Consider the following 54,385-nt stretch of genomic DNA (forward strand, 5'->3'; position numbering starts at 1 on the left):
CCAGTCGCGCGACGTCGGCGAGCGACAGGCTGGCGAGGTCGGGGGGCGGCTCCATCGGCATGGAGCGTGGCTAGGGCAGGGGGGGCTAAGCCGCAACCGTGACGCGAGGGCCCAGCATCCCGGCGATCGCGGGGACGGCCGAACCGCGCGCGAGCAGCCGGCGCGGTTCGACCGGACCGGGAAGCCGCCAGCGAGCGGTTCGTTCGGCCGTGAAGCCGAAGAAACGCTCGTAATATTCGGGATCGCCGACCAGCATGATCGCGCGATCCTCGCCCGAAGCATGCGCTGCATCAAGCGCGCGGTGCATCAGTTGCTTACCGAGCCCGGCGCGTTGCCGTTCGGGATCGACCGCGACCGGGCCGACCATCACCATCGGCGCGGTCTCGCCGTCGTCGCCCGCGATCTCGACGGGCCAGCACTGGATCGTGCCGATCAGCTCGCCCCCCTCGACCGCTGCGAAACTCAGATGCGCTATCGCGCCCACACCCTCGCGCAGCCGGTACGCGGTCTTGCTATGCCGGTTGCGGCCGAACGCGCGGTCCAGCAGCGCCTCGACGGCGGCGGGAACGACGGCTGTGATCGGGACGAATTCCAGCACTTCGGTTCCTTGTCGGCGCGGGGCGAAGGGCGCGGCGCTTTAACGCTCTCGCCCGCGAATACAAGCGCGCGGGGTTGATCGCCGGGGCGGAGACGGGCAGGGCGCGCCGCGATGACCGACCGCCTGCAACTCCATGTGCACGATCTCGACGTGATGGTGCTGACCGGCATCTATTCCGAGGAAACGCACCTGCCGCAGCCGCTGCGGATATCGATCACGGTCGACCTCGACCTGCCGGCCCGGTTCGACCCCGAATCGCCGTTGAGCGAATCGAAGAACTATCTCGACCTCAAACACGCCGCGACGACCGCGCTGCCGCCGGGCGTGCACTTCAAGCTGGTCGAAGCTGTCGCCGACCATATCTGCGAAACGCTGATCTTGCAGGACAAGCGAGTCGCTCGAGTCGAAGTGAAGATCGTCAAGCTCGCGATCGCGGAGGCCGGCGAATCGATCGGCATCACGCTGGTTCGTCACCGCCGTTAGCCGCGGCAGGCGCCCAAACTCCTCTGAACCACGGCATAGTCGTCGCGCACCGCGGCCGAATCGGCCGAGTCGAGACCGGCGAGAAGATCGCCGGGAATCGCCGCGGGCAGCCCGCAGGCGAGACGATACCACAGAAAGGTGTCGCGCTGCGGCGGCGGCAGCGCATCCTCGACCACCTCGCTCAGCGACACGGTCCAGACCGGCGTCGCGTTCTGTTTGCGGATGACGCTGAGCGAGATCGGATGGCCGGTGGTCTTGAGAAATATCTGCGTCTCGCCTTCGCCCGGAAGCGCGCCCGCGGCATGGAACGCATTGGCGATTCCGGTGATCGCGGGAGGCGCATTGGCAGCGGCGAGATCGGTCGCGATTCGCCGCGCGGTGGCTTCGGTGGATGCGCTCCACAGCAGTTGCGCGCGGTTCGAAATCAGCTGGACCTGATCCGCCGAACCGGCGACTGAGCGCGCGAACAGCAACACCCGCTGCTTCTTCAGCCGGGGCACGTCGCCGTCCGAATCCAGCGCCGTGTCATAGAGATAGCCGATCCGCGGCGGCACCGCGCCAGGCCCGCGAATCAGTGCGACCATATCGACGGTGACGTATAGACGGACATGCCCAGGGGCGACGCCGGCGGCCTCCGCGCCCTTGATTCGGGCGACGTCGCGAACGGTCGCATCGATCACCATCGGCGCCTCGATCGACAGGTCCGCGATGTCGGCATAGGGATAAGCCGGCGCTGGCGCAGCGACGGTCACGGGGGCGGCAACGGCGCACGGGGGCAGTACGATCGGGAAGAGGGCGAGCGCGAGCAAACGCGCCTTTGGAACACAAGGCATGCACCATGGGTTAACCGATCGGGCTAGTCCCAAACAGAAATATTTGTGACATGCTGCGATTGTACGTTCGATGCCTCCGACAAAGCGTTTGCGTCGGTCCTGCGGTGAAGATAGAGACTCGCGCTCTGTCCGATCTGGCGCAGCCGAAGGTTCGTTAACCGAACCGCCAAAGGGCGGTCGACCGTGGTTGGGATGAAGGAGTTGAGTTGCTGAATGGCATACGCTGATCGTGATCAAAGTGGCAGCCGCATCGTAGCGATTATCATCTGTTCGATAATCGTCGCGGCATTCGGCTACGCATTCGTGACGGGCTTGGCGTCGAGCGTCGCCAAGAAGATCTCCGAGAAACTGAATACATTCGACGTCGCCCCGCCGCCGCCGCCGCCGCCGCCCGACAAGCCGCCGCCGCCGCCGCCGGATCAGCCGAACCTGCCGCCGCCGCCGACCGCGCCGCCGGTGTTCAATTCGCCGATCCCGTCACCGGTGACCTTCCCGCCGCAGCCGCCGATGCCGCCGACGATGGCGCCGCCGGCGCCACCTGCGCCACCAGCGCCGCCGGCACCCCCACCGGCGCCGAGGCCGGCGGCCGTCAAGGGCGGTCCGAAGGGCAATCCGGGTAGCTGGTTCACCGACGAGGACTTCCCGCCAGGCGCGAAGCGCGCTGGAGCGTCGGGCCGCGTTGCAGTCGTGATGAGCATCGACGCAAGCGGCAGGCCCGCGGGGTGCCGGGTCAGCGCATCGAGTGGGAACCAGGATCTCGATGACACGACGTGCCGTCTCGCAACGCGTCGTGGCCGGTGGAATATCCAAAAGGATGCCGACGGCAATGCGCAGCCTTATTCCTACACGCTCAGTACGCGCTGGGTGTTGAAGGACGAGTGACCGGCGCCGTCGTACTGGCGCCCACAATGTTTTTTACACGACGATCCAAAGAGGAAGCATCGAATGAGCATCTCCATCCTTAATTCCGGCGCCTCGGGTGGCGCTGCCGAACAGTTCGGCGTGATGAACGCTCTCCAACAGGGCGGTTTCATTTCGTGGAGCGTCGCCATCATCCTGACGATCATGCTGTTCTTCTCGCTCTACATCCTGTTCACCAAGTGGTTCGAGCAGCAGAAGATCATGAACCAGGGCCGCCGCGTTCGCGCCAGCTTCTGGAACTCGAACTCGCTGCGCGAAGCCGCTGCCAAGCTCGAGAAGAACTCGGCATACAAGCAGCTGGTCGACGACGGCCTTGCCGCGCAGGATCAGCACAGCCGCCTGACCGACCCGGTCGAAGCGCACGACTGGCTGCACGGTTCGCTGCGCCGCTCGGAGGACGTGATCAACTCGCAGCTCAACGGTGGCCTGGCGTTCCTCGCGACGGTCGGCGCGACGGCGCCGTTCATCGGTCTGTTCGGTACGGTGCTCGGCATCTATCGGGCGCTGATCAACATCGGACAGGCTGGCCAGGCGTCGATCGACAAGGTCGCCGGTCCGGTCGGTGAGGCGCTGATCATGACCGCGTTCGGTCTGGTCACCGCGGTTCCCGCCGTGCTCGCGTACAACTGGCTGCAGCGCCGCAACAAGGCGATTTCGGAGGACCTCAACTCGTTCTCGAACGACGTGCTGGGGTACTTGGCCTCGAATGGCGCGGTGAAGCCGACCGCTGCCGCTCGCAAGGCGGGCGCTCCGACGGCCAAGCCGGCGACGACGACCGCTACGAGTACCACGGCCGGACAGACCGGTGGCGTCCAGGTCAAGCAGTAAGCCGGAAGGCAACATTGCGGCGGAATGGGGTGTTTCTCGTTCCGCCGCTTCACCCCGCCGGTTCATGCGGGGCGACCGAATAAGGATAGGATAGCTCGATGGCTGTGAGCACTGGAGGCTCCTCCGATACCCCGATGTCGGACATCAACACCACGCCGCTGGTCGACGTGATGCTGGTGCTCCTCATCATCTTCCTGATCACCGTTCCGGTGGTGGTTCAGAACATCAAGCTGAAGCTGCCGGACGTGCGGTTCGATCCGACGACGACCAAGCCGGAGAACGTCTCGCTGTCGATTACCAGGGACGATCAGGGCAACTGCGCCGTCTATTGGAACATGGCTCGAATGGGCCATCAGGAGCTGTACGACACGGCCAAGAAGAAGATGGACGCCGATATCAAGCGGCTGGAGGCGGAAGGTCCGATCGATCCGGAAAAGATTCCGGAAGTACATATCCGCGGCGACGTCGATGTCCCCTACCGTTGCATCGGCGCGGCGATCTACACGATGCAGAGCGCCGGGTTCATCAAAGTCGGCTTCATCTCGCAGCCGGAGCCCACAGGCGGACCGACGTCCTGACCGCGAGCGATTTTACGGAGTTTTGAAGTATGGCAATGAGTGGCGGCAAGGATGATGGCGCGCCGATGATGGACATGAACATGACGCCGATGATCGACGTCTTGTTGGTGCTCCTCATCCTGTTCATCATCACCATCCCGGTCCAGACTCACGCGGTGAAGGTGGATCTTCCGGTCAATTCCAAGAATCCCACACCGCCGCCGGTCGAACCGCAGAAGAACAAGATCATCATCTTCGCCAACGATACGATGACGTGGAACGGCACGCCGATCAACGACGAGCAGCTTGCGCAGTTTCTGGAAGCAACCAAGAGCCTCGATCCCGAACCCGAACTGCATTTTCAGCCGTCGCCGGATGCGCGGTACGAGAAGGTCGACGACGTGCTCGCGGTGATCAAGCGCTCGGGCATCACCAAGCTCGGCTTCATCGGCAACGAATATTACGCCAACGACTTCTGACGTCGGCACAGGTGACAAAGAGGGGCGGTCGCGCGAGCGGCCGCCCTTTTTCGTGCGATGCTACGTTTTATCGCCATTGCGAGCGCAGCGAAGCAATCCCGCGTCGAGCGCCACGCTGGATTGCTTCGCTACGCTCGCAATGGCGGTGGGCCGTGGCGGTGAGCGGTGGGCTGAGCTTACAGCTTCGGCAGCGTCACCCCGCGCTGGCCCATATATTTGCCGGCGCGGTCGGCATAGCTCGTCTCGCACGGCTCGTTGCCTTGCAGGAACAGGAACTGGCACGCGCCTTCGTTGGCGTAGATCTTGGCCGGCAGCGGCGTGGTGTTCGAGAATTCGAGCGTGACATGCCCCTCCCATTCGGGCTCGAGCGGAGTCACGTTGACGATGATTCCGCATCGCGCATAGGTCGACTTGCCAAGGCAGATCACCAGCACGTCGCGCGGCACGCGGAAATACTCCACCGTCCGCGCCAGCGCGAAGCTGTTGGGCGGGATGATGCAGCAATCGGTCTTGCGGTCGACGAAGCTCGTCGCGGAGAAATCCTTGGGGTCGACCACCGCGCTGTCGATATTGGTGAAGATCTTGAACTCGTCGGCAACGCGCGCGTCATAGCCGTACGAGGACAAGCCGTAGCTGATGCAGCCTTCGCGCCGCTGCGCCTCGACGAACGGATCGATCATGCCGTGTTCCGTCGCTTGTTCGCGAATCCAGCGGTCGGACAGGATGGACATGCGGCTCCCCTTCACCCCCTCAAATGTCGGGCGGGCGTGCCACCGGCAAGGCACGCGAGCGCGAAAGTTGTGGATGGCCGTTAGACCAGACCGAGGCTCGCCGGTCCGAAGGCGTGCGGGAGCAGTTCCGACAGCCGATATTGCTCGACCGGACCGCCGGTCAGCCCCGAGCAATAGATGGTGAGGTCGCGCTTGCCGAGTTGCGCGGCCTCGTTGAGGACTTGCCGGCAGCGGCCGCAGGGGAGCACTGGCTCGGCGCCGTCCTCGCCGGTCATCCCGCCGACGATGCCGACCGCGACGATATCCTTGAGGCGACCCGCGGTGCTCGCGGCCGCAGTCGCGACGGTCTCGGCGCAGAGCGTCAGGCCGTAGCTGGCATTTTCAAAATTCGCGCCAGTGATGACGGTCCCATCGGTCATCAGCAACGCGGCGCCGACCGAAAAGCCTGAATAGGGCGCATAGGCGTTCGCCGCAGCTTGCCGCGCCGCCGCGATCAATCGTTCGCTTTCGCTCATTTCGCCACCACATCCCAATTGATCGGACCATCGACGCCGTCGATCCGCCGCATATCGCTTGCGCGCCACATCCGCCATGGCCGCGCGGCGTAATCGGGCGCGAAGAAGTTTTGCGCGCTCCACACCGGACGGTCGATCGCGGCGGTGACGCGATATCGCGCTTCGAATGCGCGCGATACCAGCAGCAGGACCGGACGCCGGCTGTGCGCCTCGACCATCGCGATGAACCGCGCAAGTTCGGCGAGGACCGCCGCGCGTTCGGGCCGCGCGTCGCAGCCCGCGACGAAGTCGAGCGACAGCGCCGGCGGCAGCGAGTCGTCGCTTTGCGGCGCCGTCGTGTTGAAATTATTGGCCTGGTCGGTTGCGGGCGCGCACAGCGACCAAATGTGGATCGCCCCGCGACGAAGCCTGGCGCTTGCTGCGCCGCGCCAATTGTCCTCGAACGCCGCATCGCGATCATTGCCCGATGTCGCCGCGACATAGCCGAAAGCGGCGCCCGCCGCCTTGACCGCTACCCAGTCGACCGCGCCGTTGGCCGCCGATACGTCGACGCCTTGCATATCGTAGGTCTCGGTCGAGGGGCGCCAGTGGATCGCGAACACATAGAGCGCCAGCGCGAACACCGCCGCGATCGCCGCGAGCACGCCCCACCATCTGCGCCGCCGCATCGTCAGCCCCGGATGTGCAGCACGCAGATCAGCGTGAACAGCCGCCGCGCGGTGTCGAAGTCCACATCGATCTTTCCCCCAAGGCGCTCCTTCAGGAGATTGGCCGCGTCGTTGTGGATGCCGCGCCGCGCCATGTCCACCGTCTCGATTTGCGCGGGCGTCGCGTTGCGGATGGCATCGTAATAGCTGTCGCAGATCGCGAAATAGTCTCGGATCGGGCGCCGCAGCGTCCCGAGCGACAGGATCAGCGTTTCGAGCGGCGATCCGTCTTCGCGCGCCAGCGCCAGCACCAGTCGGCCTTCCTCGACCGCGATGTCGAGCAAATACGGTCCGGCATAGCCATCGGGATATTCACGGTGCGGGCGGAAGCTGTTTTGTTCGATCAGGTCGAAGATCGCGATCCGGCGTTCCTGCTCGACATCGGCGTTGCGCCACATGATGGTCCGTTCGTCGAGCGTGATCTGCTTGATGCGATGGTCGGCCACGGTTCCGCGCTTATCCCCATCGAAAAGCTTTATCCACAGTGGCAGCGGCGTTGGGCGCGGCGTAGAAGGCGAGTATGGCCACCGCGATTCACTCTCTGACCCCGACCGAACCCCCGACGCTGCCGCAGAACGTGGAGGCCGAGGCGGCTTTGCTCGGCGCGATGATGATCGACAATCGCATCGCCGACGACACCGACAAGTTGACGCAGGACCATTTCTTCGAGCCGCTGCACGGGCGGATTTTCGTCGCGATCAAGAGCTTGCGCGAGCACGACATGACCGCGACACCGGTCACGCTCCGCCCAATGTTCGAGGCCGATCCCGCGATCAAGGAGCTTGGCGGTGCGGGCTATCTTGCGCGGCTGACCGGGTCGGGCGCGGGGCTGATTGGCGCCAAGCAATTCGCGCAGCAGATCTACGACCTCGCGATGCTACGGACGCTGATCGAAGTCGGGCGCGGGCTGGTCGACAAGGCGATGGATACCTCGAAGGAGGTCAATCCGCGCGGTCAGATCGAGGCGGCGGAAGAGGAATTGTTCAAGGTCGCGGCGGACGGCGGCAGCGAATCGTCGATCAAGACCTTCGCGCAGGCCAGCACCGCGGCAATCCAGATGGCCGACCGCGCGCTCAATTCGGGCGGCGGCGTTTCGGGGGTCACGACAGGGCTCAGCTCGGTCAATGCCAAGATGGGCGGGTTCCACAAATCCGACCTGATCATCCTCGCCGGGCGACCCGGCATGGGCAAGACGTCGCTCGCCACCAACATCGCGTTCAACGCGGCGCAGCGATTCATGCAGGATGAGCAAGACGGGATAGACCCCAAGCAACGCATCGGCGCCAAGGTCGCGTTCTTCAGCCTCGAAATGTCGGCCGATCAGCTCGCGACTCGCGTGTTGGCCGAACAATCGCGGATCAGCAGTCAGGACTTGCGCATGGGCAAGATCAGCCAGGCCGAGATGGACCGGCTGGTGGTGACCTCGGGCGAGCTGCAGAATCTGCCGTTCGTGATCGACGATACCGCCGGGCTGACGATCGGCCAGCTCCACACGCGCATGCGGCGGTTGCAGCGGCGGCACGGCGCGCAGGGCATCGGCATGGTGGTCGTGGACTACCTCCAGCTGCTCCAGGGCAGCGGGCGGAGTTCGAACGACAACCGCGTGCAGGAAATCTCCGAGATCAGCCGCGGCCTCAAGACATTGGCCAAGGACTTGAACGTCCCGGTGCTCGCGCTGTCGCAGCTCAGCCGCGCGGTCGAGCAGCGCGAGGACAAGCGTCCTCAGCTATCCGACCTGCGCGAATCGGGGTCGATCGAGCAGGACGCTGACGTCGTGCTGTTCGTCTATCGCGAGGATTATTACGTGGCGGCCAAAGAGCCCAAGCACCCGGTCGAGGGCGACGACGTGAAAGTGTTCGAAGACTATGCGAAATGGGGCCAGGACATGGAGCGCGTCAACGGGCTAGCCGAGCTGATCGTCGCCAAGCAGCGCCACGGATCGACCGGCAAGGTCATCCTCAAGTTCGAGCCGCGTTTCACCTTGTTCAGCGACTATGCCGGCGATTACGCCGCGCCGTCCTACGAATAGGCCTCATACGGGGTTAGAACGCCGGCTCCTCGCCCGGCTTTCCGGGGACGTGGATGCCGCATTCGGTCTTGTCCCAGCCCCGCCACCGGCCCGCGCGGGGATCTTCGCCGGGCTGGACCTTCGACGTGCAGGGCTGGCAGCCGATCGAGGCATAACCCTCCGCCTCGAGCGGATGGCGGGGAAGGGCGTAGGCGGCGAAATAGGCGTCGAGGTCAGCCTTCACCCAGTCGCCGAGCGGATTGACCTTCAACCGGCCGTCCTCGATCTCGAACCGGGCGATGTTCTGCCGAGTCTGCGACTGGAACGCCTTGCGCCCCGAAATCCAGCTGTCGAGCCCAGCCTTGGCGCGGGCGAGCGGCTCGACCTTGCGGATCGCGCAGCAGCCGTCCGGGTCGTACGACCAGCGCAATGCTTGCGCGTCCTTCGCGGCGAGCATGGCCGGGTCCGGTGTGATCGTCCGGCTGTCGCGCAGCCCGAATTCCGCGAGCAGCGTGTCGCGATAGGCGAGCGTTTCGGGAAACATGCGGAGCGTGTCGACGAACACCACCGGGGTCGCCGGATTGGCGCGCGCGACGAGGTGGAGCAGCACCGCGCTCTCGGTTCCGAACGACGATACCACCGCGGTGTTGCCGAGCGCGCCTTCGGCGAACAGCGTCTCCAGCATCTCCAGCGTGTCCGTGCCCGCGAATCGCGCGTTGAGCGCGCCGGCGTCGGCCTGAGCGAAGGCGGGCGCGGTGTCGATCACATCGATCTTGCGCAGCGCTTCACCCATGGCGGAGCTTCCACACCGGCACCGCGCCGTCGGCGGCTGGCTGATAGCGATAGTCGTAGCGGTTGAGGCTCGCCTCGATCACGACGGGGTCGATCGGCGCGTAAGGCGCGAATCCGTCGAAACCGCAACGGCGCATATGGTCGATCTGGTCGACCAGCACATCGCCGGTGGCGCGCAACTCACCCGCGAAACCCGCTTCGCGCAAAATCCGCGCCGACGAATAGCCGCGGCCATCGCGAAAACGCGGAAAGTCGATTTCGATCAACGCGAGCTGCGCCAGATGCGGGATCAGCGCGCGGGCGTCCTCTCCCGCTTCGAGGCGCACCGCGGTCGCTTCCGGCTGGTCGAGGAACGCGTCGAGCGTGACTGCAGGCTCTTGCGCGGGATCGTCGTCACGGAAACGAAGCGGATCACCCATAGATCGCCTCCTTGAACGGATCGACCCCGACGCGCCGATAGGTGTCGAGGAAGCGCTCGCCGTCCTCGCGCAGCGCGAGATATTTGTCGGTGACGCGCTCGACCGCATCGACCACACCGTCCTCGTTGAAGCCGGGGCCGGTGATCTTGCCGAGGCTCGCATCCTCCGCCCCCGATCCGCCGAGCAGCAGCTGGTAGTTCTCGGTGCCTTTCCTATCGACGCCGAGGATGCCGATATGCCCGGCATGATGGTGCCCGCAGGCGTTGATGCAGCCCGAAATCTTGAGCTTCAATTCGCCGAGCTCGCGCTGCCGCCCGAGATCGGCGAAGCGAGTCGCGATCTTTTGCGCGACCGGGATCGAACGCGCGTTGGCGAGGCTGCAATAATCGAGCCCCGGGCAGGCGATGATGTCGCTGATCAGGTCGAGATTGGCGGTGGCGAGGCCGTTTGCGTCGAGCGTCTGCCACAGCGCGTAAAGATCGGCCTTGCGCACATGCGGCAGGACGATGTTTTGCGCGTGCGTGACACGGAGCTCGTCGAAGCTGTAGCGCTCGGCGAGGTCGGCCATCAGCTCGATCTGCTCGGCGCTGGCGTCGCCGGGGATGCCGCCGATCGGCTTCAAGCTGATGTTGACGATCGCGTAGCCCGGTGCCTTGTGCGGCTTGACGTTCTGGTCGAGCCAGAACGCAAAATCGGGGTCGCTGCGGTCGACCTCGTCCGAAAGCCCGGTCTCGAATGGCGGCGGCGCGAAACAGCCGGCGATGCGCTCGAATTCCTCGCGCGGCACGTCGGAGCCATTTTTCAGGATCTGTTGCCACTCGGCTTCGACCCGGCGCGTAAACTCCTCCTGGCCGAGCTCGTGGACGAGGATCTTGATGCGCTGCTTGTGGATGTTGTCGCGGCGCCCACCCATGTTCCAGACGCGCAATGCGGCTTCGATGTAGCTGAACAGGTGATCCGCCGGCAGGAACGGACGGATCAGCGGCGCGACAAATGGCGTACGGCCCATGCCGCCGCCGATGTAGACTTCGAAACCGGTCTCACCGGCATCGTCCCTGACGAGCTTGAGGCCGATATCGTGCAGCCGGATCGCCGCGCGGTCCTCGTCGGCGGCGGTCACCGCGATCTTGAACTTGCGCGGCAAATAGCTGAACTCCGGGTGGAACGTCGTCGCCTGACGGATCAGCTCGGCCCACGGGCGCGGGTCGCACACTTCGTCCGCCGCAGCGCCGGCATATTGGTCCGACGACAGGTTGCGGATGCTCTCGCCGCTGGTCTGTATCGCGTGCATCTCGACCGTCGCCAACTCGGCCAGGATGTCGGTGGCCTCCTCAAGCTTGATCCAATTGTACTGGATGTTCTGGCGGGTGGTGAAATGGCCGTAACCCCGATCATACTTGCGCGCGATGTGCCCCAGCATCCGCATCTGGCGGCTGTCGAGCGTGCCATAGGGGATCGCGACGCGCAGCATGTACGCGTGGAGCTGGAGGTAGAGGCCGTTCTTGAGCCGTAGCGGCTTGAACTGATCGTCGGTCAGCTGCCCGGCAAGGCGACGGCGCGCCTGGTCGCGGAATTCCTCGACGCGGGCGTCGACGATCGTCTGGTCGTATTTGTCGTATCGGTACATGGGTTACCTCGTCGCCCCGGCGCAGGCCGGGGCCGCTGGCTGCGTAGTGACGACGCGGCGGCCCCGGCCTGCGCCGGGGCGGCGGAAGGGGTTCATATCACCCAACTCCCCGCGCTGGGATCGCTCGGCCGCAGCGTCAAATCGGGGCGCACCGTCGGGCCGAGCGCGCGGATGCGGTCCTTGATGTGCGCGGGGCGAGGCCCTTCGGGCGTCTCGGTCGCGTCGATGATCGTGCCGCCATTCACTCGGCACGCGCCATCCTCGGCGTGAAGGATCGCTTCGCCCTTATCGCCGACGTCAACGGCGTCCTGGATATGGCGCGACCAGCCGCTGCCGGTCCACCAGATCACGTCGCCCGTGGGGAGATCGTTGCCGGTCAGGATCTTCATGCCGCCGCTGCCTCTGCGACTCGCGCCCAGCGCATGAGCTTGTCCTCGGCATCGCTGAGCTCGACCACTTCGCCGACGACGATGATCGCTGGGCTCTCGACCTTCTCGCGCTCGACCATCGGGCCGAGATCGGCCAGCAGCGTCTTGATCGCGCGATGGCCCTCAAGCGTGCCTTTTTCGAGCACCGCAACGGGCATGTCGGGCGCGACACCGTCAGCGATCAGCTTGTCGGCGATATCGGCTGCGGTCGCGACGCCCATATAGATGACGAGCGTGCGCCCCTTGCCGGCGAGGCCCGACCAATTCTGGTCGCTCAATCCCTTGCATTGGCCGGCGACGAAACTGACGGCGCTCGAATGATCGCGGTGCGTGAGGGGGAGCATAGCCTCCGCCGCGCATCCGAGCGCCGCCGACACGCCGGGGATCACCTCGATCGGCAACCCCGCAGCGCGTACCGCTTCGACCTCTTCGCCGCCGCGCCCGAAGATGAACGGGTCGCCACCCTTCAGCCGCACGACGATCGCGCCGGCTTTCACATGTGCGACGATCAGCGCGTTGATCGCGTCCTGCGGCAGCGTATGGCGGTCGCGTTTCTTGGCGACCGAAATGCGGTGCGCGTCCGCCGGCGCGAGGTCGAGCACTCGGCGGTCGATGAGCCCGTCATGGACGACGACGTCGGCCGCTCTGAGCGCCTCGACGGCGCGAACGGTGAGGAGGCCGGGATCGCCGGGACCGGCGCCAACCAGGATGACGCGCCCGCGCGCCTGCGGATCGAGAAGCGTTGCCATGATGCGGTGGAGATGGCCGCGTCGGATCGGATCGGCAAACGAGGGTTGGTTGGCCTCAGCGAAGCGCAGCTTTCCCGCGTCGTCGCTATTCGGGCTCGTACTCGCGCAAGCCCACGCCGATCGACGCTCGCGCCGCGTCGGCTTCGTTCGACACTACCGGATACGCGCAGTAATCGGCGGCGTAATAGGCGCTCGGCCGGTGATTGCCCGACCAGCCGATCCCCCCGAACGGTGCGCCCGAACTCGCGCCATTGGTCGGCTTGTTCCAGTTGACGATGCCGGCGCGGGCATTCGCCCAAAAGCGGTTGTAGAGATCGGGCGTCTGGCTGATCAGGCTCGCCGACAGGCCGTAGCGCGTGTTGTTCGCCTCCGCGATCGCCTCGTCGAAATCGAGCGCGCGAACGACCTGGAGGATCGGACCGAACAATTCGATGTCGGGCCGGTCGTTCATCCCCGTCACGTCGAGAATGCCCGGCCGCAGGAACGGTTTGGCGTCGTCGGTGCGCTGCAAATGGCGGATCGGCTTGCCGCCGCGCATCATCAGCTCGAGGAAGCTTTCGGTCAGCAGGTCGGCGGTCTCGTTGTCGATCACCGGGCCCATGAACGGCGCAGGATTGTCGTGCGGCGCGCCGACGATCAGGCGATCGACGATCTTGCCGAGCTCGCCGATCAGCGGTTCGTACAAGGCTTCGTCGACGATCAGCCGCCGCGCCGCGGTGCAACGCTGGCCGGCGCTGGTGAAGGCGGATTGCACGACCAGCACCGCGGCGGTGTAGAGATCGGGCGTGTCCCAGACGATGATCGGGTTGTTGCCGCCCATTTCGAGCGCGAGGATCTTCTCGGGCATCGCCGCGAACTGTCGGTTGAGCGCGAGGCCCGTATGTGCCGATCCGGTGAACAACAGCCCGTCAACGTCGCGATGCCCGGCGAGGGCCTTGCCCTCGGCCGGCCCGCCGATGACGATGCGCGCACAGCCTTCGGGCACCCCCGCCTCGTGCAGGCAATCGATCAGAAACGCGCCCGAAGCGGGAGCCTTTTCCGACGGCTTGAAGACCACCGCATTGCCCGCGAGCAGCGCTGGAATGATGTGCCCGTTGGGCAGATGCGCGGGGAAATTGTACGGTCCCAACACCGCGAGCACGCCGTGCGGTTTGTGGCGCAGCGCCATCCGCCCGCCGGCTTCGGCCTCCATGCGCCGCTGGCCGGTGCGTTCCGAATAAGCCGAGACCGAAATGTCGACCTTGGCGATGACCGAAGCCACTTCGGTCTTGGCTTCCCACAACGGCTTGCCGGTCTCGCGTGCGATCAGGTCGGCAAAGGCGTCGGTCTTGGCGCGCACAACATTGGCGAAGCGGCGCAGCGTTTCGATGCGGAAGGTCACCGGCTTGGCCGCCCAATCGGCCCAGTTCGCGCGCGCCATCGCTACTTCGGCATCGACGTCGCCGATCGCGCCGCGCCACAGCTCGGCACCGGTTGCGGGTTCGTGGGAAATCAGCTCGGCGGACACGGGGGCGATTCCTAGCGGCTTGGCGGGCGCTTCGCCAGCGCTTCGCCCATCCGACGAACGGCGTCGACCTTGGCGTGGAGCGGCGCCCAGTCGTTGCGCTCGGCGATCGCCGCCCAGATTGCCTCGACCTCGTCGATCAGCATCGAGCAGGGCTCGCCCGACCAATATGGGTGCGAGCGGTCGGCGCGGGGTGCGTGGGCGGCGAGCGCGGCTCGAACGTCGCTCCATGCCTCGCCATAGCTGTCGGGAAGCACGCCGCCGAACGCATCGAAGAAGAAGCGATCGATCGGCGTCGCGGTGCCGCGCAGCACCGGCTCGATCGTCTGCACCAACTGGCGGTCGGTCGACGGGTCGCGCGGCGTCAGGCCCAGCCGCCACAGGATCGCGTCGCTGACGGCGCCCTGGTAGCGCTCGCCGAAGGTGTCGAGGATGGCGATCAGCGGCTCGGCCTCGGCGATCGCGCGTAGCGATACCGCGAGCTGCATCGCGTCCCAATGGACCGCTTCGGGTTGCCGGCCGAACGCGTACAGCCCCTGATGGTCGAAATAGGCGGCGGTAAAGGCCGGGTCCCACGTCGGATTGAATCGCCATGGCCCGTAATCGAAGCTCTCCCCCGTGACGTTGATGTTGTCCGAATTGAGCACGCCGTGAACGAACCCGGCCGCCATGTATGCGGCGGCGAGCTTTGCGGTGCGCTCCACCACCAGGTCGAGCAACCGCGCTGGCGCATCGTCGCCGGGCTGTTCGCCGTAAAGATTGCGCAGGACGTAGCCGGTGAGCTTGGTGAGGCTTTCGGCGTCGCGGAAGTAAGCAAGCCGCTGAAACATGCCGATCCGGATATGGCTGTGGCTGAGCCGAACCAGCACAGCCGAGCGAGTAGGCGACGGCTCGTCGCCGCGTTCGAGCGCTTCGCCGGTCTCGATCAGTGAAAAGCTGCGCGAGGTCGGCACGCCGAGCGCTTCGAGCATCTCGGTCGCCAGGATCTCGCGAACGCCACCCTTGAGCGTCAGCCGCCCGTCGCCGAACCGGCTGTACGGGGTCTGTCCCGAACCCTTGGTGCCGAGGTCCATCAGCCGTCCGGCACCGTCGCGCATTTGCGCGAACAGGAACCCGCGGCCGTCGCCGATGTCGGGGTTGTACACGCGGAACTGATGCCCGTGATACCGCAGCGCGAGCGGTTGCGTCAGCGTGTCGGGCAGCGGCTGGAACCGCCCGAAATGCGCGATCCATTCGTCGTCGACTAGCCCGTCTAGCCCGACTTCGGCCGCCGCGCGGTCGTTGCGGAAGCGCAGGATCGTCTCCGGGAAATCCGCGGCCGTTACCGGATCGTAAAACGCGTCGCCCAATTCGAAGATGGTGGTTTCGGGGCGATAGGCTTGCGACAGCGAGGGCATGCCGCGATATGGGTGGGCCGGACACGGGGACGCAACCATGAAGCCGTACGAAAATCGCTATTGGACGTCCGACGACGAAGTTCGGCTGCACTATCGCGACTATCCCGGTCGCGAGGACCGTCCGCCGATCCTGTGCCTGCCGGGCCTGACCCGCAACGCGCGCGATTACGAGGATTTGGCCGAACGGCTCGCCGGCGGATGGCGCGTGATCACGGTCGACTTTCGCGGCCGTGGCGAGAGCGGGCCGGCCAAGGACCCGATGTCGTACATGCCGATGACCTATGTCCGCGACATCGAGCTGTTGATCGATCAGTTGGGGTGCGAGCGAATCGTTTCGTTCGGGACCTCGCTCGGCGGCATCGTGACGATGTTGCTCGCGGCGACGCGCCCGGGCGTGCTCGCGGGCGCGCTACTCAACGATGTCGGGCCGGAAATCGAGCCGGCGGGGCTCGGCCGTATCCGTTCGTATGTGGGCAAGGCCAATACCTGGCCGACCTGGATGCACGCCGCGCGTGGGGTGCAGGAGGGCAATGCAGACGTCTACCCCAATTACGGCGTCGAGGATTGGCTCGCGATGGCGAAGCGGCTTTATCGCCTCAACAGTTCAGGCCGGATCGTGCTCGACTACGACATGAAGATCGCCGAGCCGTTCCGCGTGCCGGGCAACGAGACGGGTGCCGATCTTTGGCCAGTGTTCGACGCGCTCAAGAAGGTGCCGACGCTGATCGTGCGCGGCGGACGATCGGATGTGTTCGGGGCGGAAACGGCGAAGCGCATGCTCGCGCGGCTCGACAGAGCCGCGCTAGCGACCGTGCGGGATGTCGGCCACGCTCCGACCTTGTCCGAACCGGAAGCGGCGGCGGCGATCGATCACCTGCTCGCGACGGTCACCAAGGAACCCGTCGCCGCCTGACGCGTCTCCTTGGCGCTACCCGAGGAGGACCCGATGAGCGACGCCACCGACACTCTGATCGATCGGAAAGACACTGCCGACGCGCACACCGAGATGCCGAGTCTCAACGGCAAGCGAATCGCGATTACCGGCGGGACGACCGGCATCGGGCGCGCGATCGCGGTGCTGCTCGCGAGCGAGGGCGCCAAGGTTTTCGTATGCGGGCGCAACGCCGATCACCTGAACGACGCGCTCGAACGAATCCGCGAAGTGGGTGAGGGCGACGGCATCTCGCTCGACCTCGCCGAGCCCGACAACAGCCAGAAATTCATCGACAAGGCGCGCGAATTCCTGGGCGGACTCGACATCGCGGTGATCAACGCCGCGATTCCCGCCGACGCGCTGACCAAGATGAGCACCGAGGATCTGCGCTACGCGATTGCTACCGACTTCACCGCCTATATTTTGAGCGCGCACGCGGCGGCCGAGGCGTTCGAGGACCAGGGCGACATCGTGCTGATCGGATCGATGTCGGCGCATACGCTCACTGCGGCATCGACGGTCTACGCCGGCATGAAGGCGGGAGTAGCCGGATTCGCTGAGGCGCTGCGCAAGGAATTGGGGCCAAAGGGCATCAGGGTCGCGCTGGTCGAGCCCGGCAAGACCGGCGCCGACTTCCAATATCCGGACATCCCCGCTGAAAAACAGCGCGAGATGATCCACGCCGAAACGATGCTGCGCGCCGAGGATATCGCCGTCGGCGTGCACTTCATCCTGACGCAGCCGCGCCGGGCGGTGGTGCAGCAACTGACCATGGCGCCGCGCGAGCAGGACAAGGAATGAGCGAAGGCTTCGACGCCCTGGTCCTTCAGCCGGGCGATATCGACCTGTCGCGCGGGCCGCTCGCGGGGCGGCTCGATGCCCAGACCTATTGCCTGGGCGCGTTCAACCCCGGCATGACTCGGTTGCCCAACGACAATCTGCTGCTGATGGTGCGGATCGCCGAAGCGCTGCGCCGGCCGATCGTCGACCAGCAAATTCACGCGATTCGGTGGGACGACGGGGATTATGTGCTCGACCCCTGGCCGATCGAGCATGTCGACACTGCCGATCCGCGCAAGTTCCTGATGCGCGGCGGGGGGTGGAAGGTGATGGCGCTGACCAGCCTGTCGTGGCTGCTCCCGGTCGAGCTCGACGCCGATGGCCGTTCGGTCGTCAACATCCATTACGACCGTGCCGTGGCGCCGCGCGCGCCGTATCAATGCTATGGCGTCGAGGATGCGCGGATCAGCCGGGCTGGCGAGCGGTGGCTGATGACCACATGCTCGGTCAGCCCGGAGCGGCATTCGACCACACTCTATACCTCGAACGATGCGCGCGATTGGCAGCTCCAGGGGATCGTGCTCGATCACCAGAACAAGGACATGCTGATCTTCGAGGGGCAGATCGACGGCAAATATTGGGCGCAGACTCGTCCGCTCGGCGACCTCTATTTCGCTTATCCGCCGGGGAGCGAATGGCGCGCGGGGCCGTCGATCAACCTTGCGACTTCGCCCGATGCGCTACACTGGAAACCGTACGACAAGCCGGGCATTCGGCCGCACGCAGCGACGCTCGCCACGGCGCGGATGGGCGGCGGGACGCCGCCGGTGCTGACCGACAAGGGTTGGCTGACCCTGTGGCATGGAGTCGAGCCGTCGGGCGTGGTCGGCGTCTACCGCACCTATTGGTCGCTGCTCGACGCGAACGATCCGTCGAAGGTGGTGGGCGGCAGCCACGAGCCGCTCCTCGAGCCCGCGCCCGAGCTGACCGAGCCGTTCCGCGAGCGGATGTACCTCGACAATGTCGTGTTCACGACCGGGATCGCAGACGCGGGGGATCATTATGTCGTCGCGAGCGGCGAGGCCGATCTCGCCTGCCGGATCACGCATGTGCCGAAGGCCACGTTCGGGCTGGCTTGATCCAACACCGCCAAGCTGGGTAGGGCGGACAGGATGCCGCCGCCGTTCAACATCCTCCACATGCATTCGTCGTTCGATCTGGGCGGCAAGGAAGCGCGTGCGGTGCAGTTGATGAATGCGTTCGGCGACCGCGCGCGGCACACGATCGTGTCGGGCATGCCCGACCAGCTGTCGGCGCGAGACGCGATCGCCAAGGGCATCCAATATGAGATCGCGCAGAACCCGCCGCCGTTGACCGGGCGGCCGTCGGTGTCGAGGTTCGAGGCGATCGCCAGGTTCATGCGGCGCTTCGACCTCGTGCTCAGCTACAATTGGGGCGCGATCGACGCGGTAATGGCCAAGCGCGCCTTTCCCAAAAGCGCGCCGCCGATCGTCCATCACGAGGATGGCTTCAACGCCGACGAGGCCGAGCGGCTGAAGGCGCGGCGCACGGTCTATCGCCGGCTCGCGTTTGCTGCCGCGCACTCGGTCGTGGTCCCGTCGGTGACGCTCGAATATCTCGCGCAGCAACGCTGGAAGCTCTCGGCGCCGCAGCTCCGCCGTATCCCGAACGGCATCCCCACCGCGCTTTACGCGCGGCAGCCGGATCCGAAGGCCATCCCCGGCTTCGCCCGAAAGCCGGGCGAGATCGTGGTCGGCGCGATCGCCGGGTTGCGCGCAGTCAAGAACCTGCCGGCGCTCGTGCGGGCGGTGGGCGGCTGCTCGGCGAAGATCCGGCTGGTGATCGTCGGCGAGGGCCCCGAGCGTGCCGCGATCGAGAGCACCGCCGCCAATATGGGATTGACCGACCAGCTGGTGATGCCGGGCTTCCTGCCAGAGCCGTACCGTTATGTCGGGCTGTTCGACATCCTCGCGCTGTCGTCGCTGTCCGAGCAATTCCCGATCTCGGTCGTCGAGGGGATGGCGGCCGGGCTGCCGATCGCCGCGCCCAATGTCGGCGACATGCTCCACATGGTGTCGTACGAGAACCGCAACAGCATCGACCAGCACCGCAACGAAGTGGGATTGCGCGACGTCATCGAGTGGCTCGCGCAGAACCCCGCCGCGCGCGCCGCTTTGGGCAAGGCCAACCGCGCCAAGGCCGTTGCCGAATATGACGAGACGGTGATGATCGACGCGTATCGCGCCTTATATGAGGAAGCCAGCGGCCGCGTCGGCGCCCTAACATAAGTCGGTATTTGCTCGCGCCACGGCATCCAGGCGCTATATCGTGCGTTACTGTTCCAGGAGACCCAAGTGTTCAAAGGCCTGACGCCCATCATCTACAACGGCCGGGAGGTCTGGCCGCTGGTCGAAGGGGGAAAAGGCGTGGCCGCGACCAACCACGCGTCGGCGGGCGCCTGGGCGGCGGCGGGCGGGATCGGGACGGTCAGCGCGGTTAACGCCGACAGCTACGATCCCGAAGGCAAGATCATCCCCCAGGTCTACAAGGCGCTGACTCGGCGCCAACGGCACGAGGAACTGGTCGAATATGCGATCGAAGGCGCGGTCCAGCAGGTCAAGCGCGCGTTCGAGATCGCGGGCGGCAAGGGCGCGATCAACATCAACGTGCTGTGGGAAATGGGCGGCGCACAGCGTGTGCTGAACGGCGTGCTCGAACGCACCCGTGGGCTCGTCTCGGGGGTCACGTGCGGCGCCGGAATGCCGTACAAATTATCAGAGATCGCAGCATCCTACAACGTGAACTACCTGCCGATCGTGAGCTCCGGTCGGGCGTTTCGCGCGCTGTGGAAGCGGGCTTATTCGAAGGCGGCGGAGTGGCTCGCAGCGGTGGTCTACGAGGATCCCTGGCTCGCCGGCGGACACAACGGCCTGTCGAACGCTGAGGACCCGCTCAAGCCGCAGGACCCGTATCCGCGAGTCAAGGAATTGCGCGAGACGATGCGTGAGGGCGGCATTTCGGACGATGTGCCGATCGTGATGGCGGGCGGCGTCTGGTATCTTCGCGACTGGAACGACTGGATCGACAATCCCGAGCTCGGTGCGATCGCGTTCCAGTTCGGCACGCGCCCGCTGCTGACCAAGGAAAGCCCGATCCCCGACGCGTGGAAGGCGCGGCTGACCGAAATCGAGGAAGGCGGCGTGCTGCTTCATCGCTTCTCGCCGACCGGCTTCTATTCGTCCGCGGTGCGCAATCCGTTCCTCCGCGCGCTCGAGGCGCGGTCGGAGCGTCAGATCGCGTTTTCGACGCAGGAAGCCGGCGACCACACCTTCCAGCTCGACGTCGGCGTCAAGGGCAAGAACTTCTGGGTCACGCGCAACGACCTGCTCCGCGCGCGCGAATGGTTCGGCCACGGCCTTACCGAGGCGCTGAAGACGCCGGACAATACCTTGGTGTTCGTGACCCCGGCAGAGAAGGCCGAAATCCGCAAGGACCAGGCCGATTGCATGGGGTGTCTGTCGCAATGCCTGTTCTCGAGTTGGGCGGACAGCGAGACCAATTCGACCGGGCGCCTGGCCGACCCGCGCAGCTTCTGCATCCAGAAGACGCTCCAAGACATCGCGCACGGCGGCGACGTCGATCAGAATTTGATGTTCGCTGGGCATGGCGCGTACAATTTCAAGAAGGACCCGTTCTATTCGAACGGCTTCGTGCCGACGGTGAAGCAACTGGTCGACCGGATCCTGACCGGCGATTGACCGGGCATTGCACGTCCGACGCCATGGTTAATGGCGCGGTAAGCACGGTCGGCTAGCGTGCAACCATGAAGCGCGCGCTGGTCCTCCGTCACGTCGATCACGAAGGCATTGCTGGGTATCGCGAGCCGGTCGAGGCGGCGGAGTACGATATCCAGCGAGTCGCCGCGCATCATGCCGGTTGCGCCAAGCTCGATACCATGTCGCCCGATCTGCTCGTCGTCATGGGCGGCCCGATGGGGGTGTACGACACCGATCGCTTTCCTTGGTTGATCGACGAGATCGCGGTGATCCGGCGGCGGCTCATCGCCGATCGGCCGACGCTCGGAATATGCTTGGGAAGCCAGCTGATCGCCGCCGCGATGGGCGTCGACGTGCGCAAGGGCCCAGTGCGCGAGATCGGCTTCGCGCCGCTCGATATCACCGAAGCCGGTGCGCAAGGGCCGCTTCGCCAACTTGCCGGGGTCGATGTTCTCCATTGGCACGGCGATACGTTCGACGTGCCCGAAGGTACCGATCTGCTCGCGACGACGCCGCTTTATGCGCAGGCCTTTGCCCGCGGACGCAACGTGCTCGCGCTGCAATTTCACGCCGAGATGGGCGAGGACGACCGCTTCGAGCATTGGCTTGCCAACGACACCGCCGACATCGCCGCGGCGGGAAACACTGCCGAAGAGCTACGTGCCGATCACGACGCCAAAGGCCCGCGCGCCGTCGCCGCTGGGCGCGCGATGATCGCGGAGTGGCTCGCGGGGCTGAGCTAGATCCACCCTTCCAGCACCTGATCCGGCGGACGGTGGCCGTCGGCCCAGTGCTGGATGTTGCGAATGACTCGCTCGCCGGTCGCGGCGCGCGCTTCGTAGGTCGCCGATCCCATGTGCGGCAGCAGCACGACGTTGGGCAGCGCGAGCAGCCGCGGATCGATCGCGGGTTCGTGCTCGAACACGTCGAGCCCCGCGCCGGCGATCCGGCCGCTCTCCAGCGCTTCGATCAGCGCCGCTTCGTCGATCGCCGACCCGCGCGACGTGTTGATGATGTACGCTTGCGATTTGAGCAGGCCGAGCCGCCGCGCGTCGATGACATGCTCGGTCTGGTCGGTGTGCGGTGTGTGGATCGTTACGAAGTCCGCGCCGCTCAGCATTTCGTCGAGATCGCCATGCCAGGTCGCGCCGAGTTGAGTTTCGACACTTTCGGGCAGCCGGTGGCGATTGTGGTAATGGACTGTCAGCCCGAAGCCGCGCGCGCGCGCCGCGACCGCCTGGCCGATCCGCCCCATCCCGACGATGCCGAGCGTCTTGCCGCCGATGCGGTGGCCGAGCATCGCACCGGGGCTCCAGCCGCTCCACTCGCCCGACCGCGCCAATTTCTCGCCCTCGGCCAGTCGCCGCGGCACCGACAGGATCAGCGCCATGGTCATGTCGGCAGTGTCGTCGGTCAAGACCCCGGGGGTGTTGGTGACGAGGATGCCGCGCGCCCGTGTGGCTTTCAGGTCGATATGATCGACGCCGTTGCCGAAATTGGCGATCAGCTTGAGCCGGTCGCCCGCTTCCTCGATCAAATCGGCATCGATCGTGTCGGTCACCGTCGGGACGAGTACATCGGTATCCTGGATCGCGGCGAGCAACTCGTCGCGCGTCATCGGAATGTCCTCGCGGTTGAGCCGTGCCTCGAATAGCTCGGCCATGCGGTCCATCACCGCGTCGCTCAATTCGCGCGTCACGATCACTCGCGGTTTTCGTCTCGAATTGGGCATGATCGCGGCTTGGCGACGGATTTGAGGCAGGTCAACTCGGTTGATGCGGAGTGGCTGCGCGCGATAGACAGGCGACTCGATTGGTCAATGAAGGGTTTGCCATGCGGATCGGCAATATGATGATGGCGGCCGCCGCGATCGCCCTGGCGGTGCCGGCGGTGGCGGCGTTGGTCGAGAAGAAGCCGCCTTACTTTGCATCGATCCAAGCCAAGGAGGCGCGGATGCGCACCGGGCCGGGCCGCACCTACCCGATCGCATGGAAATATGTCCGCCCCGGCTTGCCGGTCCGGGTGGTCGAGAATTTCAAGGAAAAGGGCGCCGGCGCGACTTGGCGCAAGATCGAGGATCCGGGCGGCACGCAGGGTTGGATGCAGTCGAACCTGGTCAGCGATACCCGCACCGCGATGGTGATGGGCGACATCGCCGAACTGCGCGACACCCCGCGCTACGCCGGCAAGGTCAATTGGCGCGCGGCGCCCGGCGTGGTCGGGCGGGTCAGCCGGTGCGGCAATGGCTGGTGCTATCTCGACGTGATGGGCCGTGGCGGCTTCGTCGAGGTCAGCCATTTGTGGGGCGTCGAGGCGACCGAAACGTTGGAATGACGGGCGAATGATGCGGATCGAGGTCGACGACCTGTCTCGTGCCGAGGTCGTCGCGCTGGTCGAGCTCCATTTGCGCGAGGCGTTCGCGAGTTCGCCCGCATGCCACGTCTTCGCGCTCGACACGACGAAGCTGGCCGATTCCGCCGTGATGTTGTGGACCGCGTGGGAGGATGGCGAATTGCTCGCGATGGGCGCGCTCAAGCACCTCGACGCCGAGCATGGCGAGATCAAGTCGATGCGCACCGCGCCGGGTGCACTCCGCCGCGGTGTTGGCCGCGCGATGCTCGATCATTTGATAGGCGAAGCCCGCGCCCGCAACTATCGGCTACTGAGCCTCGAGACCGGCAACAACGAACCTTTCGCGCCGGCGCGTGCGCTCTACCAGCGCGCGGGTTTCGTCGAATGTGAGCCGTTTGCCGACTATACCGACGTCAGCTTCAGCCGCTATTTCACCCTCGCGCTTTGATCGTCGCCGGGATGACGTTAAACGAGCTCGACCGCCATCGCGGTGGCCTCGCCGCCGCCGATGCACAGGCTGGCAATGCCGCGCTTGCCGCCGGTCTGCTGCAGCGCCGCGATCAATGTCGTCAGGATGCGCGCGCCCGACGCGCCGATCGGGTGCCCCAATGCGGTCGCGCCGCCGTTCACGTTGACCTTGTCGTGCGCCACGCCGAGGTCGCGCATCCACGCCATCGGAACGCACGCGAACGCTTCGTTGATCTCGAACAGGTCGACATCGTCGACGCTCCATCCGGTCTTGGCCAGCAGCTTGCGCACCGCGCCGACCGGCGCCGTGGTGAATTTGGCGGGCTCCTGCGCGTGCGCGGCATGTCCGATAACGCGGGCGATCGGCTTCAACCCGCGCTCGTTGGCGGTCGATTCGCGAGTTAGCACCAGCGCCGCGGCACCGTCCGAGATCGACGACGACGAGGCGGCGGTGATCGTGCCCTCCTTGGCGAAAGCGGCCTTGAGCTGGCGGATCTTTTCGGGATCGCCGCGCGCCGGCTGCTCGTCCTGGTCGACCACCGTGTCGCCCTTGCGGCCCTTGACGGTCACGCCGACGATCTCGTCCTCGAACGCGCCGGTCTTTTGCGCCGCCAGCGCACGCGACAGCGATTCGATCGCATAGTCGTCCTGCGCCTCGCGCGTGAACTGATATTCGCGGCTGGTATCCTCGGCGAAAGTGCCCATCGAGCGCCCGGTTTCGTACGCGTCCTCGAGCCCATCGAGCATCATATGGTCGTATGCCGTGTCGTGCCCGATCCGAGCGCCGGCGCGGTGCTTCTTGAGCAGATACGGCGCGTTGGTCATGCTCTCCATCCCGCCCGCGACGATGACGTCTGCTGACCCGGCCGCAATCATGTCGCTGGCGAAGATCGCCGCCTGCATCCCGGATCCGCACACCTTGTTGACCGTCGTCGCCTCGATCGAAGTCGGCAGTCCTGCGCCGATCGCCGCCTGGCGCGCGGGGGCCTGGCCGAGCCCGGCGGGAAGCACGCAGCCCATGAAGATCTTGTCGACCTGGTCCGGCGCGACGCCCGCGCGTTCGACCGCAGCCTTGACCGCGGTCGCGCCGAGTTCGGTCGCGCTCGCGCCCGACAAGGCGCCCTGGAACGAGCCCATCGGGGTGCGGGCGTAGGATAGGATGACGACAGGGTCGGCGGTCATGATTCAAGGCTCCGGGGAATGGTCGATGGCGATCTAGGGCGGCCATGCTGCGGTTGCAAATTGCCATTGTGCACTTTGGCGATGCCTTTCCTGCATCCGTCGCCTAGGGGTCGGCGATGCAGACCCTCATCCTGATCCTCAAATGGGCCGCCTCGATCAGCGGAATGATCGCGGCTCTAATGGTTTCACTCGACTCCGGGCGCCGCGTGACGGGGTGGGGGTTCGTCATCTTCGTCGGCTCGGCCTTGTGCTGGATTGCCGGCGCGGTGCTGTCGAAGGACTTCGCGCTCGGCACGCAGAACGTCGTGCTGTTCGGGGTCGATGTGTTCGGCGTGTACCGATATCTGATCCGCAAGAAGGCCGATGGCTGACTGGATCTGGCCGGCGGCGCTGGGGCTGCTCGGCGGGATCGTCGGGAGTTTCCTCGCGACATTGGTGATCCGCTGGCCGCAGGGGCGCTCGGTCGTCGGAGGGCGGTCGGCGTGCGACGGGTGCGGTCGCACTCTCGCGGCGTGGGAACTGGTGCCGCTGCTCAACGCGGTCGCGTTGCGCGGGGTATGCGGGTCGTGCGGGACGAGCATCGACAAGCGGCACTGGCTGATGGAATTGGCGTGCACGGCGATCGGCTTTGCCAGCGGGATCGCGGCGCCGGGGCCCGTCGGCGCGGCAGGGGCGGTGTTCGGCTGGCTGCTGGTGACGCTGGCGGCGCTGGACGTCGCCGAGTTCTGGCTGCCCGACATATTGACCGGCACCTTGGCGCTTGCCGCGTTGGCGTCGATCGCAATAGCGCCACCCCTTTGGTCGGACCGACTGATCGGCGGCGCAGCTGGGTTCGCGTCATTATGGCTGATCGCGCTTGCTTATCGTCGCATCCGCGGGCGTGAAGGGCTGGGCGGGGGCGACCCAAAGCTGTTCGGTGCGATCGGGTTGTGGATCGGCTGGGCGATGCTGCCGTTCGTGCTGCTGCTCGGGTGCATGATCGGGTTGGGCGCCGTACTGGCGGCGCGATTGCGCGGCGAAAAGGTGTCGGGGAGCGATGCCATGCCGCTCGGCGCGCTGATGGCGATCGCGGCTTACCCGGTGTGGCTGGTCATGATAGCGTTCGGACCATGAAGTTGCTCCCGCTCGTCCTGCTCGCGCTTGCGGCGCCCGCGCTTGCCAAGGATAAGAAACCGCCTGCGCCGCAAGCCGCGCCGATCGTCGCGAGCGTCGACGGCTTGCCGATCGGCGCGATCCCGAAGCAGGATCTGCCCGCCAAGGGCTGCGCTGCGTTCCTGTGGACTCGCGGGCCGAGCCAGGCGCTGATCGCGATGGCGACGGCCGATCCTGCGGCAATCCGCCTGACGGTCGACGGCAAGATCCAGGATTTCGCGATGAGGGCGGAGAACGGCGTCGGCGGCTTCGGCTTCTCGCAGACCAATGAATATAGGGGCGGCGATCTGACCGCGACGCTCGACCTGACGATCTCCACCGCTGCTGATATCGCGGGCGGCGCTCGCATCACCGATTCGACGCTCCGGATCGACCGGCCGGGGCGCGACAGCGTCGTCATTCCGGTCGGGGGGCTGATCGGCTGCGCATGATGGACATGAAACAGACGCTCGCCGCGCAATGCGCTGCGTTCCAGGCCGAACTGCCGGTGTCGGCGGTGGTGCGCAAGGACCGCCTCACGCGCGCCGCCGCAATGATCCGCGACCATGCCGATGCGTTTTGCGACGCGCTGTCGGAGGATTTCGGCCACCGCAGCCGCGAACAGTCGATGGTCACCGACATCGCCGCGTCGATCTCGCCGATGAAGCATGCCATTCGGCACCTCGATCGCTGGATGCGCCCGGAGCGGCGCCCGGTGACGTTCCCGCTCGGGCTGCTCGGCGGCAAGGGCTGGATCGAATACCAGCCCAAGGGCGTGGTCGGGGTGATCGCCCCGTGGAACTTCCCGGTGCAGCTCGTGATGGCGCCGATCGCCAACATCTTCGCCGCCGGCAACCGCGCGATGGTCAAATCGAGCGAGTTCACCGCGCGCACGGCCGCGCTGTTCGAGGAAGTCTGCCCCAAATATTTCGCGAGCGACGAGCTGGCGTTCTGTTCAGGCGGACCGGAGGTCGGCAAGGCGTTCGCCGAATTGCCGTTCGATCACTTGATCTTCACCGGCGCGACCGGGATCGGCCGCCACATCCTCCATGCCGCCGCCGACAATCTCACTCCCGTGACGCTCGAACTCGGCGGCAAGTCGCCGGCCATCGTGGGCAAGGGCGCCGATATCCGCCAGGCCACCGAACGCGTGGCGCTCGGCAAGATGATGAACGCCGGCCAGATCTGCCTCGCGCCCGATTACATGCTGGTGCCGGACGATCAGGAACAGGCGGTGGTCGACGGGCTCAAGGCCGCGGTGTCGACGATGTACCCAACGCTGCTGGCGAACCCTGATTACACCTCGATCGTCAACGACCGGCACCACCAGCGGCTGCAGGACTGGCTCGAGGACGCCCGCGCCAAGGGTGCGACGATCGAGACGGTCAACCCGGCGAACGAGGATTTCGCGAGCAGCAACACGCGCAAGATGCCGCTCCACATCGTCCGCGACGCGACCGACGACATGACGGTCATGCAGGAGGAAATCTTCGGCCCGATCCTGCCGGTGCGCCGCTATGACGGAATCGACACCGCGATCGCCGAGGTCAACCGCCGCGATCGCCCGCTCGGGCTGTATTATTTCGGCGACAACGACGCCGAACGCCGCCGCGTGCTCGACCGCACGATCTCTGGCGGCGTGACGCTCAACGACGTGATCTTTCACATCACCAACGAGGAACTGCCGTTCGGCGGGATCGGTCCATCGGGGATGGGCGCGTATCACGGCGCCGACGGTTTCAAGACGTTCAGCCACGCCAAGGCGGTGTACCGCCAGCCAAAGATCAATGTCGCCAAGCTCGCGGGGATCATGCCGCCTTATGGCAAGACGACGATGGCGAGCGCGCGGCGGCAGATGAAGTAACGGCCGAGTAGCACAACTCGGCGTGGGGCCGCTCTCGGGCTCCATTGCAAAACAACGGCAGGGCGGTCGATCGGGCGCGGCCTGAGGTAGCGCCGATTGCGCAGGTGAACGGCTCGCTCTATCCCTTCGAGATCATTGAAGATTATGGGGGTGCATTCGATGTTGAGGTGGATCGTTTGGGTGGCGCTGGCTTTGCTGGCGGCGGGGCCGGCCAGTGCCGATTGGCGTCAGGCGCGCACCGCGCACTTCATCTTGTCGATCGACGACACCGAGGCGAATGCGCGCGACTTCGCAGCCAGGCTCGAACGCTTCGATGCCGGGCTGCGGCTGCTCTATGGGCTCAAGGACGATCCCGCGCAGGCGCTGCGGCCGATCAGCATTTATGCCCTTCGCGAGGCGCCCTATTTCAAAGCCTGCGGATGTCCCGGCGTGCTGGGCCTGTACACGCCACAGGCGAGCGGCTCGTTCATCCTCTCCCTTCATACGCCCGATCTCGATCGCAAGGCGAAGATCGGGCAGTGGAGTTCGCTCGTCGTGCTGCTCCACGAATATTCGCACCACTTCATGTTCTCGAACTTTCCGGTCGCCTACCCGATGTGGTTTTCGGAAGGGTTCGCCGAGTTCAACGCCAACACGTCGTTCGAGGACGACGGGTCGATGATTGTCGGTTACCCAGCCAATTATCGCGCCGACGGCCTGTCGAGCGCCTATCGCGCGTCGCTCAAGCAACTGCTCGATCCCGAACATTTCGGCTATCCCGACGACGTTTCCTTGATCTATTCGCGCGGCTGGCTGCTGACCCACATGCTGATGCTGCGGCACGATCGCGCCGGGCAGCTCAATACGTTTCTCGCCGCGATGAACCGTGGCGTCCCAAGCATCGACGCGGCGGCGCAGGCGTTCGGCGACTTGAAGAAGCTCGACACCGATCTTGACCTCTATCGCCGCGGCAAGCTCGCCGCGCCGCTGCGTATTCCGCCGGGGCCGCCGGTCGCCGTCACCGTCACGACGATGCCCAGGGGGCAGGCGGCGCTGTTGCCGCTCTATGTCCAAATCCGCGAAGTCGATAAGTCGCTTTACCTCGGTATTGCGATGGAAGCCGAAGGGATCGCCAAGCGCTATCCCGACGATGCGGTCGTGCAGTCGCAAGTGGCGGAGATGGAATACACCGCCAAGCGGCTGGACAAGGCCGACGAGGCCGCCGACCGCGCGCTTGCGCTTCAGCCCGACCTCGGGCCAGCGCTGGTGGTCAAGGGCCGTGTCGCCGTGTCGCGGGCGTCGCTCGCAAAATCGGCCGATTCGAAAGTATGGGCGGCGGCGCGGGCCTGGTATCTCAAGGCGAACCGGCTCGATCCCGACGCCGTGATGCCGCTTTACATGTACTATACGAGTTTCGTCGCGGCGAACGAGAAGCCGACGCCTGGCGCGGTCAGGGCGCTGATGCGTTCCGCCGTGTTGGCGCCCGAGAGCGGGGGTATCCGCATGGCAGTCGCATTGCAGGCGCTGGCCGATGGCGATGGGGCGACGGCAAGGCAAGCGTTGCAGTCGATCGCTTACTCGCCCCACGCCACGCGGTCGAAAAATCTGCCGCTAGAGGCACTCAAGCTGATCGATCAGGAAAAGCTGGCCGAAGCGCGGACGCTGCTCCTGCCCAAGGACAAGGATAGGGAAACGGATGGTGAATAGGGGTTGCTAGAGGCTGGCGTGTTCGATCCGATAGTCGATCGGCTTGAAGCTCCCGCCGTTCGACGCCGGCGCTGAGCAGGCCGTCAGGCCGATCACCAGGTCCATTTTCGCTTCGAACGCGATGTGGTCGCCCGCCTTGCTGGTCGGCGGCAGGACGCGGAGCCTTCCGGTTTCGCCGTCCACGGGCACGTTCATGAAGCAATTGAACGCGGTCGGGATGCGGTCGGGGGTCACGCCGTACGGTTCGAGCGCCTCCGCAAGATTGCCGAAGCATCCACGATGCGGCGGCAGATCGGGGTAGAAATGGTGGAACGTGTCGTACGAGCACGGCGTCAGCAGGAAATCGTGCCGCCCAACCGTGTCCTCCACGATCTCCAGCATCGGCCGCGAGCGGTTGGAGTAGAGGACGTGCCCCGTCGTCAGCGCGATCGTCTCGGCATAGTCGAGCGTGCGCCCGGACGAGATGACTTCGTCCACATCTTCCGCATTGTAGGCGAGCAGATCGGCGACCTGCATCCCGCGCGGGTCGATCACCGTCAGCTTTTGACCCTGTGCCAGCCGAAACGCGGTGCCGCTGCGCTTGGGGATCGTGACGGTCTCGCTCTCGGCCTCGCTCACTCGGCGTCGCCGGCGTAGCGGAACGGGCAGCCCCAATCGGCCCCGACCGCGCGCCCCGAATATTGCCGCGCCTCGCTGACCTCGCCGTGGCGCGCGAGCATCGGGTTGCGCGACCCCGCCAGCGCCTCGTCGCGAGTCAGGATCTTCTCGCGCATCGCTTCGTACTTGCCCGCCGCGCGCAGGCGCTCGAACTGGTGGTGGAGGTTGAAGATCACCGCCGGACGCTCGAACCGCCGCGCCGGGCGGCTGGCATTGGGGTGCAGCCCGACGAGGAAGAATGCCTCACCGCCAAAGCTCAACGAGAAATGCGGGCTGTCAGGATCGGGACTCACGCTCGCGTCGTACGACTGGCCGCGCCAAACATCCTTGTCGCTCAGCGATTGCACGCGCTCCCACAAGGCGCGCTCGAACGCCGCCTCGTCGAGGTCGGTCGGACCGTCGAACACCGCGGCGAAGCTGCGAAAGCTGGTGTCGTCGTCGGCGCGGCGCTGCGCGAAGTGAAGCAGCGCGTCGTGGATGCGCAAATCGTCCCACGCGCTGTCGATGCGGTCGCACGCCAAGACCTCCAGCGTGCCGCGCGCCATTGCCGACTTGGCACCGACGCATGGGAAGGCGGAATCGTCGACATGCGAGAACAGCAGCGACTTGAGTTCGTCCTGCGCGTGATGCGTCCAATGATACATGGGGTTAGAGCGTTTCGAGGTCGGATCGTTTCATACCCGTTCTACGTTTGAGCCGTTCTTCGAGTTCCTTGCCGCAGGGAGAATCGGGTTGACGCAGATCAATACTGGCCGGGAGTTGCTGGAAGCGGCGTTGCAGGATTTGAACGCCGGGGCCGAAGCACTGGCGAGCCGGCTGCCGGCGATTGCGGGTCATCTCACCGACGATTCATTACGCGCCGCGTTCGACGATCTGGTCGATCGGGCGCGGCAGGACGTAGACCGGTTGCGCGACACCGGGATGGCGGCCGGCGGGCCTGAGAATTTGTGGATGGCGGGGGTTCTCGATGACGCGGAGCGAGATACGCAAGCGACCGCGCCGGGCGGGCTGCTCGACACCGCCTTGATCGGCGCGATCCGCAAAGGGCTGGCGAGCACGATCGTATCGCACGATACCGCGCTGGCGCTCGCTCGGACGACCGGCGAGCAGCAGGCAGAGGCGGCGGTTGGCGACTGCCGGGACGCCGCGGTGCGGATCGACCATGACCTCGCAGGCCATCTGGCGAGGATCGCGGGCGATCTAGGGTAGCTGCGCCTTCGGAAACCCCGACCAGACCTCGTCATAATCCTCGTCGAGCGCGCTCGTTTCGAGTGCATAGTCGGTGCAGTGGAAGACCCAGCGGCTCTCGATCATGAAGGCCATCGTGCCGTCGATCTTGTGTGGCTTGAGCTCGGCCTCGCTCGCGCCCTTCCAGCTCGCGACGTCGGGGCCGTGGCCGCTCATCTGGTTGTGCAGGCTCATCGCGCCGGGGCGGAAACCGTCCGCCTTCGCATCATAGGCGCCGTAGAGCAGCCCCATGCACTCGCTCATCGTGTTGCGGTGGAACCAGGGCGGGCGGAACGTGTCCTCGGCGACCATCCAGCGCGGCGGGAAGATTACGAAATCGGCGTTGGCGGTGCCGGGCACGTCGCTGGGCGAGGTCAGCACGGTGAAGATCGACGGATCGGGATGGTCGAAACTGATGCTGCCGATCGTGTTGAAGCGCGTGAGGTCGTAGCGATAGGGCGCGTAATTGCCGTGCCACGCGACGACGTCGAGCGGACTACGTCCTAGATTGGTGGTCCATAGCGATCCTTCGAACTTCTGGACGAGCTCGTAATCCCCCTCGACATCCTCGAACCACGCGACCGGGCTCTCGAAATCGCGCGGGTTGGCGAGGCCGTTCGACCCGATCGGGCCTAGATCGGGCAAGCGGAACGGCTGGCCGTGATTCTCCGCGACGTAACCGCGCGCCGGGCCGTCGGGCAGCGACACGCGAAAGCGCACGCCGCGTGGGATCACCGCGACCTGGCCGGGCGCAATGTCGATCTTGCCGAGTTCGGTGAACAGCGCGAGCGCGCCTTGCTCGGGAAGGATCAGCATCTCGCCATCGGCGCTCGCGAAAACGCGATCGGTCATGTCGCGGGTCGCCGAATAGACGTGCATCGCGACGCCCGCCTGCGTGCGCGGGCCGTCGCCGGCGACGACCATCGTCGTCAGGCTGTCGAGCCAGTCGGCATCGGGCGCATCGGTCAGCGGCTGCCAGCGCAGCCGGTTGGGGGCGAGCGGCTTTTTCGAGAGCCCGGGAGCGAAGCGCTCGGAGTCTCTGTAACGGGTGAACGCCGGGTGCGAGGCGGAAGGCCGAAGCCGGTACATCCACGTCCGCCGGTTGTCGTGCCGCGGCGCGGTGAACGCGGTGCCGCTGAGTTGTTCGGTGTAGAGCCCGAACGGGGGCTTTTGCGGCGAGTTGCGGCCGACGGGGAGCGCGCCGGGCACGGCCTCGGTGGCGAAGTGGTTGCCGAAGCCGGTCATGTATCCACTGCCGTCATGCTGAACTTGTTTCAGCATCCATTTCTCCAATCACGCAGGTGCCGCTGGTGGCACGATGGACCCTGAAACGAGTTCAGGATGACGCTTCTCAAGGGGGCTGGCGTTTACGCCTCGACCTTGCCCGGCACGACACCACGCTTGATCTGATCCAATTCGATCGACTCGAACAACGCCTTGAAATTGCCCTCGCCGAACCCCTCATTGCCCTTGCGCTGGATGATCTCGAAAAAGATCGGCCCAACCATGTTCTCGGTGAAGATCTGCAGCAGCAGCCCGCCGCCGGTCTCCGGCGCGCCGTCGATCAGGATATCGCGCTTGCGCATTTCCTCGACGTCGTGGTTGTGCCCGGGCAAGCGCTTGTCGATCAGGTCGAAATAGGTCTGCGGCGTGGTCTGGAAACGGATGCCGTTGGCGCGGAGCTGATCGACGGTCAAGAAGATGTCGTCGGTAGCGAGCGCAAGGTGCTGGATGCCTTCGCCCTTATAATCCTTGATGAATTCCTCGATCTGGGAATGCTCGTCCTGGCTTTCGTTCAGAGGGATACGGATCTTGTCGTCGGGCGCGGTCATCGCCTTGGAGAACAGCCCGGTGGACTGCCCCTCAATGTCGAAATAGCGGATCTGGCGGAAGTTGAAGATGCGCTCGTAATAGTTCGCCCAATAATCCATCCGCCCGCGCTGGAGGTTGTGCGTCAGGTGATCGAGCGTGTGGAGACCGACCGAATGATCGTCCGCGCTCTTGCCGGTCGGGATGAAATCGGTCCCCCACACGTCGTCATGCTTGTCGACGAGATAGAGGTTGGCGCCGCCGATTCCCTCGATCGCCGGGATGTCGAGCTCGCCGGGACCGTTCTCGCCCTTGACCGCGACCGCGCCGCGCTCGACCGCTAGATCGAGCGCCTTGTTTCCGTTCTCGACGCGGAACGCCATCGCATTGGCGCTTGGGCCGTGAACTTGGCGGAAGCCCGCGACCTGGCCGGCCTCGTCCATGTTGAGCAGGAAGTTGATGTCGCCCTGCGCGTAGTGCCGCACGTTCTTCGACTTGTGCGTGCCGACATGGGTGAACCCCATCTTTTCGAACAGGTCGGCCATCGCGTCGGGCTCGGGCGAGGTGAACTCGACGAACGCGAAGCCGTCGAGGCCCATCGGATTGTCGCTGCTGTCAGTCATCGCAAGGGCCCTCCAGAGGCGCTATTTGGTTTCAGATGAAACTATATCGGGTTCAATCCGGCACGTCAAAGGCTGAACCACCGGCAACCCGAACTTGTTTCGGCGGGCGTCTCCCCGCACAGTGACATGCGTGACTCAGCTCAAGCTCGACACCTTCCTGCCTTATCGCCTGTCGGTGGTGTCGAACAGAGTGTCGGCAGCGATTGCGACGGCCTATGTCCGGCTGTTCGCGCTCAAGATCCCCGAGTGGCGGTTGATCGCGGTTATTGCGGAGGGGCGCGCAATCACGCAGCAAGCGCTCGGTGTGGCGACGCGGATGGACAAGGTGACGGTGAGCCGCGCGGCGCAGGCGCTGGTCGAACGCGGGCTGGTCGCGCGCCAGCCAAACGCCGGGGACAAGCGCTCGCATCTGCTGGCGCTGACCGAAACCGGGCGCGCCCTCTACGACCAGGTAGCGCCCAAGGCGCTCGAGCTCGAAGCCGCGATCTTCGAGCAGCTCGATCCCGCCGAACGCATCGCGCTGTCGGCGATGCTCGACCGTATCGAAGCCGCCGCCGCCGCGGTCGCGCCCGAGAGCGAGGGGAGTCGCTGAGTGAACCGATCGCGGCGCAACGCGTTGGCACCGTCAAGAGGGGGCGGAAAAGCGCTCCCCGCAAAAGGGGCCGGCGTGCCACGGATCGTTTCAAACTGCTGTTATGTCGTGGCGCTCGGCGCGTTGCTGCCGGGGATGCTGCTCGCGCAGACGGCGCCGTCGAGCCAATCGACCGTCAAGCAGCAAGGCGTACCGGTTCCGGTCCCGACACCGACCAGCGATCCCGAAGGCAACAAGCCGATCGTCCCCGACAAGGACTTCAACGCGGCGCTGCCCAAGCTTTCGGACGATATCAACGCCCCGCTCGAGCCGATTCCGCAGGACGCGCCGTTCACCCCGCAGACCGCGGACAAGGCGCCGCCGAGCACCGTACCGCCCGTGGCGCCTGCCCCCGAGACTGCGCCGGGCACGTTGCCGCCGCCGCCCGAGCCGCCGGCCGAACTCGCGCAGCCGTTGGCGCCCCTGGGGAGCTTCAGCACCGTACCGGTGGTCGACGTCGCTGCCACGAGCACCGCCAAGAGCGTGCAGGTCCGCTACGATGTAGTCGTCAACGGTCTCGACAAGCTTGGTCTGGAAAGCCAGTTCCACACCTTCTCCGCGCTCAAGAAGGGCGGTGGCAAGGCGGCGAACGTGCCGATGGTGACGGCGCGCGCGCGCGAGGATGAGGCGCTCGCGGTGCGGCTGATGAAATCGCACGGCTATTACGACGCCAGCGCCGTGTCCGTGATCGAGACGATCCCCGGCGACGCGACACGCATACGCGCGGTGATCAACGCGGTGCCGGGCAACCTCTACAAGTTCGGGACGGTGACGGTGGATTCCGGGCCGGTCGTGCCCCCCGACCTGATCACCAGCAACCTCGCGCTCAAGCCGGGCGATCCGATCGAGGCCGACCGCGTGCAAGGGGCGGAGGCCAATGTCAGCCTCAAGCTCGGCCAGACCGGCTATCCCTTTGCACGGATCGGCACGCGCGACATATTGCTCGACGAGCAGACCTTCCTCGGTGACTATACGCTGCCGGTCGACACCGGGCCGCGGTCGAGCTTCGGCGACATCACTACCACCGGCCGTCTCGCGTTCGGTGCCGACCACATCCGCATCCTGCGCCGCTTCAAGCCTGGGCAAATCTACGACAGCCGCGGGACCGACGATTTGCGCAAGGCGCTGGTCGCGACCGGTCTGTTCTCGACCGTCGCGGTCGAGCCGGTCGACACGGGCAAGGACGCAGCCGATGGCACACGGATCGTCGACGTCGCGGTGACTCAACGCGTCGGCAAGACTCGATCGATTGCCGCGACCGCGGGGTACAGCACCGGGGAGGGTCTTCGCGCCGAGGGTACGTACACTGCGCGCAACGCCTTTCCGCCCGAAGGCGCGCTGATCGTCAACCTCGTCGGCGGCACGCAGGAACAGAGCGGCGCGGTTTCCTTCCGCCGCTCGAATTGGGGCCATCGCGACCGCACCTTGAGCTTCTCGCTCTCGGCCGGACGGCAGGATTACGACGCCTTCAACGCGGTTTCGACGTCGTTGACCGGGCGCGTGTCGTACGATTCGACCCCGATCTGGCAGAAGAAATTCACCTATTATTACGGCTTCGAGCTGACCGGCTCGAACGAGGACGTCTACGACTTCCCCGCGGGCAAGCGGAAGCGGGGCACCTATTTCATCGCCGCCCTGCCGCTGATGGCGGCGTTCGATACCTCGGACGACCTACTCAACCCGACCAAGGGCTATCGCTTTAAGCTGTTGTTCAGCCCCGAAACCTCGGTGCGCGGCGCGGCGCGCCCGTATGTGCGCACCCTTGCGGAGGCGAGCGCTTACTATCCGATCAGTAGCAGCCTGGTGATCGCCGGCCGCGTGCGCGCCGGCTCGATCCTCGGCATCGCGCGCGACGAATTGCCGCCCTCGCGGCGGTATTATGGCGGCGGCGGCGGGTCGGTGCGCGGCTATGGTTACCAGCGGCTCGGGCCGTTCGATCCCAATGGCGATCCGGTGGGCGGGCGATCGTTGAACGAGTTCGCACTCGAGGCGCGCTACCGCTTCGGCAATTTCGGCATCGTGCCGTTCGTCGACGGCGGCAATTCGTACGAATCGAGCATGCCCAAGTTCAATAACTGGCGGCTCGGGGCTGGCATCGGCGGGCGCTTCTACACCAATTTCGGCCCGGTCCGGATCGACGTCGCAACCCCGCTCAACCGCCGCAAGGGTGACAGCCGAATCGCGCTCTACATCTCCATCGGGCAAGCCTTTTGATGGCGGAGGCCGCACCCGCCCCCGACGAAGGCTCGACGGTGGTCGTCGTGCGCCGGCCGCTGTGGCAGCGCATCGTGCGCTGGCTAGCGGCGATCGTCGCCGGCATCGCCGCGTTGCTGGTGATCGTCTATATCGGGCTCGACACCGCGCCGGGGCACCGCTTCATCGTCTCGCGGCTCGCCGGCTACACCACCGAAACCGGGCTCAACATCAAGGTCGGGCGGATTCGCGGGTCGATCTACGGCAAGATGGAGCTGCGCGACTTGCGCGTCGCCGATCCCAATGGCGTGTTCCTGACCGCGCCGGTGGCGACGATCGACTGGAATCCGTTCCAGTTCCTGTGGAACCATATCGACGTCGATTCGATGGACGCGCCGCTCGTCACGATGACTCGGTCGCCGTCGCTCAAGCCCGGTGATCCCAACGCGCCGATCCTGCCCGATATCGACATCGACATCGGCAGCCTGAAGGTCGACCGGCTGGTACTGGCGAAGGGGGTCACCGGCCAGCAGCACATCGTGAGGCTCGACGGGTCGGCGCACATTGCGAGTGGGCGTGCGCAACTCGTCGCAAATGCCGATGCGATCCGCGCGCCGGGGATTGCAGGCGGCGACAAGCTTCGGCTGCTGCTCGATGCGCGGCCCGCCGACAACAAGCTCGCGATCAAGGTCTCGCTCGACGCGCCCGCCGATGGGATCACCGCGAGCCTGACCGGGATCAAGGCGCCGATGACCGTCCGGGTCGGCGGCACGGGCGACTGGAAAGCGTGGCGCGGCAAGGGGCAAGCGACGGTCGGCGGACAATCGCTGGCCGATCTCGATCTGGCGGCCGCGAACGGTACCTTCCGGATACGCGGGCTGACGCACCCGGGGCTGTACATGGCCGGCCCGGTCGAGCGGCTGACCGCGGGCGGGATGATGGTCGACATCATCTCGACGCTCGACAAGCGCAAGGCGACCACGCGGATGACGCTGACGTCGAGCGCGCTCGCGGTGACCGCGAACGGCCTGGTCGATTTGGGCGAGAACAAGTTCGGCAATTTCAGCGTCGATGCCCAGCTCCTCACCCCCGGTGCGATCCTGCCCAATCTGTCGGGCAAGGACGTGGCGGCGCATCTCACGCTCGACGGGCCGTTCGCGACGCCGACGGTCGGCTACAGCATCAACGCCGCCGCGATTGCGTTCGGCGGGACCGGGGTCGAGGGGCTGAGCGCATCGGGCAAGGCAACGGTCGATACCGACCATGTGCTGGTTCCGGTCAATGCGCGTGCGCGGCGCGTGACGGGGCTCAGCGCGATGGCGGGCGGGCTGCTCAACAATGTCAGCGCGACGGGCGACTTCGCGTACTCGAACGGCAAATTGCTGTCGGACAACCTCAAGATCCGCTCCGACCGGATCGACGCCACCGCGATCGTCGTCGCCGACCTGCCGAGCGGGCATTACACCGGCGCGCTGAAGGGACGAGTCAACAATTACCTGATCGACGGGATCGGCATCGTCGACCTGACCACCAATGCCAAGCTCGTATCGGTGCCGTCGGGCGGGTTCGGCATTACCGGCCACGTCGTCGCGCGGACCAAGCGAATCTTCAATAGCGGGGCCGAAGGATTCCTCGGCGGCAACGCGATCGTGTCGAGCGACGTGGGCTACGACACCAAGGGCGTCATCACCTTCAACAACGTCAAGTTGAGCGCACCGCAATTCACGCTCTATCGCGGATCGGGGCGTTACTCGCCCGACGGCGCGCTGGCGTTTGCGGGCGATGGCTATTCGAAGACCTACGGACCGATCAACGCTCGCGTCACCGGCAGCGCGGCCGCGCCGGTGATCGTCATCCATGCGCCGCGCCCGGGCGTCGGCGTCGGACTCACCGGGCTCGAAGCGACGATCCGCGGCAAGGGCGACGGCTATGCGGTGGTCGCCAAGGGCAACACCAACTACGGCCCGTTCGGCGCCAACGTTTTCCTGCGCACCGGCAAGACGCTGACGATCGAGGTGCAAAAGGGCAGTCAGTTCGCGGGGATCGACCTGCTCGGCACGCTTCGTCAGACCCCCGCCGGGCCGTTTGCCGGCAAGCTGCAATTCGCCGGGTCGGGCGTCACCGGCGTGGCGACGCTCGCGGCGCAGGGCAACGTCCAGCGCGCCGACTTCGACGCGCATGCGTACAATGCGCACATTCCCGGCGCGGTCGACTTCACCATCGGCCGCGCGCTCGGGAGCGGCACGATCATCCTCTATCCCAGCGCGCCGCGCGTGCTCGCGGATATTCAGCTCGCCAATCTGCGCTACGGCGACACCGTCCTGTCGGCGGCGCGCGCCAAGATCGATTACGCCAACCAGGCCGGAACGGTGCAGGCGTATGTCAACGGCTCGAGCGGCGTCCCGTTCAACATGGGGCTCAGCGCCAAGCTCGAACCCAAACTTTGGCTGGTCGCAGTGCAGGGCAAGGCCAACGGCATCGCGTTCCGCACGCCACGCGCGGCGCGGATCGACCCGACGAACGGCGAGTACCGGCTGGAGCCGACCCAGATCGTGTTCGACAAGGGCAGCGCACGGATCGCGGGCAGCTATGGCAAGGGCGTCAGCCTTCAGGCGCGGCTCGACAAGCTCGACCTGTCGGTCGCCAACGCGCTGATGCCTGGGCTCAACATCGACGGCGCTGCGACCGGCAGCTTCGACTACGCCCAGCCCGCCGGCGCCGCCGTTCCCAATATCGACACGCGGCTGACAATCACCGGCTTCACCCGGTCGAGCGCGGAGATCGTGTCGCAACCGGTCGACGTCGTGTTCCTCGGCCGCTTGACCGCCGCGGGTGGCGATGCGCGCGCGCTGATCAAGCGGGGCGCGACCACGATCGGGCGGATGCAAGCCACGCTAGCGCCGCTTGGCGGAGGCGCCAGCTGGTCCGAGCGGCTGATGAACGCGCCGCTGTCGGGGGGCATCCGCTATAACGGCCCCGCCGGCGTGCTGTTCTCGCTGAGCGGGCTTGGCGGGCAGTCGGCCGCGGGCGGAATCGCCGTCGCCGCAGATTTCTCGGGCCGGCTCGGCGCGCCGCAACTGAACGGCATCCTTCGCGCCGACGACCTGACCTATATCAACTCGACCTATGGCACCAAGCTGACCAACATGAAGCTTGCCGGGCGATTCACCAACGATCGGCTCGACATCACCCAGCTACAGGCGACCGCGGGCAAGGGCACGGTGACCGCGCATGGTTCGATCGGGCTGGCGGCGGACAGCGGATTCCCGATCACGCTCGAGGCGCAGTTGCAGAACGCGACGCTCGCCGACAGCGACTCGCTCGCCGGCACCGCGACCGGCACGATCAGCGTCACCAATGGCAAAAGCGGCGGGCTGATCAAGGGCGACCTCACCATTCCCCAAGCGCGCTACGAGGTCGTCTATCAAGGCCAGTCCGAAGTGCCCGAACTGACTGGCGTCCGCCGCAAGTCCGACTCGCCGAGCTCGCACACGCCGCCCCCGCCGCCGAGCAACTTCAAGCTCGATCTGCGAATCCACGCCGAAAACCAGATATTCGTCAGCGGGATGGGACTCGAATCCGAATGGCGCCTCAACATGCGCGTCGGCGGCACCACGGCGGCGCCGATCGTCTCGGGCCTCGCCGAGGTCGTGCGCGGCACCTACAGCTTCGCGGGCAAGCGCTTCGACCTGGATCGCGGTACGGTTCGCTTCGCCGGCGGACCGCTCAGCGACCCCGAGCTCGACATTTCGGCCTCGACCACGACCAACGGCATCACCGCGGTGATTAACATCACCGGCACCGGTCAGCGCCCGTCGATCGCCTTCACCTCTTCGCCGACGCTCCCGCAGGACGAGGTGCTGAGCCGGTTGCTGTTCGGGACCAATCCGGAGAATTTGTCGGCGATCGAGGCGCTCCAGCTCGCGTCGGCGCTCAACTCGCTGCGCGGTGGGGGCGGGGGGCTCAACCCGCTCGGCAAGCTGCGCGGCGCAGTGGGCATCGACCGCCTGCGTATCCTCGGCGCCGACGACGCGACCGGCCGCGGCACCGCGCTCGCGGCGGGCAAGTACATCACGCGCAACATCTATATCGAGATCATCACCGACGCGCGCGGCTTCACCGCTACCCAGCTCGAAATCGCGCTGACCAAGAGCCTCAGCATCCTTTCCCAGACCGGATCGTTCGGCGGGTCGAGCGCGAGCGTGCAGTACAAGAAGACATTCTAACTGACATCAGTGTAAGTTGCCTTGCGCTTCGCAATCGAATATTCGGTACGGTGAGCGAGGAGAGCTGCATGGAACATGTCGACGTCCTGGTGGTGGGCGCGGGAATTTCGGGGATCGGCGCGGGGTATCACCTGCAGACGATGTGCCCCGATCGCAGCTACGCGATCCTCGAAGGTCGCGGGCAGCTCGGCGGGACGTGGGACTTGTTCCGCTATCCCGGTATCCGCTCGGATTCGGACATGTATACGCTCGGCTATTCGTTCCGGCCGTGGACCGAGGCCAAGGCGATCGCCGACGGCCCCAACATCCTGAGCTACCTCCAGCGCACGGCGTCCGATTACGGCATCGACAAGAAAATTCGCTTCAACCACCACGTCAAGCGCGCCGCATGGTCCACCGACGACGCGCGCTGGACGGTGGAGGCGGAGAGCCCCGACGGGCGGGTGACGATGACCTGCAATTTCCTCTTCATGTGCTCGGGCTATTACAATTACGCTCAAGGGCATTCGCCCCAATTCGCGGGGACGGATAATTTCGCCGGGCGGATCGTGCACCCGCAATTCTGGCCGAGCGACCTCGACTACAAGAACAAGAATGTCGTCGTGATCGGCAGCGGCGCGACCGCGGTGACTTTGGTGCCCGCGATGGCGCCCGACACCAAGCACATCACGATGCTTCAGCGATCGCCGACCTATATCGTCGCGCGTCCGGCGGAGGATGCGCTGGCCAACTGGCTGCGCGCCAAGCTGCCGTCGAAGCTTGCTTACGGCATCACGCGCTGGCGCAACGTCCTGCTTGGCATGCTGTTCTTCCGAATGGCGCGCAAGAAGCCCGAAAAAACCAAGGAGCGCTTGCTCGGTATGGTCCGCGAGGAGTTGCCGAACCACGATATCGAGACGCACTTCACCCCGCGCTACAACCCGTGGGACCAAAGGCTTTGCCTGGTGCCCGACGGCGACCTGTTCGCGTCGATCCGCGACGGCAAGGCGGAGGTCGTCACCGACACCGTCGACCGCTTCGTGCCTGAGGGGATCAAGCTCGCCTCGGGCAAGACGCTCCCCGCCGACATCGTCGTCACCGCGACGGGGCTCGAATTGCAGCTGTTGAGCGACGTCGAGTTCACGGTCGACGGCAAGCGCCAGGACCTGTCGAAGACCACCAATTACAAGGGCATGATGTATTCGGGCATCCCCAACATGGCGTCGTCGTTCGGTTATACCAACGCGTCGTGGACGCTGAAGGCCGATCTGACCTGCGCCTATGTCTGCCGGCTGCTCAACATGATGAGGAAACGTGGGCTGCGGCAGGCGACCCCCACCCCGTCGAGCGCGGTGGGCGAGGAGCCGTTCCTCGACTTCACCTCGGGCTATGTCGTTCGCGCGATGGAGAAGTTCCCCAAACAGGGCGGACGCACGCCGTGGAAGGTCCACCAGAACTACGCCAAGGATTTGCTCGCGCTCAAATTCGGGTCGGTCGACGACGAGATGGTGTTCTCGAACCCGGTGCCGAAGCGGGTGAGGGAAGCAGCTTAGGGCTGCCCCTTCCTTATCGCCTCCCCGGCGAAAGCCGGGGCCCAGGTGGAGAGGTAGAAATGGCAGGGCGCAACGTTAGACAATGAAGCGACCGCAACTGGACCCCGGCTTTCGCCGGGGAGGCGTTCAGGTGAACACGCGCCTATTGCTGTCTCAACAACGTCACCCGCGCCTTCCCGTACACCTTGTCGGCATCCACCGCGAACCCGGCGACCTCGACCGCCTCGTTGCGCTGAGTCTCGATGCTGACCCAGGTCGCCGGCCCGATCCACCCCAGCCGCGCCAGCCGGTCGAGCGCCACCGCGCCCGCGCCGCTGCCATAAGGCGGGTCCATCATCACGAGGTCGAGCGGCGCGGCGACGGGCCCGAGCGCCATCACCGATTGCGCGCGGACATCCGCCGTGGCGCCGAGCTTCGCGATGTTGGCGCGCAATGCGTCGAGCGCCGCCTTGTCCTGCTCGACGAATACGCAAGCGCCCGCGCCACGCGACAGTGCCTCGAGCCCGAGCGCGCCCGATCCCGCGAACAGGTCGGCGACCGCGAGGCCGTCGAAGCTCCCCACCCGGCTGACCAGCATCGAGAACAACGCCTCGCGCGTGCGGTCCGCCGTGGGCCGAGTGGCGTCACCCTTCGGCGCGACCAATTGCCGTCCGCGCCACTGCCCGGCGATGATCCGCATTACGGACGCTTGCGCGGCGGCCGGCCGCTCGGCTTGCCGCGCCCACCGGCGGGACCGCGCGCGGGGCCGGACGGGCCGGAAGGGGTGTCGCGCCCGCTCGCCTCGCGATGAGTCCGCGCCCGATCCGAACGCGTCCCGCTCGACCGAGTGGCGAGCGTGCCGTCGGCGCGCTGGCGGGGGGGCTTGGCGGGTTTGCCGGGGCGGGCGGTTTTTCTACCTTCTCCCTCCCGCCTTGCGGGAGCGTCAGGCCGATCCCGCCCCGCGCGATCTAAAGACAGCCGGGGGCTGTCTTTACCCGGCGCTGGTCGGGGAGAGGGCGAGCGTTGGCGGGGGCTCGATGCCCCCGGCGGCGCTTTTGATCGATAGCGCCGAGTCTTTTGCGCCGCAGACGCGGGGCGCCCCTCTCCCTTACCCTCTCTCGCAAGGGAAGAGGGAGAAGAGCTTTGCCGCGCCGGTTGCGGCAGATCCTTGCGCGTCGGATTGGCCCGGAACGACTCCACGTCGTGCGCCCGCACCTCGCCGACCGCACCGACCGGCAGATCGCCCAGCACGAACGGCCCGTAGCGCGTGCGGATCAGGCGGCTGACCTTGAGCCCGAGATGTTCGAGCACGCGCCGCACCTCGCGGTTCTTGCCCTCGGTCAGCACCAGCTCGATCCACACGTTTGCGCCGGTTCGCCGCTCCAGATTGGCGTCGATCGAGCCGTAGCGAACGCCCTCGATCTCGACGCCTTCGATCAACTCTTCGAGCTGCGCCTGCGTCACGTTGCCATAGGCGCGGGCGCGATACGCGCGCTCGACCCCGGTCGCGGGCAGCTCCAATTGCCGCTTCAGTCCGCCGTCGGTGGTGAGCAGCAGCAGCCCCTCGGTGTTCAAGTCCAGCCGCCCGACCGGGACCACGCGCGGCAGCGTCTTGGACAAGCGGTCGTAGATCGTCGGCCGCCCGCCGGGATCGCGCTCGGTCACCAGCAAGCCCGTCGGCTTGTGATAGATGAACAACCGCGCCGCGCTCGCCGCCTTGACCGGGTTGCCGTCGACCGTCACGCCGTCGAGCGACGCCAGCAAGGTCGCCGGCGTGTCGATCGCGACTCCGTTCAGAGCGACTCGCCCTTCGGCGATCATCCGCTCGACCTCGCGCCGCGACGCCACGCCGGCGCGCGCCAACAATTTTGCGATTCGTTGCTCGCCGGAATTTGCCGGTGCGGTCTTGGGTGAGGGCATGGTCGCGCCAATATACCGTTTTGTCCGGAGCGAACCTAAAATTTGCGGCCAGACTCGTTGCCGAGCGTTAAGCGACGGATGCGTAACGACGCGACGGCGAAATGATCGCCGGGTGAGCGAACGGAAAACGACGATGGTATTTGGGCGCAAGAAGAGAATGATCTCGCGGCTCCTCATCGTCGAGGACGAGCCGCTGGTCGCGTTCGACAACGAATATTCGCTGACCGAGGAAGGGTTCGAGGTGGTGGCCACGGTCGATCGTCTCGCCGACGCGGTCGCGGTGCTCGACGCCGATCCCGAAATTCACCTCATCCTCGCCGACGTTAACCTGCCCGACGGCAGCGGCGTGGAGCTCGCGCGCCACGCCCATGCGCGCGGCGTCGCGGTGATCTTTTGCACCGGCGATTGCCCCGAAGGCGGCCGGGCATTCGCGCATGGCTGCCTCGCCAAGCCGTATCGTCCGGCCGACCTGATCGCCGCGATCGCCGCAGTCGATGGCCATCTCCAGGGCCGCCCCCGTCCACGCCGCCTGCCGCGCGGCTTCTCGCTGTTCGACCAGCCGGTCGCTGCCTGACGCTTGCGGCCTTGGCCCGGCTGCGGCTATTCGCGCGGCATGACCGACGTCCTCAGCAAAGCCGCCCCGTCCTCGTACCGCGTCCACGGCGCCACCGGCGAGTGGGAGGTCATCGTCGGGCTCGAAGTCCACGCCCAGGTCACCTCGAACGCCAAATTGTTCTCCGGCGCGGCGACCGCGTTCGGCGCGGAGCCGAACACGCAGGTCAGCCTCGTCGATGCCGCGATGCCCGGCATGCTCCCGGTGCCCAACCGCGAGTGCATCCGCCAGGCGGTGCGCACCGGGATGGCGATCGACGCGGCGATCAACAAATGGTCGCGGTTCGATCGCAAGAATTACTTCTACGCCGATCTGCCGCAGGGCTATCAGATCAGCCAGCTCTACCATCCCCTGGTCGGCGAAGGCGCGGTCGAAATCGAACTGGAGGGCGAAGCTAGCCCGACCAAGACGATCGGGGTCGAGCGAATCCATGTCGAGCAGGATGCGGGGAAGCTGATGCACGACCAGCACCCGACCCGCAGCTACGTCGACCTCAACCGCTCGGGCGTCGCGCTGATGGAGATCGTCAGCCGCCCCGACATGCGCTCGCCCGCCGAGGCCGGGGCCTATCTGCGCAAGCTCCGCGCGGTCCTGCGCTACGTCGGCAGCTGCGACGGCAACATGGAGGAAGGCTCGATGCGCGCCGACGTTAACGTCAGCGTGCGGCGGCTCGGCGACGATTTCGGGACTCGGACCGAGACCAAGAACGTCAATTCGGTGCGCTTCGTGATGGCCGCGATCGAGCATGAGGCGTCGCGCCAGGTCGACCTGCTCGAAGCCGGCGGCAAGATCGTCCAGGAAACTCGGCTGTTCGACCCCGACACCGGCACCACGCGGTCGATGCGCTCGAAGGAAGACGCGCACGATTACCGTTACTTCCCGGACCCGGATCTGCTCCCGCTCGAGCTCGACGACGCGTTCCTCGACGAATGCCGCGCGAGCTTGCCCGAACTGCCGGATGCCAAGCGCGCGCGGTACGAGGGGCTGGGGATCACGACGTACCAGGCGAACGTGCTGACCGCCGAGGTCGAGACTGCGCGCTGGTTCGACGCGCTGCTCGATCAGGGCGCGAAGCCGGTCGCGGCGGCGAACTGGGTATCGTCCGAACTGTTCGGCGCGCTCAACCGCATCGGCAAGGACATCACCGAATCGCCGGTGACGCCGGGCCAGGCCGCCGAGCTTCTCGCGCTCGTCGCCGACGGCACGCTGTCGGGGAGCCTGGCCAAGCAAGTGTTCGAAGTGATGCTCGAAACCGGCGACGCGCCCGGCAAGATCGTTGAGGAACGCGGGCTCAAGCAGACCAGCGACACCGGCGCGATCGAAGCGGTGATCGCCGACGTGCTGGCGAAGAACCCCGGCCAGCTCGAACAATATCGCGGCGGCAAGGAAGCGCTGTTCGGCTTCTTCGTCGGGCAGACAATGAAGGCGATGGCCGGGAAGGCCAACCCGGCGGTGGTCAACGAACTGTTGAAGAAGGCGCTGGCAAGCGAGATCAACCAGGGGGAATAAGTTGAAGATACCAAAGTTGCCGATAGCGATGGCGGCGACGTTTTCGCTCATGTCAGCAGACGCCCACGCGCAGGACAAAATCGATCCGGCAGGGATCACTGCGCCAGACGTCAGCTTGCCTAACGATAAGGAGGCGGCGAAGGCGCTGATCGATAACGGCTGGAAGTATTTTTTCCTCCATAAGCAGGGCGTTGCCTTCGACGCGGCACTGGGCGACATCGCTTTTTGCTATCGGTACGTGCCCCCGGTTGTTGTCACGCGACTGCCCGACTACGCTGGCTGGTCCAAGGGTGCGCCAGCGCCGAAGCCCGACTATTATCGGGCTTTCACGCAATATGGGCTTGTGGGGGTGGGCATCGGGGCTCTGATCGAAGGCACGTTGGATCGCCGTGATCGTCAGTCGCGGATGCGGCGGTGCATGGAGACGCGCGGTTACAAACGTTATCCGATGGCCGAGGAAACGTGGGAAAACCTGTGGAAGGGAGACCCCAAAACGACGATCCCGATTCTAGCCAAGCTGGCCTCGGGACCAAAGCCCGACCTGCCGGAGCCACAGAAGTGAAGGGCGCCCGCATCTTTGCGGCGACAGCAATCTTCTCGCTTCTCGTGCCGGTGCCGGCCGCCGCTCGTCAGGAGATTTTCGTGACGCTCAAGCCGGGAACGCCGCTGACGATCCAGCCTGACCGCGGGTACATTCTGTTCCGCATGGTTCGGAAGGTCGGGATTAGCTAGACGAAGCCAGTTATCATGCGCGTGCGCGGCGATGTCGACAGTGGCGGACCCAATGTGCAGGACGTTGGCGACAATCCTTACAAAACCGTGGGCGACACCGACTTCTACTTGGTCGAGGTGCCGCCGGGTGAGTACGTCTTCTACGGAATGGGCGCCATTCATAACGTCATCACATGCAACTGCCTTGGCACAGTCGGGTTTACTACCACACCGGGGCACGTAACCGACATCGGCACCGTTGTGATGGATGTCGTGTCCAGGAAGTCGGACGTACCCGAGCTTGCGGGTGAAACCGGTCTCGGAGCAAGCGCAAATGGCAGCAGATTCATGACGGTAGCGACCATTCGTCCGGCTGGTGCCCAGACTCCCGGAATGCCAGAGCTCGACTCCACGATCGTCGCGCCCGCCGATTTCGAGGCGATCGGGCCTTACCCGAATGCTCTCGCGGTCTACATCAATCGACTTGCGCCGATCGTCGGCATCCTCGCGTATGACAAAGACGGACACGTGCTTGACGTAAAGCGCGGTGTTGAAGCGCCACCTCGCTGACGGCGAAACAGGAGGATGAAGATGGACCTGCTGCGGCGATGCTTTATCGGGATAGTCGCATTTTTGGCCTTTCCAGCGTTGGCCGAGACCACTCCCGCACCAACCCCCGCCGCGCCGCTCCCCCGCGTCGCGATCGAGACCACCGCGGGGCGCATCGTCGTCGAAGCCGACACCAAGCGCGCGCCGATCACCGCGGGCAATTTCCTGCGCTACGTCGATCAACGGCGGCTCGACGGCGTGACCTTCTATCGCGTGGTCAAGGTCGCGGACCGCTTCGGCTTCGTCCAGTTCGGCGTGAACGGCGACATCAAGCGAGTCCTGCCGCCGATCAGGCACGAGCCGACCACGCTGACCGGCATCCACCATCTCGACGGCGTGCTGTCGACGCCGCGGCTGGCGCCCGGCACCGCGCGCTGCGACTTCACGATCATGCTCGGCGATCAGCGCGCGTCGATGGACGCCGATCCGGCCAAGCGCGGCGACAATCTCGGCTATGCCGCGTTCGGCCGCGTGGTCGAGGGGATGGACGTGGTGATCAAGATCTTCGACGCGCCCGACAACCCAGGGGGCTCGATCCGCGGCGCGTTCAAGGGCGAAGTTCCGGTTGCGCCGGTCAGGATACTTACCGCGCGGCGAGTCAAACCCTAGTCCTTCCTCGATCCCTTTGAAGTAAGGCCGGTTCGCGCACGAAGCGGCTTGCCCGATTGTCCAACATCGGCAATGTATCGGCAACGCCGTCGTTCCAAGACGGTCGTGGAGGGGGAATATTTCATGAAGAAGATGTTGTCGGCGGTCACCGCCGCGGCCGTTATCGTGTCCGTGTCTTCGCCAGTCGTGGCCAAGAAGAAAGTGCCGGCGCCGGTTGCCGTCGAATTGCCCACGCAGCCGCTCCAGCCGGTTGCCGCGATCTATCCGGCCGGGGTCGATCCCGCGAGCGTCCCGCAACTGAGCGCGGGCGCGGTGTTGCCGTCGAACACCGAAGTCGTCGTCAAAATGACGTCCGAGTTGAGCACCAAGAAGGTCCGCGAAGGCGACAGGTTCACCGCCGCGACCGCCAGCGACGTGATGCTCGGCAACATGATCGTCATTCCGCGCGGGACTCTGGTCAACGGCATGGTCACGTATCGCACCGGCAAGGGTGCGTTCGGCAAGTCGGCGAAGATGGAATATGCGCTGACCAGCCTCGACCTCAACGGCCAGTCGGTCCCGCTCGAGGGCCACTTCCGCCAGGAAGGCAACGGCAACACCGGTGCGACGGTCGCGGCCGCGGTTGCGGTCGGCGTGTTCTCGGCGTTCGTCACCGGGCGTAGCGCGGTGGTGCCGGCCGGCACCGAGCTCAAGGCGTATACGCGCATGGCGCTCCCGGTCCTGCCGCCCGTTTCGGGCGCCGCAGCGTCGAAATGAAGCTCTGCTTCGGCCTCTGGGCCGCCTTGCTGTTGAGGGCGCCGGGGGCCGAACCGGGCGGCTATGCGCTGATCGGGGTGCGCGACGAGGTGCCCGAAGGAATGATCGTCGGGCCGCTCAAGGCCGGCTTCCTGTGCCTGCCGGCCGGGAGGCTGCGCTGGGACCAGATCGCGCGGCCAGCCGAAGCCAAGCTGATCGCGCGCGCGCAAAACATCATCTCGGGCAATTCCGATGTCGGCCCGGTCGCGCCCGACCCCTTCGAACGCCCCGCCGATCGCGGCGCCTCGGCGACGTACCGCGTCGTGATCATGATCCGCACCGCGCGGCTCAAGCTGTGCGTCGCGGGGCTCGGCATCGGCGAGCGCAAGCCGGCTGGGCAGGGCGCAGTCGAGGCAGTGGTCGCCACCGAAGAAGCCGCCGGCAAGCGACGGCTGCCCGACCGCGTGGTGACGGTCGATATCCACTTGAACGGCCGCGACCCACGCCGCGATGCGTCGGTCTACGCCGACATCGTCGCCGACATCGCGCGCCAATATGCGGCGTCGTTGCCGCAATAATCGCGGCCGCTCAGCGCGCCGATTGCACGTGCGAGAGACCGCCCGACCACGCGGCGGGCGAAGTAGTGGTAGATTTCAGGATATCGACTGAATGTGGATCAGCCCGTTGTTCCAGATCAGGATGTCGTCCGGGTCGGCGGCATTACGAACGATCAGCGGCCCGTAATAGCTCGCGGCAAATGCCTTTTCGCTGGTCTTGACGGCAAATCCCTTAACGTCCGCATCGCTTAGGCTGAGCGCGTAGGGAATCAGGCTTTCGAACTGTTTGAACGCCAACGTCATGCCGGCTTTCGCTAGTCTGCCGTTTGCCGCGCTCCAGATCCTGGCATTGTCGCGCGGTTCATAGGTTCGCGCGCGCAACTGCACCACGCTTAGAATGCGCTGATGATAGATCGGGCCGGACGCGAGTACGATCTTGCCGACCTTTTGCGGCACCCGTCGGTCGATCCTCAAATCGGCGTAGACCCGGATCTGGGAAAAGTCGGGCGACAATTCATAGCGATAGGTGATGTAAGCAAGCTGTGACGTGCCCGCAGTCGCCTGAAAAGCGGCGGTGCTCGATTCCTTGCTGGCGACGAAATCCGTCGCCCCGAACCAATCGGGCTTGGCCAGCGCGGCCTTCGTGGTCGAGAGCGCCAGAGAATCAACGTCCATGTCGGCCAACGCGCCGCGCACGGGAAGCACGTTTCGTTCCGCCGCGTCGTGTGCGTCCATTCCCATCGTGCCGCGCCGTTGTCGGTCCATCGAGCTGGTCACCAACAGTCCGAGGAGACCGCCATTGCCGTCGCTATGCGCGACCCGGCCCAGTTCGATCGTCACGTCGATATCGCGTTGGACCAACGTCACTTGAACCGCGCGTCCACCTGGGATGCTGCGATCCTGCTCGGCGACGACGATCGGGGCCTTGACCTCGCTATCCCCCGATGCCGCCGAGACAAGGGTCGTGGTCAGCATGGCCGCGACAGACAGGCAGATTAGCTTCTTCATGATGCGGCTCCCGAATGGACTTGGTGAGGCCAGGTCAGCCGGACGCGACACAAGCGAAGACAGGATGGTCACCGCGGCATGCGACGGTGCGCCATCCTGTATTCCGGCTCAATCCTTACTTGGCGGGCGTCAAGCCCTTGGCAAATTCGAGGAAATTCTTCGAAAATGCGCTGCGCAGGTCGGCTTCGGCCGCTTCGGTTTCGTCGGTGGTCTTGGGCGGGAATTGCGACAGCCCATTGCCGCCGCGTCCCTTGATCATGTTGGTCTTGGTCTTGCCGGTGCGGAAGTCCTTGAAAATGAATCGGTTGTTGAGCGAGCGACCATAGATCGCGCGTTTGGTGTAGAAATTCTCGGTTACCAGCAGTTCGGCGTAACAAGGCGCCGTCGACGAACTGAGACGCGTCGTAGCCTTGGTCGAGATGTTGCGATCGGCGATCGGCGTTTCCCAGATAACCTGCGACGGGGGCAGCTTCAGCGCGCCCACCATATCGATCGACTTGAGTGCCTGAACCTGAAGGCGCGGGCCGAGCGCTTCACGCAGATATTCCGCCTCGCTGGCATTGCGGTTCTTGTTCTTGGCGGCGTCGGCGATCGCGCCGACGATACCGAAGCCGGACAGCAGGCCCGTCGTCATGGCCTTGCCTTCGATGGTTGGGAACACGTGCAGTTCGCACGCCGGTTCGGCGGCGGCCGAATCCTGCGGGGCGGCCGCGGTTGCCGGCGCCGCGGCGGGCGCTACCGAGGAGACGCTCAAGGCGATGGCCAGAGTCGCCCCCGCTGCCAGTGGTGGAAGCATTTTCATCATATTCTCCTGTTGGGTAATTAGTTAGTCTTGGTTGCTGATCGTTGGTCCGCCGCCGGCTGGGCCTTGGCGTCGGCAGTTGACGGAATCGTTGTACCCACGGGTTGCGCGCCCGCTGTGGGGGCGGCCACAACGGTGTTTGCCGAAGGATTTGCCGAGCCCGTCGCCTGTGCAGCGAGCGCCGACGGCGCGTCGATCGAAAAGGGGATGTCCTGGCCGGTGCGCGCCTTCAGCGCGCGACCCTTGGGAATAACGCTGTTCTTGCCTTTGACGAAGCCGGCAAAGATACCAACCGCGAAATAAGTAGCAACGGCGGCGCCATCGGCCGCTTTGCCTTCCTGGCGATAATGCCCGTCGAGCAGGATCGATTTCCCATTCAGATCGAGCGAACGCAGCGTGATGCCCAGCATTCCGGCTGCTCCGAACGAGCGGTTGCGAGACAGAAAGGTGACTTCACCGTAACCCGACGTTCCTTTCGGGATCACGACGACACCGGAAGCCACGACATCCTCGACAACGGTCACTTTGAATTCGTCACCGACGTGATTGGCGGTAGACGAAATGTCCGCTTCCGTCGCGACGGTGACCGGCGTGCCTTCGGGCAGGACCAAGGCGGTCGTTCCGGTCATTCCCGATTTCGTAAGGTCGGCAGGAGCGGAAATCGCTGATGGCGCACCGGCAGGCGTCGCCACCGCGGCGACCGGAGGAGCCGCTGGCGGTGCCGGTGACAAGGTTTGCCCGAATGACGCCGTCGGCATCACAAGACACAGCGCCGCCGCAGCGCTAACGTTGATATGCCCCCGCATATTTCCCCCAATTTACGGGGAGGTTAGCCAAATCAAATAGCGGAGTCACCGACTTTTTATGGGGTCGTGTTCGATCGCCGTTCCGATCCGACTCCATTAGGGCGAGTTGCTGCTTTACTGCGCGTCCAGGTCCTGGTTCTTGACCACGCCGCCGGTGCCGGCATTGCCCGAGAACATTCCCGGCGCGGTCATCGGTTCGGGCTCGTCGCCGTCGGAGCCTTCGCCGCGCTCGACCGCGTCCTTGCGGGCATCGACGATCTGCTCGATGTCGGTGCGGGTGTCGGTGTCGGCTTCGGGGGCGCTGTCGGGGTGCGGGTCGCGGTCGGTCATCATCTTATCCTTGCGGGTTGGCGGGGCCGGTCGGTTGCTCGCCGGGGGAGGGGACGTCGATATCGGGGCCGGGCGGGCTGACCTCCGGCGGGATCGTGTCGGGTGTGCCGGGCTGGCTCGGCTGGGGCGGCAGTTCGGGGGGCGGTTGGGTGGCCATTTCGCTTCCTCTCAACCCACTAACGCATTCGCACCAAGCGGGTTGCTCCGCCGCGCGCACTTGCTATAGACGCGCCCCACACCGGCGGTGTCCCATGCGGGCGTGGCGGAACTGGTAGACGCGCTTGGTTTAGGTCCAAGTATCGCAAGATGTGGGGGTTCGAGTCCCTTCGCCCGCACCAGTCGCCAAGAACTCGTGGGCGTCCGGGGGACGCCCACGGCTTGGCGACTCCCGAGCGCAGCGAAGGGGTCGCACCCTCCTAGAACAGAGATTGAAGAAGAGATCATGCAGACTGTCGAGACGTTGAACGAAGGGCTGAAGCGCGCGTACCAGCTCACCATCACCGCCAAGGAAATCGACGCCAAGGTCGATGCCGAGGTCAAGAAGGTCGCGCCGCAGGTTCGCATGCCCGGTTTCCGCCCCGGCAAGGTACCCGCCAATTTGATCCGCAAGATGCACGGCCCGGCGCTGTCGCAGGACGCGCTCAACACCGCGATTCAGGAAGGCATCCAGACCCTCATCGCGAGCAACAAGCTGCGCCCGGCGATGCAGCCGTCGGTCAGCCTCGAAGGCGAGTATGAGGCGGGCAAGGACGCCGAGCTCAAGGTCGAACTCGAAATCCTGCCCGACGTGCCGACCCCGGCGATCGACAAGCTCGAGCTCGAGCGGCTGACCGTCCCCGCCGACGACGCCGCGATCGACGCTCAGCTCGCGAAGTTCGCCGAGCAGCAGAAGTCGTGGAACGACACCAAGCAGGGATACAAGGCCAAGCAGGGCGACCTCGTTACCGTCGATTTCGTCGGCAAGACCGCCGACGGCGTCGCGTTCGAGGGCGGTACCGGCACCGACATGGCGGTCGAAATCGGCAGCGGCCGGCTGATCCCCGGGTTCGAGGAGCAGGTGGTCGGCGTCAAGGCGGGCGACGAGAAGACGATCAACGTCACCTTCCCGGACGACTACCAGGCAGAGAACCTCAAGGGCCAGCCGGCGACGTTCGACCTCGTCGTCAAGTCGGTGAAGACCGCGGGCGAGACCAAGATCGACGACGATCTCGCCAAGTCGCTGGGCCTCAAGGATCTCGAGCAATTCAAGGGACTGCTCAAGGGCCAGATCGAGCAGGAGCTCAACGGCCTCACGCGCACGCACATGAAGCGCAAGCTTCTCGACCAGCTCGCCGCCGGCCACGATTTCCCGGTGCCGCCGTCGATGGTCGAGGCCGAGTTCCAGCAAATCTGGGAGCAGCTCCAGCACGAAGCGACTCACGAGCCCGATCCCGAGGCTGCGCTGGCCGAAATGGAGAAGGAGCGCGACGACTACCGCGCGATCGCCGAGCGCCGCGTGCGGCTCGGGCTCTTGCTGTCCGAAATCGGCC

At 65.7% G+C, this 54,385-nt stretch carries 60 protein-coding genes, 1 tRNA gene and 1 pseudogene (2 of these 62 cut by a window edge); 34 read left to right on the plus strand and 28 right to left on the minus strand.

Translation table 11 applies throughout. The features are described 5' to 3' along the window. On the minus strand, positions 1-61 hold the start of the coding sequence (locus VH326_RS06235; RefSeq protein WP_329630939.1) for a DUF1285 domain-containing protein. 506 nt of this gene lie to the left of the window's left edge; 61 of the gene's 567 nt are visible here — the first part of the coding sequence; its start codon is at positions 59-61; its stop codon lies off the left edge, out of view. Positions 62-85: 24 nt separating this feature from the next. After that, a complete protein-coding gene (locus VH326_RS06240) occupies positions 86-598 on the minus strand; it encodes an N-acetyltransferase (protein ID WP_329630940.1) in 513 nt (170 codons plus the stop codon). Between the two features lie 111 nt (positions 599-709). On the opposite strand from VH326_RS06240, the gene VH326_RS06245 reads away from it, so the two are divergent. Further along, positions 710-1,081: a dihydroneopterin aldolase gene (locus VH326_RS06245; protein WP_329630941.1), complete on the plus strand. Its 372-nt coding sequence runs from the start codon at positions 710-712 to the stop codon at positions 1,079-1,081. On the opposite strand, the gene VH326_RS06250 is transcribed toward VH326_RS06245, so the two are convergent. Continuing rightward, positions 1,078-1,833 (minus strand): hypothetical protein, encoded by a 756-nt coding sequence (locus VH326_RS06250; protein ID WP_329630942.1) that lies wholly within the window; start codon positions 1,831-1,833, stop codon positions 1,078-1,080. The two genes, VH326_RS06245 and VH326_RS06250, sit on opposite strands and share 4 nt — an antisense overlap. 294 nt (positions 1,834-2,127) lie before the next feature. Here VH326_RS06250 and VH326_RS06255 point away from each other — a divergent pair, with 294 nt between their 5' ends. The 3 genes from VH326_RS06255 to VH326_RS06265 all read left to right on the plus strand — a co-directional run bounded on the left by VH326_RS06255 (position 2,128) and on the right by VH326_RS06265 (position 4,241). After that, entirely contained in the window at positions 2,128-2,796 is a 669-nt protein-coding gene (locus VH326_RS06255) for an energy transducer TonB (protein ID WP_329630943.1), read from the plus strand. A 63-nt stretch (positions 2,797-2,859) separates the two neighbouring features. Continuing rightward, positions 2,860-3,663, plus strand: coding sequence for a MotA/TolQ/ExbB proton channel family protein (locus VH326_RS06260; protein ID WP_329630944.1), 804 nt, complete (start codon positions 2,860-2,862; stop codon positions 3,661-3,663). Between the two features lie 98 nt (positions 3,664-3,761). Next, on the plus strand, positions 3,762-4,241 hold the full coding sequence (locus VH326_RS06265) for a biopolymer transporter ExbD (protein ID WP_329630945.1): 480 nt from the start codon (positions 3,762-3,764) through the stop codon (positions 4,239-4,241). A gap of 12 nt (positions 4,242-4,253) precedes the next feature. On the opposite strand, the pseudogene VH326_RS16040 reads toward VH326_RS06265, so the two are convergent. After that, positions 4,254-4,307 (minus strand): annotated as a pseudogene (locus VH326_RS16040) (hypothetical protein); the annotation flags it as partial. On the opposite strand from VH326_RS16040, the gene VH326_RS06270 reads away from it, so the two are divergent. After that, positions 4,307-4,699 carry an ExbD/TolR family protein gene (locus tag VH326_RS06270; protein WP_414714253.1) on the plus strand — a complete coding sequence of 131 codons (393 nt, stop codon included), beginning with the start codon at positions 4,307-4,309 and terminating at the stop codon, positions 4,697-4,699. The pseudogene VH326_RS16040 and the gene VH326_RS06270 sit on opposite strands and share 1 nt — an antisense overlap. Positions 4,700-4,875: 176 nt before the next feature. Here VH326_RS06270 and dcd read toward each other — a convergent pair whose 3' ends face one another. The 4 genes from dcd to VH326_RS06290 form a co-directional block, all read right to left on the minus strand. Beyond that, on the minus strand, positions 4,876-5,430 hold the full coding sequence (dcd, locus tag VH326_RS06275; RefSeq protein ID WP_329630947.1) for a dCTP deaminase: 555 nt from the start codon (positions 5,428-5,430) through the stop codon (positions 4,876-4,878). 80 nt (positions 5,431-5,510) lie between these two features. Beyond that, positions 5,511-5,945: a cytidine deaminase gene (locus VH326_RS06280; RefSeq protein ID WP_329630948.1), complete on the minus strand. Its 435-nt coding sequence runs from the start codon at positions 5,943-5,945 to the stop codon at positions 5,511-5,513. Then, entirely contained in the window at positions 5,942-6,613 is a 672-nt protein-coding gene (locus tag VH326_RS06285) for a GH25 family lysozyme (RefSeq protein WP_329630949.1), read from the minus strand. The genes VH326_RS06280 and VH326_RS06285 overlap by 4 nt, the downstream gene beginning before the upstream one ends. Before the next feature lie 2 nt (positions 6,614-6,615). Beyond that, complete coding sequence (locus VH326_RS06290; protein ID WP_329630950.1) at positions 6,616-7,098, minus strand: UPF0262 family protein; 483 nt, start codon at positions 7,096-7,098, stop codon at positions 6,616-6,618. Between the two features lie 74 nt (positions 7,099-7,172). Between VH326_RS06290 and VH326_RS06295 the strand changes: the two genes are divergently transcribed. Continuing rightward, a complete protein-coding gene (locus tag VH326_RS06295; RefSeq protein WP_329630951.1) occupies positions 7,173-8,681 on the plus strand; it encodes a replicative DNA helicase in 1,509 nt (502 codons plus the stop codon). Positions 8,682-8,694: 13 nt separating this feature from the next. Here the strand turns inward: VH326_RS06295 and VH326_RS06300 are convergent, their stop codons facing one another. The 7 genes from VH326_RS06300 to VH326_RS06330 all read right to left on the minus strand — a co-directional run bounded on the left by VH326_RS06300 (position 8,695) and on the right by VH326_RS06330 (position 15,576). Continuing rightward, entirely contained in the window at positions 8,695-9,453 is a 759-nt protein-coding gene (locus VH326_RS06300; protein WP_329630952.1) for a phosphoadenylyl-sulfate reductase, read from the minus strand. Next, the gene (locus tag VH326_RS06305; protein ID WP_329630953.1) at positions 9,446-9,871 is read right to left on the minus strand and encodes a DUF934 domain-containing protein; all 426 of its coding nucleotides are present in this window, start codon (positions 9,869-9,871) and stop codon (positions 9,446-9,448) included. Before VH326_RS06305 ends, VH326_RS06300 begins: the two co-directional genes overlap by 8 nt. Next, positions 9,864-11,498, minus strand: coding sequence for a nitrite/sulfite reductase (locus tag VH326_RS06310; protein WP_329630954.1), 1,635 nt, complete (start codon positions 11,496-11,498; stop codon positions 9,864-9,866). Before VH326_RS06310 ends, VH326_RS06305 begins: the two co-directional genes overlap by 8 nt. Before the next feature lie 92 nt (positions 11,499-11,590). Then, positions 11,591-11,887: a DUF2849 domain-containing protein gene (locus VH326_RS06315; RefSeq protein ID WP_329630955.1), complete on the minus strand. Its 297-nt coding sequence runs from the start codon at positions 11,885-11,887 to the stop codon at positions 11,591-11,593. Further along, on the minus strand, positions 11,884-12,675 hold the full coding sequence (cobA, locus tag VH326_RS06320; protein ID WP_329630956.1) for a uroporphyrinogen-III C-methyltransferase: 792 nt from the start codon (positions 12,673-12,675) through the stop codon (positions 11,884-11,886). Before cobA ends, VH326_RS06315 begins: the two co-directional genes overlap by 4 nt. A gap of 85 nt (positions 12,676-12,760) precedes the next feature. After that, positions 12,761-14,182 (minus strand): succinylglutamate-semialdehyde dehydrogenase, encoded by a 1,422-nt coding sequence (astD, locus tag VH326_RS06325; RefSeq protein ID WP_329630957.1) that lies wholly within the window; start codon positions 14,180-14,182, stop codon positions 12,761-12,763. A gap of 11 nt (positions 14,183-14,193) precedes the next feature. Continuing rightward, positions 14,194-15,576: a protein adenylyltransferase SelO family protein gene (locus VH326_RS06330; RefSeq protein WP_329630958.1), complete on the minus strand. Its 1,383-nt coding sequence runs from the start codon at positions 15,574-15,576 to the stop codon at positions 14,194-14,196. A gap of 37 nt (positions 15,577-15,613) precedes the next feature. On the opposite strand from VH326_RS06330, the gene VH326_RS06335 reads away from it, so the two are divergent. The 6 genes from VH326_RS06335 (at position 15,614) to VH326_RS06360 (ending at position 21,830) form a co-directional block, all read left to right on the plus strand. Continuing rightward, positions 15,614-16,489, plus strand: a complete 876-nt coding sequence (locus VH326_RS06335) for an alpha/beta hydrolase (protein ID WP_329630959.1) — start codon at positions 15,614-15,616, stop codon at positions 16,487-16,489. A gap of 33 nt (positions 16,490-16,522) precedes the next feature. Beyond that, positions 16,523-17,311 (plus strand): SDR family oxidoreductase, encoded by a 789-nt coding sequence (locus VH326_RS06340; RefSeq protein ID WP_329630960.1) that lies wholly within the window; start codon positions 16,523-16,525, stop codon positions 17,309-17,311. Next, the gene (locus VH326_RS06345; RefSeq protein WP_329630961.1) at positions 17,308-18,429 is read left to right on the plus strand and encodes a glycosidase; all 1,122 of its coding nucleotides are present in this window, start codon (positions 17,308-17,310) and stop codon (positions 18,427-18,429) included. The genes VH326_RS06340 and VH326_RS06345 overlap by 4 nt, the downstream gene beginning before the upstream one ends. A 33-nt stretch (positions 18,430-18,462) precedes the next feature. Beyond that, complete coding sequence (locus VH326_RS06350) at positions 18,463-19,599, plus strand: glycosyltransferase family 4 protein (RefSeq protein WP_329630962.1); 1,137 nt, start codon at positions 18,463-18,465, stop codon at positions 19,597-19,599. A 66-nt stretch (positions 19,600-19,665) separates the two neighbouring features. Beyond that, a complete protein-coding gene (locus tag VH326_RS06355) occupies positions 19,666-21,069 on the plus strand; it encodes an NAD(P)H-dependent flavin oxidoreductase (RefSeq protein WP_329630963.1) in 1,404 nt (467 codons plus the stop codon). Between the two features lie 65 nt (positions 21,070-21,134). Continuing rightward, positions 21,135-21,830 (plus strand): glutamine amidotransferase, encoded by a 696-nt coding sequence (locus tag VH326_RS06360; protein ID WP_329630964.1) that lies wholly within the window; start codon positions 21,135-21,137, stop codon positions 21,828-21,830. Here the strand turns inward: VH326_RS06360 and VH326_RS06365 are convergent. After that, positions 21,827-22,819, minus strand: a complete 993-nt coding sequence (locus VH326_RS06365) for a D-glycerate dehydrogenase (RefSeq protein WP_329630965.1) — start codon at positions 22,817-22,819, stop codon at positions 21,827-21,829. The two genes, VH326_RS06360 and VH326_RS06365, sit on opposite strands and share 4 nt — an antisense overlap. Positions 22,820-22,920: 101 nt before the next feature. Here VH326_RS06365 and VH326_RS06370 point away from each other — a divergent pair, with 101 nt between their 5' ends. Together VH326_RS06370 and VH326_RS06375 are read left to right on the plus strand one after the other, a co-directional pair. Continuing rightward, positions 22,921-23,421 carry an SH3 domain-containing protein gene (locus tag VH326_RS06370; RefSeq protein WP_329630966.1) on the plus strand — a complete coding sequence of 167 codons (501 nt, stop codon included), beginning with the start codon at positions 22,921-22,923 and terminating at the stop codon, positions 23,419-23,421. A 10-nt stretch (positions 23,422-23,431) separates the two neighbouring features. Further along, complete coding sequence (locus tag VH326_RS06375) at positions 23,432-23,887, plus strand: GNAT family N-acetyltransferase (protein ID WP_329630967.1); 456 nt, start codon at positions 23,432-23,434, stop codon at positions 23,885-23,887. A 17-nt stretch (positions 23,888-23,904) separates the two neighbouring features. Here VH326_RS06375 and VH326_RS06380 read toward each other — a convergent pair whose 3' ends face one another. Further along, positions 23,905-25,089 (minus strand): acetyl-CoA C-acyltransferase, encoded by a 1,185-nt coding sequence (locus VH326_RS06380; RefSeq protein ID WP_329630968.1) that lies wholly within the window; start codon positions 25,087-25,089, stop codon positions 23,905-23,907. A gap of 116 nt (positions 25,090-25,205) precedes the next feature. Between VH326_RS06380 and VH326_RS06385 the strand changes: the two genes are divergently transcribed. The 5 genes from VH326_RS06385 to VH326_RS06405 all read left to right on the plus strand — a co-directional run bounded on the left by VH326_RS06385 (position 25,206) and on the right by VH326_RS06405 (position 29,770). Next, positions 25,206-25,460, plus strand: coding sequence for a hypothetical protein (locus VH326_RS06385; RefSeq protein WP_329630969.1), 255 nt, complete (start codon positions 25,206-25,208; stop codon positions 25,458-25,460). Next, positions 25,453-26,202: an A24 family peptidase gene (locus VH326_RS06390; protein WP_329630970.1), complete on the plus strand. Its 750-nt coding sequence runs from the start codon at positions 25,453-25,455 to the stop codon at positions 26,200-26,202. The genes VH326_RS06385 and VH326_RS06390 overlap by 8 nt, the downstream gene beginning before the upstream one ends. Beyond that, the gene (locus tag VH326_RS06395) at positions 26,199-26,672 is read left to right on the plus strand and encodes a hypothetical protein (RefSeq protein ID WP_329630971.1); all 474 of its coding nucleotides are present in this window, start codon (positions 26,199-26,201) and stop codon (positions 26,670-26,672) included. Before VH326_RS06390 ends, VH326_RS06395 begins: the two co-directional genes overlap by 4 nt. A 5-nt stretch (positions 26,673-26,677) precedes the next feature. Continuing rightward, on the plus strand, positions 26,678-28,084 hold the full coding sequence (locus VH326_RS06400; RefSeq protein WP_414714254.1) for a coniferyl aldehyde dehydrogenase: 1,407 nt from the start codon (positions 26,678-26,680) through the stop codon (positions 28,082-28,084). A gap of 162 nt (positions 28,085-28,246) precedes the next feature. Continuing rightward, a complete protein-coding gene (locus VH326_RS06405; RefSeq protein WP_329630973.1) occupies positions 28,247-29,770 on the plus strand; it encodes a hypothetical protein in 1,524 nt (507 codons plus the stop codon). A 6-nt stretch (positions 29,771-29,776) separates the two neighbouring features. Here the strand turns inward: VH326_RS06405 and VH326_RS06410 are convergent, their stop codons facing one another. Both VH326_RS06410 and gntA read right to left on the minus strand, forming a co-directional pair. Next, positions 29,777-30,388, minus strand: a complete 612-nt coding sequence (locus VH326_RS06410) for an urea carboxylase-associated family protein (RefSeq protein ID WP_329630974.1) — start codon at positions 30,386-30,388, stop codon at positions 29,777-29,779. Next, positions 30,385-31,071 (minus strand): guanitoxin biosynthesis heme-dependent pre-guanitoxin N-hydroxylase GntA, encoded by a 687-nt coding sequence (gene gntA / locus VH326_RS06415; RefSeq protein ID WP_329630975.1) that lies wholly within the window; start codon positions 31,069-31,071, stop codon positions 30,385-30,387. Before gntA ends, VH326_RS06410 begins: the two co-directional genes overlap by 4 nt. Positions 31,072-31,159: 88 nt before the next feature. On the opposite strand from gntA, the gene VH326_RS06420 reads away from it, so the two are divergent. Next, complete coding sequence (locus VH326_RS06420) at positions 31,160-31,636, plus strand: DUF892 family protein (RefSeq protein WP_329630976.1); 477 nt, start codon at positions 31,160-31,162, stop codon at positions 31,634-31,636. Here VH326_RS06420 and hmgA read toward each other — a convergent pair. After that, entirely contained in the window at positions 31,628-32,935 is a 1,308-nt protein-coding gene (hmgA, locus tag VH326_RS06425) for a homogentisate 1,2-dioxygenase (RefSeq protein ID WP_329630977.1), read from the minus strand. The two genes, VH326_RS06420 and hmgA, sit on opposite strands and share 9 nt — an antisense overlap. 86 nt (positions 32,936-33,021) lie before the next feature. Then, positions 33,022-34,086, minus strand: coding sequence for a 4-hydroxyphenylpyruvate dioxygenase (gene hppD / locus VH326_RS06430; RefSeq protein ID WP_329630978.1), 1,065 nt, complete (start codon positions 34,084-34,086; stop codon positions 33,022-33,024). Positions 34,087-34,216: 130 nt separating this feature from the next. On the opposite strand from hppD, the gene VH326_RS06435 reads away from it, so the two are divergent. From VH326_RS06435 to VH326_RS06450, 4 genes are all read left to right on the plus strand, one after another. Then, the gene (locus VH326_RS06435) at positions 34,217-34,678 is read left to right on the plus strand and encodes a MarR family winged helix-turn-helix transcriptional regulator (RefSeq protein ID WP_329630979.1); all 462 of its coding nucleotides are present in this window, start codon (positions 34,217-34,219) and stop codon (positions 34,676-34,678) included. 135 nt (positions 34,679-34,813) lie between these two features. After that, positions 34,814-36,931, plus strand: coding sequence for an autotransporter assembly complex protein TamA (locus VH326_RS06440; protein ID WP_414714255.1), 2,118 nt, complete (start codon positions 34,814-34,816; stop codon positions 36,929-36,931). Beyond that, a complete protein-coding gene (locus tag VH326_RS06445) occupies positions 36,931-41,136 on the plus strand; it encodes a translocation/assembly module TamB domain-containing protein (RefSeq protein ID WP_329630981.1) in 4,206 nt (1,401 codons plus the stop codon). The genes VH326_RS06440 and VH326_RS06445 overlap by 1 nt, the downstream gene beginning before the upstream one ends. Before the next feature lie 68 nt (positions 41,137-41,204). Continuing rightward, positions 41,205-42,668 (plus strand): NAD(P)/FAD-dependent oxidoreductase, encoded by a 1,464-nt coding sequence (locus VH326_RS06450; protein WP_329630982.1) that lies wholly within the window; start codon positions 41,205-41,207, stop codon positions 42,666-42,668. A gap of 142 nt (positions 42,669-42,810) precedes the next feature. On the opposite strand, the gene rsmD is transcribed toward VH326_RS06450, so the two are convergent. Together rsmD and VH326_RS06460 are read right to left on the minus strand one after the other, a co-directional pair. Continuing rightward, entirely contained in the window at positions 42,811-43,347 is a 537-nt protein-coding gene (gene rsmD / locus VH326_RS06455; RefSeq protein WP_329630983.1) for a 16S rRNA (guanine(966)-N(2))-methyltransferase RsmD, read from the minus strand. Beyond that, positions 43,347-44,567 (minus strand): pseudouridine synthase, encoded by a 1,221-nt coding sequence (locus tag VH326_RS06460; RefSeq protein WP_329630984.1) that lies wholly within the window; start codon positions 44,565-44,567, stop codon positions 43,347-43,349. Before VH326_RS06460 ends, rsmD begins: the two co-directional genes overlap by 1 nt. A 133-nt stretch (positions 44,568-44,700) precedes the next feature. Here VH326_RS06460 and VH326_RS06465 point away from each other — a divergent pair, with 133 nt between their 5' ends. The 8 genes from VH326_RS06465 to VH326_RS06500 all read left to right on the plus strand — a co-directional run bounded on the left by VH326_RS06465 (position 44,701) and on the right by VH326_RS06500 (position 49,931). Beyond that, entirely contained in the window at positions 44,701-45,141 is a 441-nt protein-coding gene (locus tag VH326_RS06465) for a response regulator (protein WP_329631008.1), read from the plus strand. Positions 45,142-45,180: 39 nt separating this feature from the next. Beyond that, entirely contained in the window at positions 45,181-46,689 is a 1,509-nt protein-coding gene (gatB, locus tag VH326_RS06470) for an Asp-tRNA(Asn)/Glu-tRNA(Gln) amidotransferase subunit GatB (protein ID WP_329630985.1), read from the plus strand. 28 nt (positions 46,690-46,717) lie between these two features. After that, entirely contained in the window at positions 46,718-47,251 is a 534-nt protein-coding gene (locus VH326_RS06475) for a hypothetical protein (RefSeq protein ID WP_329630986.1), read from the plus strand. Beyond that, positions 47,248-47,421, plus strand: coding sequence for a hypothetical protein (locus VH326_RS06480; protein ID WP_329630987.1), 174 nt, complete (start codon positions 47,248-47,250; stop codon positions 47,419-47,421). The genes VH326_RS06475 and VH326_RS06480 overlap by 4 nt, the downstream gene beginning before the upstream one ends. Before the next feature lie 15 nt (positions 47,422-47,436). Continuing rightward, on the plus strand, positions 47,437-47,970 hold the full coding sequence (locus VH326_RS06485) for a hypothetical protein (RefSeq protein WP_329630988.1): 534 nt from the start codon (positions 47,437-47,439) through the stop codon (positions 47,968-47,970). A gap of 15 nt (positions 47,971-47,985) precedes the next feature. Next, positions 47,986-48,618, plus strand: coding sequence for a peptidylprolyl isomerase (locus VH326_RS06490; RefSeq protein ID WP_329630989.1), 633 nt, complete (start codon positions 47,986-47,988; stop codon positions 48,616-48,618). 123 nt (positions 48,619-48,741) lie between these two features. After that, a complete protein-coding gene (locus VH326_RS06495; RefSeq protein WP_329630990.1) occupies positions 48,742-49,374 on the plus strand; it encodes a hypothetical protein in 633 nt (210 codons plus the stop codon). A gap of 32 nt (positions 49,375-49,406) precedes the next feature. Next, positions 49,407-49,931, plus strand: coding sequence for a hypothetical protein (locus tag VH326_RS06500; protein ID WP_329630991.1), 525 nt, complete (start codon positions 49,407-49,409; stop codon positions 49,929-49,931). A gap of 75 nt (positions 49,932-50,006) precedes the next feature. Here the strand turns inward: VH326_RS06500 and VH326_RS06505 are convergent, their stop codons facing one another. From VH326_RS06505 to VH326_RS06525, 5 genes are all read right to left on the minus strand, one after another. Then, a complete protein-coding gene (locus VH326_RS06505; protein ID WP_329630992.1) occupies positions 50,007-50,918 on the minus strand; it encodes a hypothetical protein in 912 nt (303 codons plus the stop codon). Positions 50,919-51,033: 115 nt separating this feature from the next. Further along, positions 51,034-51,720 (minus strand): hypothetical protein, encoded by a 687-nt coding sequence (locus VH326_RS06510; protein ID WP_329630993.1) that lies wholly within the window; start codon positions 51,718-51,720, stop codon positions 51,034-51,036. Between the two features lie 20 nt (positions 51,721-51,740). Continuing rightward, complete coding sequence (locus VH326_RS06515) at positions 51,741-52,526, minus strand: hypothetical protein (RefSeq protein ID WP_329630994.1); 786 nt, start codon at positions 52,524-52,526, stop codon at positions 51,741-51,743. A gap of 114 nt (positions 52,527-52,640) precedes the next feature. After that, positions 52,641-52,856: a hypothetical protein gene (locus VH326_RS06520; protein ID WP_329630995.1), complete on the minus strand. Its 216-nt coding sequence runs from the start codon at positions 52,854-52,856 to the stop codon at positions 52,641-52,643. A 4-nt stretch (positions 52,857-52,860) separates the two neighbouring features. Then, the gene (locus VH326_RS06525; RefSeq protein WP_329630996.1) at positions 52,861-53,013 is read right to left on the minus strand and encodes a hypothetical protein; all 153 of its coding nucleotides are present in this window, start codon (positions 53,011-53,013) and stop codon (positions 52,861-52,863) included. A gap of 96 nt (positions 53,014-53,109) precedes the next feature. Between VH326_RS06525 and VH326_RS06530 the strand changes: the two genes are divergently transcribed. Further along, positions 53,110-53,194: transfer RNA gene (locus VH326_RS06530), tRNA-Leu, on the plus strand. 104 nt (positions 53,195-53,298) lie between these two features. Beyond that, on the plus strand, positions 53,299-54,385 hold the 5' portion of the coding sequence (gene tig / locus VH326_RS06535) for a trigger factor (RefSeq protein WP_329630997.1). It continues 527 nt past the right edge of the window; 1,087 of the gene's 1,614 nt are visible here — the first part of the coding sequence; its start codon is at positions 53,299-53,301; its stop codon lies beyond the right edge, outside the window.

Origin of the sequence: Sphingomonas sp., assembly GCF_036269755.1 — a bacterium.
Classification (GTDB): domain Bacteria; phylum Pseudomonadota; class Alphaproteobacteria; order Sphingomonadales; family Sphingomonadaceae; genus Sphingomonas.

Excerpts from the sequence above, each read along its gene's own strand:
- VH326_RS06245 (WP_329630941.1), top strand. The coding sequence starts at position 710 with ATGACCGACCGCCTGCAACTCCATGTGCACGATCTCGACGTGATGGTG.
- VH326_RS06255 (WP_329630943.1), top strand. The coding sequence starts at position 2,128 with ATGGCATACGCTGATCGTGATCAAAGTGGCAGCCGCATCGTAGCGATT.
- VH326_RS06260 (WP_329630944.1), top strand. The coding sequence starts at position 2,860 with ATGAGCATCTCCATCCTTAATTCCGGCGCCTCGGGTGGCGCTGCCGAA.
- VH326_RS06265 (WP_329630945.1), top strand. The coding sequence starts at position 3,762 with ATGGCTGTGAGCACTGGAGGCTCCTCCGATACCCCGATGTCGGACATC.
- VH326_RS06270 (WP_414714253.1), top strand. The coding sequence starts at position 4,307 with ATGATGGACATGAACATGACGCCGATGATCGACGTCTTGTTGGTGCTC.
- dcd (WP_329630947.1), bottom strand. The coding sequence starts at position 5,430 with ATGTCCATCCTGTCCGACCGCTGGATTCGCGAACAAGCGACGGAACAC.
- VH326_RS06280 (WP_329630948.1), bottom strand. The coding sequence starts at position 5,945 with ATGAGCGAAAGCGAACGATTGATCGCGGCGGCGCGGCAAGCTGCGGCG.
- VH326_RS06285 (WP_329630949.1), bottom strand. The coding sequence starts at position 6,613 with ATGCGGCGGCGCAGATGGTGGGGCGTGCTCGCGGCGATCGCGGCGGTG.
- VH326_RS06295 (WP_329630951.1), top strand. The coding sequence starts at position 7,173 with ATGGCCACCGCGATTCACTCTCTGACCCCGACCGAACCCCCGACGCTG.
- VH326_RS06300 (WP_329630952.1), bottom strand. The coding sequence starts at position 9,453 with ATGGGTGAAGCGCTGCGCAAGATCGATGTGATCGACACCGCGCCCGCC.
- VH326_RS06305 (WP_329630953.1), bottom strand. The coding sequence starts at position 9,871 with ATGGGTGATCCGCTTCGTTTCCGTGACGACGATCCCGCGCAAGAGCCT.
- VH326_RS06310 (WP_329630954.1), bottom strand. The coding sequence starts at position 11,498 with ATGTACCGATACGACAAATACGACCAGACGATCGTCGACGCCCGCGTC.
- VH326_RS06315 (WP_329630955.1), bottom strand. The coding sequence starts at position 11,887 with ATGAAGATCCTGACCGGCAACGATCTCCCCACGGGCGACGTGATCTGG.
- cobA (WP_329630956.1), bottom strand. The coding sequence starts at position 12,675 with ATGGCAACGCTTCTCGATCCGCAGGCGCGCGGGCGCGTCATCCTGGTT.
- VH326_RS06330 (WP_329630958.1), bottom strand. The coding sequence starts at position 15,576 with ATGCCCTCGCTGTCGCAAGCCTATCGCCCCGAAACCACCATCTTCGAA.
- VH326_RS06335 (WP_329630959.1), top strand. The coding sequence starts at position 15,614 with ATGAAGCCGTACGAAAATCGCTATTGGACGTCCGACGACGAAGTTCGG.
- VH326_RS06340 (WP_329630960.1), top strand. The coding sequence starts at position 16,523 with ATGAGCGACGCCACCGACACTCTGATCGATCGGAAAGACACTGCCGAC.
- VH326_RS06345 (WP_329630961.1), top strand. The coding sequence starts at position 17,308 with ATGAGCGAAGGCTTCGACGCCCTGGTCCTTCAGCCGGGCGATATCGAC.
- VH326_RS06350 (WP_329630962.1), top strand. The coding sequence starts at position 18,463 with ATGCCGCCGCCGTTCAACATCCTCCACATGCATTCGTCGTTCGATCTG.
- VH326_RS06360 (WP_329630964.1), top strand. The coding sequence starts at position 21,135 with ATGAAGCGCGCGCTGGTCCTCCGTCACGTCGATCACGAAGGCATTGCT.
- VH326_RS06365 (WP_329630965.1), bottom strand. The coding sequence starts at position 22,819 with ATGCCCAATTCGAGACGAAAACCGCGAGTGATCGTGACGCGCGAATTG.
- VH326_RS06370 (WP_329630966.1), top strand. The coding sequence starts at position 22,921 with ATGCGGATCGGCAATATGATGATGGCGGCCGCCGCGATCGCCCTGGCG.
- VH326_RS06375 (WP_329630967.1), top strand. The coding sequence starts at position 23,432 with ATGCGGATCGAGGTCGACGACCTGTCTCGTGCCGAGGTCGTCGCGCTG.
- VH326_RS06380 (WP_329630968.1), bottom strand. The coding sequence starts at position 25,089 with ATGACCGCCGACCCTGTCGTCATCCTATCCTACGCCCGCACCCCGATG.
- VH326_RS06385 (WP_329630969.1), top strand. The coding sequence starts at position 25,206 with ATGCAGACCCTCATCCTGATCCTCAAATGGGCCGCCTCGATCAGCGGA.
- VH326_RS06390 (WP_329630970.1), top strand. The coding sequence starts at position 25,453 with ATGGCTGACTGGATCTGGCCGGCGGCGCTGGGGCTGCTCGGCGGGATC.
- VH326_RS06395 (WP_329630971.1), top strand. The coding sequence starts at position 26,199 with ATGAAGTTGCTCCCGCTCGTCCTGCTCGCGCTTGCGGCGCCCGCGCTT.
- VH326_RS06400 (WP_414714254.1), top strand. The coding sequence starts at position 26,678 with ATGAAACAGACGCTCGCCGCGCAATGCGCTGCGTTCCAGGCCGAACTG.
- gntA (WP_329630975.1), bottom strand. The coding sequence starts at position 31,071 with ATGTATCATTGGACGCATCACGCGCAGGACGAACTCAAGTCGCTGCTG.
- hmgA (WP_329630977.1), bottom strand. The coding sequence starts at position 32,935 with ATGCTGAAACAAGTTCAGCATGACGGCAGTGGATACATGACCGGCTTC.
- hppD (WP_329630978.1), bottom strand. The coding sequence starts at position 34,086 with ATGACTGACAGCAGCGACAATCCGATGGGCCTCGACGGCTTCGCGTTC.
- VH326_RS06440 (WP_414714255.1), top strand. The coding sequence starts at position 34,814 with ATGCTGCTCGCGCAGACGGCGCCGTCGAGCCAATCGACCGTCAAGCAG.
- VH326_RS06445 (WP_329630981.1), top strand. The coding sequence starts at position 36,931 with ATGGCGGAGGCCGCACCCGCCCCCGACGAAGGCTCGACGGTGGTCGTC.
- VH326_RS06450 (WP_329630982.1), top strand. The coding sequence starts at position 41,205 with ATGGAACATGTCGACGTCCTGGTGGTGGGCGCGGGAATTTCGGGGATC.
- rsmD (WP_329630983.1), bottom strand. The coding sequence starts at position 43,347 with ATGCGGATCATCGCCGGGCAGTGGCGCGGACGGCAATTGGTCGCGCCG.
- VH326_RS06460 (WP_329630984.1), bottom strand. The coding sequence starts at position 44,567 with ATGCCCTCACCCAAGACCGCACCGGCAAATTCCGGCGAGCAACGAATC.
- VH326_RS06465 (WP_329631008.1), top strand. The coding sequence starts at position 44,701 with ATGGTATTTGGGCGCAAGAAGAGAATGATCTCGCGGCTCCTCATCGTC.
- gatB (WP_329630985.1), top strand. The coding sequence starts at position 45,181 with ATGACCGACGTCCTCAGCAAAGCCGCCCCGTCCTCGTACCGCGTCCAC.
- VH326_RS06475 (WP_329630986.1), top strand. The coding sequence starts at position 46,718 with ATGGCGGCGACGTTTTCGCTCATGTCAGCAGACGCCCACGCGCAGGAC.
- VH326_RS06485 (WP_329630988.1), top strand. The coding sequence starts at position 47,437 with ATGCGCGTGCGCGGCGATGTCGACAGTGGCGGACCCAATGTGCAGGAC.
- VH326_RS06490 (WP_329630989.1), top strand. The coding sequence starts at position 47,986 with ATGAAGATGGACCTGCTGCGGCGATGCTTTATCGGGATAGTCGCATTT.
- VH326_RS06495 (WP_329630990.1), top strand. The coding sequence starts at position 48,742 with ATGAAGAAGATGTTGTCGGCGGTCACCGCCGCGGCCGTTATCGTGTCC.
- VH326_RS06505 (WP_329630992.1), bottom strand. The coding sequence starts at position 50,918 with ATGAAGAAGCTAATCTGCCTGTCTGTCGCGGCCATGCTGACCACGACC.
- VH326_RS06510 (WP_329630993.1), bottom strand. The coding sequence starts at position 51,720 with ATGAAAATGCTTCCACCACTGGCAGCGGGGGCGACTCTGGCCATCGCC.
- VH326_RS06515 (WP_329630994.1), bottom strand. The coding sequence starts at position 52,526 with ATGCGGGGGCATATCAACGTTAGCGCTGCGGCGGCGCTGTGTCTTGTG.
- VH326_RS06520 (WP_329630995.1), bottom strand. The coding sequence starts at position 52,856 with ATGACCGACCGCGACCCGCACCCCGACAGCGCCCCCGAAGCCGACACC.
- VH326_RS06525 (WP_329630996.1), bottom strand. The coding sequence starts at position 53,013 with ATGGCCACCCAACCGCCCCCCGAACTGCCGCCCCAGCCGAGCCAGCCC.